We start from the raw sequence: 53,488 nt of genomic DNA, 5'->3' as shown, positions 1-53,488 counted from the left end.
TTTTGAACAGAGTGACAAAGGAAACGGACGCACTTGGAAATGAAGTATCTTACAAATACACCAAAATGGATCTTATAGATTCGATCACTGATGCAGCTGGAAGGGTGCGCAGATTTACTTATACAGACGGAAAAAGACTTACATCAGTAAGCCTCTGTGGTGTGACAGAGCAGGAACTTACATATGATGAAGCAGGAAGAGTAAAGACAAGAAAATTTGCTGACGGTTATGAGATTAACTATGGTTACGATGCCTTAAGCAGAGTAAATAAAGTAACAGGCTCAGACGGAAGGTGTGTTGAATATGAGTATGACGCACTTGGAAGAGCTACAAAGGTAATTGATGGAAATAGCACAACTCTTTATACATATACAGCTACAGGCCGTCTTAAGAGCGTAGTAGATGCTCTTGGAAATGAGACAGCCTATACATATGACAGCCTTGATAACCTTAAGGTCATACATAGAGTTGAAGGAAGAATAAACCTTGAAGAGAAGACAGACGAATACATGCCTACAGTTGGGAAAGACGGTCATGTAACCGTATGCAATTATAACTTTGCAGGTCAGCTTACAAGCGTAACAAATGCTCTTGGGCAGGTTGAAACATATGAATACGATCAGTACGGAAGACTTCTTGCAAAGACTGATAGGGATAACTATAAGACAACTTATAGCTATAACGCTCTGGGAAGTGTATCAAACGTCACATATTCAGACGGAAAATCTGTATCATTTGCATACAATGAGCTTAATCAGCTCAAAGAGATAAATGACTGGCTCGGAAAGATAACTCTTGAGAACGATGTTCTTGGACGTCTTACAAAGGTAACAGACTTTAAGAACAGGACTGTAGCATACGAGTATGGCGTTACAGGTGAAAGAACAAAGCTCGTATATCCTGACGGAAAAGAAGTTTTATATAATTACAACGACAAGCTTCAGCTTGAGAGTATTGTGAGCGGAGGCGAAACAACTTCATATACTTACGATGAGGTGGGAAGAATCATTGAGAAGCTTTTACCAAACAGTGTAAAGCAGATTTATGAGTACCTGCCTGGTGGAAAGCTTAAGAGCATGATAAGTAGCGACAAAGAAGGGATTCTTGATGAATACTTTTATTCTTACAACGCGGTAGGACTTATTGGTGAGATTGATAGGGACAGACGTGGATTTGACAAAGTTTCAGGCCGATATACATACAGTTATGATGTACTTGGAAGGCTCAAAGAGTCTTCATTTAACGGAATTCCTAAGTCAGCATACGAGTATGATGCCTTCGGAAATAGGACAAGCCTTGTTGAAGCTGAAACAAGGACAACGTATACATACGATGTCCTTGACAGACTTATAGAGACAAACGAGCTTAATAGCAGTTGGGCAATAAGGAAGAACTATGCTTATGATAAGCGTGGTAACCAGACAAAAGAATATATTGACGGTCGCATTCAGAAGACCTTTACTTACGATGCTACAAATATGCTTTCAAAGATAGTTGATGTAAACAACGGAGAACTTGAAAATATTTACAATGGTCTTGGGGTTAGAGTAGCATCCATAAGACCTGAGGAGAAAATAGAGTACCTTTGCGATCTTTCAAAGGATTACTACAATCTTCTTGAGCGTACAATAAACGGCGAGAAGGAAAGCTTTGTCTATGATAACAACGTAGTGTCAATGTCAAAGGCAGGAAACAGCTACTATTATCTTCAGGATGAGCTTGGCTCACCAATGTACATGACAGGTACAGACGGAGTTATAGCAAGCGCATATGCATTCGATGACTTTGGAAGGAACATCAATCCGTTTACTGGAAAGAGAAGTGATAAAAATCAAAAGCATGCCTACACGAGAGCTGGCAACATCATTCAGCCGTTTACATTTACAGGCTATCAGGATTAAAATTTGCACAGGCAAGATACTACAGTACTGATAATGGACGATTTGTTGGGGAAGACCAGATTGAAGGATTACTATTAGTACCTGAAACTCAGAATCATTATGAGTATTGTTGGAATAATCCAATAGACTATTCCGATTTAAACGGACGATTTCCTAATCCTGTAGAATGGCTTAATAATCATCCGAAAGTTGTGGGGGCTGCAGTTATTGGTGGTGCAATTCTGTTAGGCGCGGCAGTTACATTTGCTACTGCTGGTGTGGGAGGCCCCCTAGTTGCTACTACAATATCTGGTGCTGTTGGAGCTACTGTAGGAGCAGGGACTGATTATGGTATGCAATTATTAACCTCAAATGCTACAACATTTGCGGAAGCAAATAAAACAATTGATAAAACATCAATTGCTGTATCTGCAGTAACTGGCTTGATAACAGGGCTTGCAAGCGGTTATATTTCAGAATTGGGTAAGGCTGTCGTTAAAACTGTATCAGGTAGCGGTGTCAGATTTGTTAGTAAAATGGCGAAACCGTTAGGATGTTTGGTATCCGGAGCTATAGAGGGGGGAGTAGATACGGTAGGTAGTATTTTTAGTAAAATAGTGAATAAAGAAGAAATATCACTTTCGGAGACTATGGGCGATTTTGCGGTTAATACAGCAATTGCTGCTTTAACGCATAGGCATGATTGGGATGTTTTGGATACATCTAAAGTAAAAAAAGAAGTTAGCAAGAAAATGGGAACATACACTGATGAAAAAACAAGACTTTCATTATCGGAAATTGATGAAGGAATCAGTAAGTATACGAGGTTTTTGGAAGAGTGCGGCGGAAGTAATGAAAAAGTAGAAAGAAAATTGGCTAAACTAAAGAAAAGACGAATATTAGCGCTTGAAGCAGAACTCAAGATATCAAGACATCTTGATGCAAGAAATCTTTTGAAAGATGGGCCAATTGGCCAAGGAATGAAGTATTTGTCTATTCAGGTTGAAAAAAATCAGGAGAGTGATGCATAGTATGAGCACAAATATAATTTTGAAACCTAAATTTATAAAACTAGGTTACGTTCTTATTGGAGCAGTACTATTTTTAGCGGCAATAATATACCAAGAAGGCATTAAGAATATCAAAGAAAGCATTATTATACACGATACATCATATGTTATTGAGATGATTCTTATATTTGTTTTTGGATTTACACCTGTTATAGTTGCAATAATTATATTTCTATTAGCACTTGGATCGACACGTATTATTATTAACGATGACAATATATCAATTAGGGTTTTAAACAAGGAAAAATATACATTTAATGTGTATGAGCTTGACAAGGTCGAGCAGTTTTACCGCGTTGTTAAAGGATCAAGATTTCAGCAAACAGTAATATATTATCGTGGTAAAAAGATAAAATTGCTTGAGCATCCGAATGAGGGGTGGGAAAATTATAATACTTGGTGTAGATATCTGACTGAAAGAAAAAAACTTCAACGTGTTGATGATATTTGAGTGGAAATATAGTGAGTTATAGGGCAATGAATATAACATTTTTTGAAGAGGATTGAAGACATAATGGAAAAAATTAAAATTAAAGGCTGCAAAAATGGCAATCTTAATAGAATAATGGTTGCAATGTTTGCTTCCGCAGCGGCATGTTCACCAAGATTATTCAGAGCTCTTGCAGGAGAAAACATTTTTGAAGCTATAATAAATGTCGTTACATTTCTTTCAGTAGTAGCAGCTATGGGATTTTTTCTGAATTTGATTATTAAGAGTTCGATAGTGGTTAAAGAGAGCAAGTTTGTGATACATGCCGGATTATATTTCAAGACAATTAAGTATAGTGATATTAGTAAGTGCTTTTTTATGGATGGTAAATTTGTTGTTGTGACAAGAGACAGGGAAGTGCCTATACAAATTGCTATATTTGAGGATATGAGTGCTTTGTATGATGAACTAAAGAGAAATGGTATTGTGATCGAAGGATAATCAAATAAGATGAATTTTCCAGACAACTTCCAGCATATAGCGAAGCTGTCTGGGTATTTCTCTATTGCAGAGCCGCTGATATGAATTATGTCAGCGGCTCATAGACAAGTAGAAAGATTAATCGTATTCTACTCGATTATCAGAACTTTATAATATATTCGCCATCAACAGTAATACAACAATGCCGGCGTAGTAACAAATGTAGGATATGCTGACGGAAGAAGTGTTGCATTCTCATATAACGAGCTTAACCAGTTAAGTCAGATAAATGACTGGTACGGAAAGACAATCCTTGAGAATGATATCCTTGGCAGACTTACAAAGGTAGCAGACTTTAAGAACAGGACTGTAGCTTATGAGTATGGTGCTACAGGTGAGAGAACAAAACTTACATATCCTGATGGAAAAGTAGTTTCTTATAATTACGACGATAAGCTTCAGCTCAGTAGCGTAATCGGAAATGGCGAAGAGACAACCTATGTTTACGATGAGATAGGCCGACTTGTAAGCAAAAATTTTGCTAATGGTGTAAGCTAGGCTTATACATACATGCCCGGTGGAAATCTTGAAAGTATGACAAGTACCGATAAGCAGGGCGTACTTGATAAGTATTTCTATTCATATGATAATTCTGGCCTTATCACTGGTATCGATAGAAACAGACGCGGCCTTGATAAGGTATCCGGAAGATATGAATACAGCTATGATGCTATCGGACGTCTTACAAAGACAACGCACGACGGAATAACAAAAGCGTATTACGAATACGATGCGTTCGGTAACAGAACAAGCATGTCTGAAACTGATACAAAGACATCTTACACATACGATGTCCTTGATAGACTTGTAGAAGCTAAGGAACTTAATAACTCTCAGGCAATCCTCAAGACCTACGATTACGATAAGCGTGGCAACCAGACAAAAGAGTTCATAGACGGTCTCTTACAGAAGACCTTTACTTTTGATGCTACGAATATGCTCTCAAAGGTAGTTGATAAGGACAAGGGAGAACTTGAAAACCATTATAACGGACTTGGATTCAGGGTAGCATCCATAAGACCTGAAGAGAAAATCGAGTACCTCTGCGATCTTTCAAAGGATTACTATAACCTTCTTGAAAGAACAGTAAATGGAGAGACAGAGAGTTTTGTTTACGATAATAACGTAATCTCAATGTCAAAGAGCGGAAACAACTACTATTACCTTCAGGATGAACTGGGCTCGCCTATGTACATGACAGGTACAGACGGGGTGGCTGTAAGTTCATATGCCTTTGATGATTTTGGAAGAAACATAGATCCGTTTACAGGAAAACAGAAGAAACACGGATACACTAAGCAGGGCAACATAATCCAGCCATTCGCATTCACCGGCTATCAGGAAGATGAAGTATCAGGACTTAAGTTTGCGCAGGCAAGATACTATAGTGCTGATAATGGAAGATTTCAGTCTGAAGATAAAGTAAAGGGATTCAAGGATAGTCCGTTTACAATCAATCATTATGGCTATTGCTGGGGCAATCCGGTTGGTGTAGTTGATAGCAATGGTAATTTGCCTAATTGGGCGGCAAAAACTACGCAGAAGTTTAATAATTGGGTAGATGATAAGAAAAAGAATTATAATAGATGGGAGGAGATTGGATTTAATTCTTATGCTAGTAACAATACCAATATTTCATCGGGATGTTTGGCGGGAACTACAAATATGGCAGGAACTCCAAAAGCTGAATCTGATTATGTTGGGGCGGTATATTTGTTAAGCGGCGATGGAGCAGTTTGGCAGGGACATGCTGCGATTGCTTTAGTAAAAGAAGATGGACAATGTGATGTGTTTTCTATAGGAGGTGGAGTTGATCCGACTCCTAACGGATTGATTAGTGGATGGTTAGGAACTACAATAGATGACAATGGCAACCAAAAGTCGATGTCATATGAGACTCTTGTAAATGATAATTATATAATTCACGATACATATAATAACCGAAGCGGAAATGTAAACGATCCATATACTAATTTTGTATATATTCCAATAAATAATGAGCAAGGAGAACTAATGTATGCAGAAGCAATGAAGCAAAGAGCAAAATATCAGAATGATAAGGTTGCGTATCATGTTTTGGCCAATAATTGTAATCAATGTGTCCAAACAATATTGGCGGCTGCAAATTTAGATTTTGCACCAAATAAATTTGATTGGTTTGGAACAGCGCCAAATGTAACTTATAACAGGATAGTTGATTCGATAAAAAGAGGCGAACACCCAGGATGGTACTATGGCTTTATGACGGATTTAGAAGATGCGTACGCGAACGAATGTGGATAATTCTTTTACTATGTTATTGCATTTTTTAATAGGGAGATTAGACATAAGTAATGAAAAAAATAATTGTACTTGCGTTATCAGTATTTGTAATGTGCGGAGTGATTTCTTGTATGAGAATTGACGAGGGGAAAACAGATGGCATGTCGTGGTGCGGATATACGTTGAAAGATAAAAAAGAGCAGCATTTTTTCTGCGATAGGGAAAATGACATAGCGTATCATGGACGTTTTTCAAATCACTCATCTATTGGAAATAAACAGTATATTGGGATTTTGAAGGACGAAAACGGTGCATATTATCTGGCTATATATGATGCTTTAAAGAATAGTATTAATAAGTTGAATGAGCTGAAAATATATATTGGTGAACAGACGGTTCAAGTGAATGCGGATAAGACGGCTGTGTATTATGCAGATGTTTTTTTAGAAGGTGAAGAAGAAAAAACTGCTATTTATAAGTTTGATTTAATGACAAATAATGAAACGGTAATATTGGTAACAGAGGGATATCACGAGAATTTTAATTTTTCAATCACTAAGGATGAGAAGTGTATATATTATATTGAATCGTTGTGCTTGAAATCATACAATGTTGAAACTAAAGAGGATACAAAGATAAAAGATAATATTAATTATTTTGATATTTCTTCTGAAGGGGATTATGTTATCTGTGAACGACATGATCATATGGTTTCTATATATGATTTAAGGAATAATTCGGAGAAAGAATTGCTTTCAGTAAAGGACTTTTCACCAACAATAAAAATTTCACCAGATGATAAATCATTTGTGTATTTAAAATATAAAAAGGATTGGTTTGGGCAGATATCTCAGACGGTTATACATATATATTCAATAGACGATGAAAAAGATAAATCTATTTATAAAACAAGAAAGAATGAGATAATAACTGGTGTTGATTGGTAAAGCTATTTATCAATTATAGATTTTTTCAATAAAGCGTGAAAGAACCTAGGATAGCTCCTTCACGCTTTTATTCTGCAAATTATCCTTTTTTAAAATCATACTCCCAACTCTTCAAGCAATGTTGACAAGCCATACCTTGTTTGATAAGCTAAAAATCAAACAATAATTCAAAGGTTGTGAGGAAGAGGAGTACATACAACTTGCGGTCTAAAGAGAATGTATCTGCGATGAAATCGCGCTGAGAGGATACAGGCTTGCAGTGTGTGGAAGGTAGCTTCTGAACCGGACACCAAGAAAGGAAACAGAGTAAATTGTTTCCAAAAGTGTTCCCGCGTCATCTGCGTTAAAAGATGTGGCATTGAATGATGCGAAATGAGGCAGAAGAGTCTGTATGATCTTCTGTGAATTAAGGTGGTACCACGTTATTGACGTCCTTAACAGATTAATTCTGTTAGGGACTTTTATATTTTTAGAAGAAGGAGAAGACTATGAACAAAGAACTTGCCAAGACCTATGATCCCAAGGGTATCGAAGGCCGACTCTACTCCAAATGGGAGGAAAAGAAATATTTCCATGCTGAGGTGGATAAAAGCAATACACCTTTTACTATCGTAATTCCACCCCCGAATATCACAGGTAAGCTCCACATGGGACATGCCCTTGATAATACAATGCAGGATATCCTTATTCGTTATAAGAGAATGCAGGGATATAATGCACTTTGGCAGCCGGGAACCGACCATGCGAGTATTGCGACAGAGGTTAAGATCATTGATGCGCTCAAGGCTGAGGGAATCGACAAGAGAGATCTTGGCAGAGAGAAGTTCCTTGAGAGAGCTTGGCAGTGGAAAAAAGAGTACGGCGGAACCATCATTTCCCAGCTCAAAAAGCTTGGTTCTTCATGTGACTGGGACAGAGAGCGTTTCACAATGGATGATGGCTGTAATGACGCTGTCAACGAAGTCTTCGTTAAGATGTATAACAAGGGCTACATATATAAAGGAAGCCGTATCGTAAACTGGTGCCCTATCTGTAAGACATCTATTTCTGATGCAGAGGTAGAGTACGAGGAGCAGGCAGGACATCTTTGGCACATCAAGTATCCTGTTATCGATGAAGACGGAACTGTTTCAAAGACTGAGTTCATCGAGTTCGCAACAACACGTCCCGAGACAATGCTCGGAGATACAGCTGTTGCCGTTAACCCTGATGATGAAAGATACAAGAGCTTCAAGGGCAAGAAGGTACTTCTTCCTATAGTAAACAGAGAGCTTCCTATCGTAGAAGACTCTTATGTTGATATGGAATTTGGTACAGGTGTAGTTAAGATCACACCCGCTCATGACCCTAACGACTTTGAAGTCGGAAGACGTCATAACCTTGAAGTTATCAATATATTAAACGACGATGCCACTATCAATGCCAACGGCGGAAAGTTTGCCGGAATGGACAGATATGAGGCAAGAGAAGCTATTGTAAAAGAGCTTGATGAGATGGGACTTCTTGTTAAGATTGAGGAGTATTCTCACAATGTAGGAACACACGACCGTTGCCACACAACAGTTGAGCCTATGGTTAAGGCACAGTGGTTCGTTAAGATGGACGAGCTCATTAAGCCCGCTGTTAAGGCTGTAAAAGACGGCGATATCAAGCTTATTCCTCCGAGAATGGAGAAGACATATTTCAACTGGACAGATAACATCCGTGACTGGTGTATCTCAAGACAGCTCTGGTGGGGACACAGAATCCCTGCATACTACTGCGACGAGTGCGGAGAAGTTGTTGTATCAAAAGAGGCTCCTACAGTATGCCCTAAGTGCGGTAAGACTCACTTTACACAGGATCCCGATACTCTTGATACATGGTTCTCATCAGCTCTCTGGCCTTTTGAGACACTCGGATGGCCCAATGAAACTGAAGACCTTAAGTACTTCTTCCCTACAGACGTACTTGTAACAGGTTATGACATTATCTTTTTCTGGGTTATCAGAATGATCTTCTCAAGTTATGAGAATATGGGAACATTCCCGTTCAAGACAGTTCTTTTCCACGGTCTTGTAAGAGATTCTCAGGGAAGAAAGATGAGTAAGTCACTCGGAAACGGTATCGATCCTCTTGATATTATCGAGAACTACGGTGCCGATGCGCTCAGACTCACACTTATCACAGGTAACGCGCCCGGTAACGACATGCGTTTCTATAATGAGAGAGTTGAGAACAGCCGTAACTTTGCAAATAAGGTTTGGAATGCTTCAAGATTTATCATGATGAACATGGAGGATGGCGAAAAGAGTGCTATCCATCAGCCTGCACCTGTGGGACTTGAGCCTGTTGATAAATGGATCATTTCTAAGCTCAACAATACCATTAAAGAAGTAACGGATAACATGGATCACTTCGAACTTGGAATTGCGGTTCAGAAGGTTTATGACTTTATCTGGGATGAGTTCTGTGACTGGTATATCGAGATGGTTAAGCCACGTCTCTACAATTCGGATGACAAAGAGTCTCACAAGGCAGCTCTCTGGACACTTCAGACAGTGCTTATAAATGCGCTCAAGCTCCTTCATCCTTACATGCCTTTCATTACAGAAGAGATTTTCTGTACACTTCAGGATGAAGAAGAGTCGATCATGATATCAGACTGGCCGGTATACAAGGATGAGTGGAATTTTGCATCCGATGAGAAGGCTATCGAGACAATTAAGGAAGCCGTAAGAGGAATCCGTAACGTTCGTACACAGATGAACGTTGCTCCTTCAAGAAAGGCTAAAGTATTTGTTGTAAGTGACAACGATGAAGTGCTTGATATCTTCACAACAGGTAAGCTTTTCTTTGAATCACTTGCGTATGCTTCAGAGTCCGTATGCCAGAAGAATAAGGACGGCATTGCGGATGATGCGGTTTCCGTTGTACTTGCGGAAGCTACCGTATATATTCCTTTCTCTGACCTCGTTGATATCTCAGCAGAAATAGAGCGTCTTACCAAGGAACAGAAGAAACTTGAGGGAGAGCTTAAGCGTTCACAGAACATGCTCAGCAATGAGAAGTTCCTTGCAAAGGCTCCTGCGGATAAGATCGCAGAGGAAAAAGAGAAACAGCAGAAGTACCAGCAGACATACGACCAGATTACAGAAAGACTTAAACAGCTGGCAAAGTAATTAAATATACAGATGCTACCCGCATTGGGGGATGCGGGTAGTATTCTTAGATAATCGAGTTAAAGCTTAGTGGTGTGATTATGCATAACGAATTAATGAAAAAAGTGGAGGAGTTTATCAGGCGCTCGGACAACGATGAAAAGTTGGATATCAGAGAGTGTGAGGAGTTTCTGAATACTGTTCCCGGTTTTACCGATAAACATACAATCGAAGATACAAAGGATTTTCTGGCCTTTTTGGGAAATCCGGACAAGAACATGAAAATAATTCATGTGGCAGGCACAAACGGAAAAGGTTCCGTGTGCAGCTATCTGTCAAATATCCTGATGAAAGCGGGATATAAAGTCGGAATGTTTACATCTCCGCATCTTATGAAGATTAACGAAAGATTTTGCATCGACGGCAAAATGGTGACCGACGGTGTCTTTTCGGAAGTCTTTATCGAATTGTTAAAAAGGATCATGGAGTACAAAAACGGTGAGTATTTCCCGACGTACTTCGAGTTCTTATTCTTTGAATCGATGCTTTTATATGATGTATATTCTGTGGACTATCTTGTAATGGAGACGGGACTCGGCGGAAGGCTTGATGCAACTAATTCCGTGGAATCACCACTTCTTTGTGTTATTACCGAGATAGGCTACGATCATATGCAGTACCTTGGAGATACACTTCCCGAGATTGCGGGAGAGAAGGCAGGCATAATCAAAAAAGGCGTGCCTGTGGTATTTTTTGACAAGAGAAAAGAATGCAGCGAAGTTATCAAAAGCAAAGCCCTTGAGATGGATTCCAGAGTTGTGTCCGTAGACGAAAAAAGTATTACGGATGTGGAGACTGTGAAGGATGAAGCAGGGAACAAATACGTTGCTTTTTCATATAATTCCTTATATGATAATTATGTTGAGTTAAAGGTTACTACAGAAGCTCTATATCAAGCGGAAAACGCCGCTTTGGCAATTGCTTCGGCAGAAATTTTGCGCGATAAAGGCGCTGAAATATCGGAACTCGACATCAGAGAAGGCCTTATGAGTACCAAATGGGATGCCAGAATGGAAGAAGTAAGGCCGGGTGTCTATGTTGACGGTGCTCACAATATAGACGGAATAGAAGCGTTTATTAAATGTGCAACAGCAATTGATTCGGAAGGAAGAAAGATGCTGTTGTTTGGCATGGTCGCGGATAAGCAGTACAAAGACGTTATAGACAGAGTGCTTACAAGCGGAACGTTTGACGCGATATTCGTAACTGTCCTTGGAACGGAGAGGTCTGTTTCTGTATCGGATCTTAAGAGTGCCTTTGAAGACAGTAAGGAACAACACAATATTATCGGAGTTCCCATCAAGTATTACAGCAATGTAAGGGATGCGGTAACCGATGTCATAACTGTTCGCAAGTCAAAAGATGTTGTTTTTGCAGCAGGCTCTTTGTACCTTGCTGGACAACTTAAACTGATGCTATAAACGAGGAAGAATAATGATAAATTTTGAAGAGGAACTTAAGAAGTTCAAACCCAGTCTGGAAATTGAAGATGCAGAGGACATTATCTACAATCAGGATCTCGATGATATGTCGGATGTACTTATAAAGCTTCTTAAGGACGCTAAGCAAGAATCAGAGAGTACAAAAAGGAGTAAGTAATGGCTATCGCTACATATAAAAAACTTGAGAGCTTATCAAACTTTTTTTATAACGATGGTCTTGAAAAAGCGGGAGTCAGAGATTTAACGGGGGCTATAGAGTCTTTGCAGCAGAGCCTTAGGATGAACAAGAACAATATCGATGCGAGAAATCTGTTGGGACTTGTTTATTATGAGATGGGCGAAGTTGTTGCTGCGCTTTCGGAATGGGTTATCAGCAAGAACTTCAGACCCGAAGACAATATTGCTGATGACTATATGGATATGGTCAGAAACAGTCCGGCTAAACTTGAGGACATCAATCAGACTATAAAGAAGTTTAATATTGCATATAATTACTGCCGTCAGGACAGCTTGGATCTTGCGGTAATACAGCTTAAGAAGGTGCTTTCCTTAAATCCCGGATTTATTAAGGCACACCTTCTTTTGGCGCTCTTATATCTTAAGGCCGGCAACTTTGACAGAGCTAAGGTTGAGGCTCAGAAGGTTCTTAAGCTTGATACCGGAAATCTTATGGCAAGAAGGTATCTCAAGGAAGCCGATAACATGCTTCTTCCCGGAGAGGGTGGCAAACTTGTATCTGATGCCGCATCATCCGGAAGTAATGAGACAATCAGATATAACAGCGGAAACGAGATGATAATCCAGCCTCGTAAGCAGTCTGCGCTTACAAAGTCTGGATCGATCTGGGGAATAGTCCTTGGTATCGTACTTGGAATTGCGGTATCTTGCTTTTTGATACTTCCTCAGAGGATAAAAAATATTACATCAAATAATAACAGAACTATCACCGGCATAAGTGAAGTTTCTGATTCAAAGTCGGCTCAGATCGGAGAGTACGAGCAGCAGATCGCTAAGCTTAAGAAGCAGCTTGACGATCTTAATGAGAAAGTCGGCAAGAATCAGGATGCTGCGAGCACATGTCTTATGAAGGCGGTTAAGATCTATATGGAAGATCCGACCAACATTGACGGTATTGCTCTTGCACTTGAGAAAGTAAATATTGATGAGAACGAAAAGGAAGTTTCTACAGAGTTTAAGGAACTTTACAGTGCGCTCATGCAGAAAGTCGGATCCCATCTTGCCAATATTTACTATGAAGACGGAAAAGAAGCTTACAAGAAAAAAGATTACACGGTTGCTATAGAGAAATTTGCAAAGGCTTATCAATATAATAAAGATGATGTAAATATAATTTATTACCTTGCAAACTCTTATTATGATAATGGAGACATTGATAAGGCGAAGGAGAAGTACGATCTGATCATCAGTAATTTCCCTAAATCGCAGAGTGCTACGTCTTCAAAGACAAAACTTGCAGAGATCAACAATGCGGGTACCGGTAAGACAGGTACTACGGATAATGCTGATGACTCTGATAACACCGGCAATTAATATTTTTGGGAAATGTGTTAAATGATAAGTTTTTCGAATATAACTTTTATTTTTAGGTTTTTACCTGCGTTTTTAATAGTGTTTTATGTGACTCCCGTCAAATTCAGGACGTGGACCCTGCTTTTGGGCAGCTTGATATTTTATGTTGTCGGAAGCATCGATTCTGTCGGAAACCTGAATATGTTTCCGGCTCTTTTGGGAGCGGTTGTTGTCAACTATCTGTTTGCTAGAGCGGTCAGAAGTGTGGAGGGCAAGAAAAAGAAAGTCCTTCTTGCTTTGATTGTGATCTTTGATGCGGCTATGCTCGTTACATTTAAACTCTTAGGGCAGTTTGTTGACGGAAGCCTTATACCTATCGGAATCAGTTTCTATACCTTCAAGATGATTTCTTTTCAGGCGGATTCATATAACGGTAAGATTGATTCTAAGCCGCTCTTTAAGGATGTTGCGGCTTATTTTTGCATGTTTCCGCAGGTGGTTTCGGGACCTATCATGCGCTACTCAGATTACAGCGATAATCTCGAACTTATTCCCGGAGCATCAAAGAGCTCCAAAGAAGAGATATTTGCTAATATCGAGGACGGACTTAAATATTTTATAGTAGGTCTTGCGATGAAAGTTCTTCTTGCAGATCACTACGCTATGCTCTGGAAGGAAATCGGAACAATTGGATATGAGAGTATCTCAACTCCGTTTGCATGGATCGGTGCGGTGACTTATTCACTTCAGCTGTTCTATGATTTCTGGGGATATTCACTTATGTCATCTGGAATTGCGGTTATGCTCGGATTTCCTTTTGTCGTTAACTTTGATCATCCGTACAGTTCGGCAAGCGTTTCCGAGTTTTACAGAAGATGGCACGCAACGCTTGGATCATGGTTTAGGGATTATATCTATATCCCGATGGGCGGAAGCAGAGTAAGTGCAATAAGGATTGTATTGAATCTTCTTGTTGTATGGCTTGTTACGGGCTTCTGGCACGGAGTAACCCTCAATTTTATTTTGTGGGGACTTATTCTTTTTGTAATAATAATGTGTGAGCGTTTTGTGGTATTCAAGCTTCCCGGAGTATTAAAGACAATCGTGGGAAGATTTAACGTACTTGTTCTTATACCGCTTACATGGGTTATATTTGCGATATCCAATGCAGAGATGCTTTTGAACTACTTTAAGAGACTTTTCCCGTTCTTTGGAGCGGGCATCGCGGTAAATAACAATGATTATATAAAAAATCTTGGAATATACGGAGGTCTTTTGGCTGTGGGATTGGTTCTTCTGGTTCCACATGTATTTAAGTTTTTTGAAAATCACAGGAAGAATCCTCTGATCATGATATGTTTATTTGTGTTGTTTTGGTTTTCGGTTTACAGTCTGACTAATTCGGCAGGTAATCCGTTTATGTATTTTGCATTCTGAAGAAAGTGTATGTAATGAATTGTTTTAAGACTTGTCCGCTGGTGACGGGCGTGGTGGTATTTTCAATAATAATATCCGCTGTGACATTTGTTGCGAAGGGCTCAATCTATGCTGATTATTCTGCGGATTACGATCCTGCGGAACAGCCTCTTTTTGTTGTCATGATAAAAGGTATTTCGAACGGCGTTATGCCCTGGCAGATTTTTGATAAAGAAAGCGTTATGGCTGCCAAGGAAGATGATATAGGCGATGCGGCTGCACTGCTTGCCGATGTTTCGGGCAATGATATCTCAGGAAACGATGTTTCGGGAAATGATTCTTCACCTGAAGAAATTACGTTTAAGGAAGTTACGGACGATTATTTTGCAGATGCTCTTTTTATAGGAGATTCAAGAACCGTAGGGCTTTCGGAGTACTGTGAGGGACTTGATGAGCAGGCAATGTTCTATGCCAAGGTTTCTCTGAGCATTTACAGCGTCCTTGAAAATGATTTCCTTAAGGATGAAGAAGGCAAGAAGATGACTGTTGAAGAGGCTCTTGAGAAGGATGAGCCTTACGGCAAAATCTATATCATGCTTGGTCTTAACGAGCTTGGGACCGGTACAACGGAGACGTTTGTTGCTAAGTATGCGGAAGTTATTGCCAGGATAAGGGAACTTCAGCCTGATGCGACAATTTATATACAGAGCATCATGCATGTTACCGAGAATAAGAGCAGCAAGGACAAGATATTTAACAACGAGAGAATAAATGAGAGAAATGAGGCTCTGTCTCAGTTGGCAAATAACGTAGATATTTTTTACCTTGATATGAATGAAGCTGTGGATGACGAAAACGGAAACATGTTAGAAGAATTATCTACAGATGATATACATTTGAAGGCTTCATCTTACGAAAGATGGCATCAGTACTTGCTTCAGCACGCGATTGTAAAAGACTGATCAGGAGTGTTAAAATGTCTAGAGAAATGTCATTTAAAATGGAACGGCCGGGGCTGTTAAAAGAAGGTGATCATGTCACGGTCACGGAGGGTGTACTTCCGAGCAATTATTATTATACGATAGATCCGTCACTTGCCATGTCGGGTAATTTTCCTTTCAGAGAGCGCATGCTTGAGCGAGAGGGAGTTGTGACAAAGGTTGAGGAGAACGCGAGAGGTTTCTACGTTACCGCAGTATTTGGAGGCGAGAACGAGTAAATAGAAAAACTATATTTTTTGAGGAGGATTTATAAAGTGAAAGAACATACGATTGAATACATTGTTACAGATAAGGCTCCGGCAGCTATCGGACCTTACTCACAGGCAATAAAGGCAGGAGGATTCCTCTATGCATCGGGACAGATTCCGATCAATCCCGTAACAGGCCAGATCGATACAACAACTATTGAGGATCAGACAGAGAGAGTATGCCAGAATATCGGTGAGATTTTGAAGGCAGCCGGAACAGACTACGAGCATGTTATAAAGACAACATGTTTCCTTGCAGAGATGAGTGATTTTGCGGCATTTAACGGTGTATATGAGAAATACTTCACAGGTAAACCTGCAAGAAGTTGTGTAGCAGTTAAAAAGCTTCCCAAGGATGTTCTTTGTGAAGTAGAGGTTATTGCATATTTGGGATAATTAGGGGGTTAAATGTGAAGTACAGGATTATTGCGGGCGCAATATGTATTTCTGTTACTCTGAGCGGATGCGGATCTTTTGCAGGCAGACATGGTATTGATGCCGGTTTTGCTTACATAGACAGTCATGAGTATGCAAAAGCATTGGCAAGTTTTGATAAAGCTGAAGAGGACGGTGAAGACGCGTGCCTTGTCCACAGGGGCAGAGGAATAGCATACTTATACAGTGATAAAGATGAGGAGGCAGCACAGGAGTTTCTGGCTTCTCTTGCTGCGGACGACGGAATAGTTGATGACATGGACTTTGACACCAACTATTACCTTGCCGAGGCATATATGAAACTCGAGGATTTCAACAGGGCAAAAGGAATCTATGATGCCATTTTGAGTCTTCGAGACAAAGATCCGACCGCATATTACCTCAGGGGAGTATGCGAACTTAAGGCGGGCGAAAGTGAGGAGAAAAACGCAGATGCCGATTTCACCAGCGCAATCCGTCTTAATGACAAAGATTATTCCATGATAGTAATGATCTATAAGGCATATGCTGAAAACGGCAAGGAAGACAAGGCAAAGAACATACTTCAGCATGCGCTTGACAGTGGCGAGAAGACCATGTCCAATTTCGAAAAGGGTGAAATGTATTTTTACCTCGGAAACGATGCTGAGGCGCAGAATTATCTCAGCAAAGCCAACAAAGAGAACGGCGGACATGATACGAAAGAGTCTGTAGTGCTTCTTTTGGGCCAGTCTTATGAGAGATTGCAGCAGTATGACTATGCTATCAGTGTTTATAAGGAATATTTGAAGTCTAATTCAAAGAGTGCAAATATCAGTAATCAGCTTGGTATGTGCCAGATTAACAAGGGCAGATTTTATCTGGATTCCGGAAATGAAGAAGAGGCGGGAAATGCTTTTGGGGAAGCAATCGTTACTTTTGATGCCGCGATAGGACTTAATGACAGCGCGGTGCAGCAGGCACTGATGTTTAACAGAATATGTGCATATGAGTATAAGGGAGATTTTGCAGGTGCAAAGAGTCTCATGGATGAGTATATGCAGATATATCCTCTGGATAAAGTTGCAGCTGATGAGGAAATCTTTTTAAAGACCAGGTAATGTTTGGACAGTAGTGAAATTCGTTGACACTCTATCGTTAATTCTGTAAAATGATAACGCATGCTTTTATATGAATCTATGCAGAATTATGTTGGGAGGGGATTGTATGTCCAGGAAAGCGACAATTACGCAAAAAGAGATTGTAAATGCAGCATTTAAGATTACCAAGAGAGAAGGTTTCGAGCAGATAACGTCAAGAAAGCTCGCAGCGGCGGCAGGGTGTTCAACACAGCCTATTTTCCGCATTTATGATAGTATGGATGCGCTTAAGAAAGATGTCTATGACAAAGCGGCCGCATACTATGAAGATTACTACAACGATTGTTCCAAAAATCATGAGGTTCCGTTTGTGGACCTCGGTCTTGCTTATATTGGGTTCGCCCAGAAATTCCCCTATTTATTTAAACTTCTTTTTGTATCCGAACAGGGTGACGAGAAGAAGAGTATGTATGATCTTGTAAACGGTTCAAAAGAGAACGTTGTAAAAGAGATCAAAAGAGCGTCTGATGATGGCATTAGCAACGCACAGCAGCTTTTTATGAAGATGTGGATCTATATTCACGGAGCAGGCTGCATGGCGGTTACAGGTGACTACGATCTTGATGAGGCAACTTCAGTTTCTATGCTTGAATCGGCGTATAAGGCATTCAGTCTATGAAATTTGAAAATGATGAAGATGTAATAACAAGAATAAATGAATGTTACTCCAAGATGAGTAAAGGCAAGAAGTCGATTGCGACTTATATCTGCGATCACTACGAGCAGGCTGTGTTTATGACAGCTGCTGAGCTTGGCAAGATCGTGGGTATGAGTGAGTCTACTGTTGTCAGATTTGCCATGAGTCTTGGATATGACGGCTATCCTGCTTTCCAGAAGGCGCTTTCGGTGTGGGTGAGCGACAAGTTCGGCTCCGTTGAAAAGGTCGGAAGAAAGTTTGGAAAAAGCAGTGAAGGTGAGATTCTTTCGACAATCCTTCAGTCCGATATGGCAAATATCGAGAATACCATTAACAATATAGACGTAGCGGCTTTTAAGACGGCTGTTGATATCATCTTAAAGGCGAGGACGGTTTATATAGTTGGTATAAGAAGTTGTGAGCCTTTGGCAGATTTTTTACATTTTTATCTCAACATGATCAGAGGTAATAATGTTATAATCAAAACTACAAGTGTCTCGGAAATGTTTGAGCAGATGATAAGAATAGGCGACAGGGATGCGATAATAGGTATCAGTTTCCCGAGATATTCCATGAGAACTCTTAAGTGCATGGAATTTGCCAATGACAGGAATGCGAAGGTTATAACCATTACGGATTCCGTTCATTCACCCATGAATCTCTATTCTTCCTGCAATCTTCTTGCAAGAAGTGAGATGGCATCGATAGTTGATTCGCTTGTGGCACCGTTAAGTGTCATAAATGCCCTCGTGGTTGCGCTTTGTATGAGAAGGCCGAACGAGGTGAAGGCGGACCTTAAGATGCTGGAAGAGGCATGGAATAATTATCAGGTTTATCTTAACGACGAGATAGATTTTGCTTCCGACGATCCGATGATGCTCGGAAATATCATTACAAAAGATGATAATCCGGCATAAGTTTAGTTTTGATTTGTTTAAGGATTAGCAGTATATGAAAAAAATAGCGGTTATCGGCTGCGGGGCAGCCGGGATGATGGCGGCGCTTGCTGCTGCGGAGAGCAGCGCGAGCGTCACTGTTTTTGAGAAGAATGAAAAGCCCGGGAAAAAGATCTACATAACGGGCAAGGGGCGTTGCAACGTTACAAACGCTTGTGATGTCACGGATTTTTTTGGACACGTCAAAAGAAATCCGAGATTTTTGTACAGCGCAGTGTACGGATATGATAACAGCGCTGTTATGGACTTTTTTGAAAATAACGGATGTAAGCTGAAGGTTGAGCGCGGAGACAGAGTATTTCCCGTTTCAGACCATTCGTCCGATATAATAAGGACTCTTTACAATGCCGTAAAAAAAGCCGGTGTAAAGGTTATATTCGACACGGAAGTTTTATCTGTGGAAAGTAGCGGAGGCGTGGTTTCTGCGATAACATATTCAAAGAAAGGCGACCCGATCACAAGAGAAGAGTTTGACGGTGTGATAGTGTGCACGGGAGGCGTGTCATATCCTTCGACAGGCTCTACGGGAGACGGATACAAGTTTGCGAAGAATCTCGGACACTCGCTTGTAAAACCTGTGCCTTCACTTGTTCCGTTTGTGATAGAAGAGGACTGGTGCAAGGATCTGCAGGGGCTGTCACTTAAGAATGTCGGGTTAAAGCTCTTTTTATCCCAAAAAGAAGAGAAAGAAAAGCCTGCCGGTAAAAAGAAAAAAGCGGACAAGCCTGTATATGACGGCTTTGGAGAGATGCTATTTACACACTTTGGAGTGAGCGGACCGCTGGTTTTAACGGCGAGCTGTCACTATGAAGAAAATGTAAAGGCACGGCTTTTACTTGATCTTAAGCCCGCTCTTTCCGAGGAACAGCTTGATAAAAGGATTCTCAGGGATTTTGAAGGTGCTATAAATAAGCAATTTAAGAATGCTTTGGGCGGACTGTTTCCAACAAAGCTTATTCCTGTTATGATTAATCTCTCAGGTATCGATTCCGAAAAAGCGGTTCATGATATCACCAAAGAGGAAAGGCTAAGCCTTGTAAAGCTCATAAAGAGTGTGCCGATGACGGTTGTGGGCACGCGAAACTTTAATGAAGCGATAGTCACCAGAGGTGGTGTCAATGTAAAAGAGATAGATCCTTCAACGATGGAATCAAAGCTCGTTAAGGGACTATTCTTTGCGGGAGAGGTTTTGGATATCGATGCCGAGACCGGAGGATTTAATCTGCAGGTTGCATGGTCTACGGGACGACTTGCGGGAGAAAGCGCCGGAATGAACGGTTAATTTTAGGAGGAAATTGTTACAATGGCTAGAAGTATTGCTATAGACGGACCTGCGGGAGCGGGAAAGAGCACGATTGCAAGAAAGGTTGCGCAGGAGCTTGGATTTATTTATGTAGATACAGGCGCTATGTACAGAGCAATGGCTCTTTACATGTTAAAAAACGGAATTGGTGCAGATGAAAGCGAAAAGGTAGCCGGCTCTTGCAAAGAGGCCGATATTACAATAAAGCATGAAAACAACGAGCAGGTTGTATACTTAAACGGCGAAAACGTAAATGGACTTATAAGAACAGAAGAAGTAGGAAACATGACTTCCGCAATAAGTGTAAACGCAGCCGTGAGAGAGAAACTTGTGGAACTTCAGCAGAAGCTCGCCGAGAAGACTGATGTCGTAATGGACGGAAGGGATATCGGAACAGTGGTACTTCCCGGTGCAAATCTCAAGGTTTATCTTACAGCAAGCTCACGTGTGCGCGCAGAGAGAAGATACAAGGAACTTGTTGCAAAGAAGGTTGATTGCAATCTCGAAGAAATCGAAAAGGACATTATAGACAGAGATTACAGGGATATGCACAGAGAGATATCTCCGCTTAAGCAGGCAGATGATGCGGTATTTCTTGATTCTTCGGATATGACGATCGAGGAAGTTAAAGATAAGATTATTGAGCTCTATAAGGGCGTTTGAAAGGAAAAAGATGGAAGTAATCCTGGCTGAACATGCGGGTTTTTGCTTTGGTGTTACAAAGGCGGTAGATACCGTTTATGAGCAGATAAAGAATAATCCGGGAATGAATATATACACATACGGCCCCATAATACACAATGAGATAGTTGTGAAAGATATGGAGGAAAAGGGCGTCAAGGTCATTGAGTCCGTTGATGAACTTGAGGGAATAAAAAGTGGGATAATAGTTATAAGATCTCACGGAGTTACCAGAGAAGTTCATGAAAAAATAGCTGCGACGGGGCTTGAGATCATTGATGCGACATGTCCTTTTGTAAAGCGCATACATAAGATAGTTTCTGAGGAAAGTGGGAAAGGCAAATCCATAATAGTAGTCGGAAGTGCAAATCATCCCGAGGTCGAGGGAATTGTGAGTTATGCCGATGGTGAAGTTTTTGTTATCGATTCACCCGAAAGTGCCGAAAAGTTCCGTGGTGACCGAGAAAAAGAGTATACTATAGTTTCTCAGACTACATTTAACAAGAATAAATTTCAAGAAACCGTTGAAATCTTTGGGAATAACGGTTACAATATTAATATTGTGAATACTATATGTAACGCTACTGACGAGCGTCAGTCCGAAGCAGAAGACATTGCATCCAAGGCAGATGTGATGATAGTGATCGGAGGGGCACATAGTTCAAATTCGAGAAAACTATACGAAATTTGCAATCAGAAATGTGCCAAAACATATTTTATTCAGACACTGGATGACTTGCATCTAGAGAGAAAGGAAGCGGTTAAACTAGTGGGGATTACCGCCGGGGCATCAACCCCAAAGAACATTATTGAGGAGGTTCAGAATTATGTCAGAAGAAACTTTTGAACAGTTGCTTAACGCATCTTTCAAAACAATTCACACGGGGGAGGTTGTTGAGGGAACTGTTATTGACGTTAAGCCTGACGAGATAATTCTTAACATTGGTTACAAGTCCGATGGTATCTTGACTAAGAACGAATATAGCAACGATAACAGTATTGACCTTACAACTGTAGTCAAAGTCGGTGACACTATGGATGTCAAAGTGCTCAAGACAAACGACGCAGATGGACAGGTTATTCTTTCATACAAGCGACTCGCTATCGACAGAGGAAACAAGAGAATCGAAGAAGCTTTCAATAACAAGGAAGTTCTTACAGCTAAGGTTGTACAGGTTCTCGAGGGCGGACTTACAGTTGTTGTTGACGAAGTTAGAATCTTCATACCTGCAAGCCTTGTTTCCGATAGTTATGAGAAAGATCTCTCAAAGTATCAGGATCAGGAGATCCAATTTGTTGTTACTGAGTACAATCCTAAGAGAAGAAGATACATCGGTAACAGAAGAATGCTTGTTACAGCAGAGAAGGCTGAGCAGGCTAAGAAGCTCTTTGATTCAATCAAAGTTGGCGATGTTGTAGAAGGCGTTGTAAAGAACGTTACAGATTTCGGTGCTTTCATCGATCTTGGCGGAGCAGACGGACTTCTTCACATTTCAGAGATGAGCTGGGGACGTGTTGAGAGCCCTAAGAAAGCATTCAAGATCGGTGACACTGTTAAGGTACTCGTTAAGAGCATCGACGGCAGCAAGATCGCGCTTTCAAGAAAGTTCGACAACGAGAATCCTTGGAAGGACGCTACAGTTAAGTATGCTGTAGGTAATGTTGTAACCGGTAAAGTTGCAAGAATGACTGATTTCGGTGCATTCGTAGAGCTTGAGCCCGGTATCGACGCACTTCTTCATGTTTCTCAGATTGCTAAGGAGCATGTTGAGAAGCCTGCTGACGTACTTAAGGTTGGCCAGGAAGTTGAAGCTAAGATTGTAGACTTCAATGAAGAGGAGAAGAAGATCAGCCTTTCAATCAAGGCTATGTTCGCTCCTGAGAAGGAAGAAGAGGCCGAGAGCGGAGATGTTGTTTCTGTAGATATCGATAAGGTTATCGCAGAGCAGGAACAGGAAGAGAACTAATAGTTTCTAAACATCATATAAAAATAAAAATCGGCAGAAATGCCGGTTTTTATTTTTTTTTAATTTTACATACAATTCGCACTATAATACAATAAAAGAAAAAAGAATCAGGAGGATTATCCATGGCATATGATTATGAGTGGTTTAAAAAAGCAGTCTATGATCTGACTAAGATTGACCTCAATTCATATAAAGAAAAGCAGATGAAGAGGCGAATCGATACCCTCATAGGGAAGTATGATGTAAAGGGCTATGATGGTTTTGCTGATCTTATAAAGAAGGACAGAGAGGCGCTTGATTCTTTTGTATCCTATCTTACTATCAATGTTTCTGAATTCTTCAGAAATGCAGACCAGTGGAATTTGATGGATAAAGAGATGGTTCCTGAACTTATGAAAAAGTTTGGCAAAAATCTTAAGATCTGGAGCGCTGCTTGTTCTACAGGTGACGAGCCATATACTATTGTTATGATGCTTTCAAAGCACATGCCGTTAAATCAGATAAACGTTCTCGCAACCGATCTTGATGCGGTTGTTCTTGCAAAGGCTAAGGCGGGAATCTACGATAAAAAGGAAGTTGCCGGCGTTCCGGCAGAATTTAAGACCAAGTATTTTGAAGAAACTGCTGACGGAAAGATGAAGGTATCCGATGAGATCAAATCAAGAGTTACTTTCAAGCAGGCAGATCTTTTGAGAGATCCGTACCCGAAGGATTGTCATCTCCTTGTATGCAGAAACGTGCTTATTTATTTCACTGAAGAAGCTAAGGACGAGATATTCAGAAAATATTATGATTCACTTGCTCCCGGTGGAATACTCTTTATCGGAAGTACAGAGCAGATCATAAATTATAAGGATATGGGTTACGTAAGAAAGAACTCATTCTATTACGAAAGACCCCTGAACTAAATTAAATACGCTATTTAACAAGAAATAAGGCTTTCACACTTATCCGGTGCGAAAGCCTTTTAAATTTCAAGAATATGTGCAATTATGTGCGATGCGTATACACTTAAAGCAAAGCGACTTTGCTTAAGATTAGCGTTGAGGTCAAAGAATATTCTTTCATCCTTGTAGTCTGACTTAAAGAAGGGTGTGAATACAAGGTCCCATTCTCTCAGATATTGTCCGCTTTTCTTGGTGTAGCAATTATCGGGTTTAGCCTTTTCCCTGTACTTCTTGTCAACAAATGATGCAATTGACTTGTGGATTGCCGTATCTTCTTTTGGAAGATAGTAGTAATCGTTGTAATTGGAATAGTAATATTTAAGCTCCGCCTCATATATAGGAACTCTTAAGATTGCTTCATCCTTGTCGGTCTTGAAATAACAGTCATCAAGATGCCCTGTCAAAGAGGATGGCAATGCAAAGGGTAGCTCGAGTTTCATGAATATTTCTTTCTTGAGATTGCCTTCATAATCATTGTAATAATTGGCCTGAACCTTCTTTGCCTTTACGGGAAGAACAGTTTCTTCATCCGGTAAATCGGAGGCAAGATAATTCTCGGGAGAAATTGGTTCGTCCGTTTTGATCGATGTTCCGGGCATGTTCCTGAAAAGTGAAAAGAATTTGAGAAAGAGGAACATCGGTAACAGAGCAAACATTCCTTTTACGTCTTCATAGTTGTGAAGGAAAAGAATCTCAAGAGGCTGCCTTGCCATTGTCTTTTTGTATGAAGCATAAATGGGCAAAAGACTTTTGCCGTCATGTTTATTTTTTCTTGTGGTACCAAGGTACATCTCGATTGTTCTCTGTTTGCAATCTATGAGACCGAGCTGATCCTGATAAGGACGTATGATCTTTTGAAGATCTATTGAATCCGCATCTTCGATGGGATTGGGAATCTTATATTTATCAAACTTGTTTTTTAAAAAAGGAAGATCGAATCTGTCTCCGTTAAAGTTGATTATCTTTGAGTGATTGCCGTAATTTCTGGCAAAAACCTTGAGAATATGGGCTTCTTCGGCCGTATTTTCCGCAAAAAGCTGGACAATTCGCCAGGAATCGTTTTCACAATAAGAGAGGCCTATCATATAAATGTCTGAGTTTCTGGGAGAAAGGCCGGTTGTTTCTATATCTATAAATAATATGTCGTCATTGCTGCATCCGAGCATCTGCGGCAGTTTGTGGATGATATGATCGTCTGAAAATGTGATGTTTTTGATACTTTTCTTCATGCTAAGTTATACCTACTTTCAAAAATCACCTTATAAATAATTGTACCACAAAAACTAAAGCAGTATTTTGTTAAAATAATATCCGCAATTTTTGAGATTAATCATTAATTTTGATTAAAAATTTGATACAATTAAAGCAGTGGTATAAAAACCAATCTGAAATTATCTATTCAGGTAAATATTTTTCTAAAACAATCGAAAGAAGGGTAGGAAATGGCAAAAGGTACTTTTAAGGGCGGCATACATCCTTATGAAGGCAAAGAGTTAACTAAGGATAAGCCCATAAAATCAGTGCTACCAAAAGGAGACTTGGTATATCCTTTGTCACAGCACATTGGTGCACCGGCAAAGGCCATAGTTGCCGTAGGAGACCATGTTTTGACCGGACAGAAGATTGCGGAGGCAAACGGCTTTGTGTCTGCGCCTATTTATGCAACTGTTTCCGGTACTGTTGTCGCGATCGAACCGAGACGACTTGCTACGGGAGCTATGTGTGAGAGTATCATCGTTGAGAACGATGAACGATATGAAGAGGTGAGATTCAGACCGCGTAAGCGCTATGACGAGATGACCGCTGAGGACAAGATTGAGGCTGTCAGAGAGGCCGGCGTGGTAGGTATGGGAGGTGCAGGTTTCCCTACCGCAGTAAAATTTTCACCGAAGGAACCCGATAAGATCGATTATGTAATTGCTAACTGCTCAGAATGTGAACCATATCTGACTTCCGATTACAGGCGTATGATCGAGGAACCTGAACTGCTTTTGGAAGGACTGAAGATTGCCGTTAGCATTTTTCCTAATGCCAGAGGAATACTTGCGATTGAAGATAATAAGCCGGACGCGATCAAGATATTCAGAGATCTTACAAAGGACTTAGAAAATATCAGCGTAAAGGCTGTAAAAACTAAATATCCCGAGGGCGCTGAGCGTATGCTCATTTATGCCGTTACGGGTAGAGAGATCAACTCATCAATGCTCCCTGCGGACGCGGGATGTATCGTTGACAATGTTGATACACTTTGTGCTGTCTGCAGAGCTGTAAAAGAGGGCAGACCTTTGATGGAGAGAATCGTTACCATCACAGGTGATGCCGTTGCAAATCCCAGAAACTACAAAGTAAGAATAGGAACAAGCTACACTCAGCTTTTAGATGATGCCGGAGGCTTTTACAAAGAGCCTGCCAAGATTATTTCCGGTGGTCCCATGATGGGATTTGCCATATTTGATCTTGATGTTCCCACTACAAAGACTGCATCTGCGCTTACATGCCTTACAAAAGATGCCGTTTCACAGTTCGAACCGTCGGCCTGCATTAACTGCGCAAGGTGTGTTGAAGTGTGTCCTGAAAGACTCATTCCCAAGAATCTTGCCGATGCGGTAGAACATAACGATGAGAAAAAATTCCTTCAGTTATACGGAATGGAATGTTGCGAGTGCGGATGCTGCAGTTATATTTGTCCTGCGAGGAGACAGCTTACTCAGCTGATCAAAGGTATGAGAAAAATTCAGCTTGCAAATAGGAAAAAGTAAGGGGGACATTTTGATGGAAAAATTGAGAAAGGTGTCATCCAATCCGCATGTAAGATCAAGCGTGACTACCTCGAATATTATGATCTGGGTACTTATTGCGCTTCTTCCTGCTACCGGATATGGAATATATAATTTTGGTGTTTACACAATCTTTTTGATCGGAGTTTCAATCGCATCATGCGTTGCTTCCGAGATCATAAGCTCTATGGTGCTTCGTAAGCCTATCACTATAAATGATTTTACCGCAGTGGTCACAGGACTGCTTCTTGCACTTAACCTGCCGCCTGCAGCGCCGCTCTGGGTTCCTGTACTCGGCGGAGCTTTTGCGATTGTTATGGTTAAGCAGCTCTTTGGAGGCGTGGGACAGAATTTCATGAATCCCGCTCTCGGCGCAAGATGCTTTCTGATGATCTCTTTTCCTGCAATAATGACAAACTTTAACTGTGATGCATATTCGGGAGCGACACCTCTTTTTAACCTTAAGAACAGCGTTCAGGTTAATATCAAGGATATGATAATTGGAAATACTTCGGGAACAATAGGAGAGACATCAATGGTCTGCATTGTTATCGGAGCGATTATCCTTTTTGCCGTGGGAGTAATTGATTATGTTATCCCTTTCAGCTATATTGTTTCATTTGTGGCTTTTGTAGGTCTGTTTGGAGATTATGGATTTAACTGGGGATATATTGCCGCACATCTTTCGGGCGGCGGACTTATGCTCGGTGCATTTTTCATGGCAACAGACTATGTAACCTGCCCCATTACTCCGAAGGGAAGATATATTTACGGAATCGTATTAGGTCTTTTGACCGGAATGTTCCGTGTTTTCGGAGCCAATGCCGAGGGCGTTTCGTACGCTATCATAATCGGAAATCTTTTGGTTCCGCTTATTGAGAGAGTAACTATTCCGAGAGCATTCGGAATCAGGGGAAAAGCTAAAAAGGAGGCGATGAAAGCATGAGAGAATTTTTTGGCATGATCAAAAACGCCTTTATACTTTTTATCATTACTTTGGTTGCGGGAGCTCTTTTGGGACTTGTATATCAAGTTACAAAAGATCCGATAGCATATCAGGATATGTTGGCGCAGAACAAAGCCAATCAGTCCGTATTCAGTGATGCGATCACATTCAATGACATCAGATGGGATGAAGATATATTGGAAGATGTGTATGATGAACTTGCAGTAAAGGGAGTTCGCTTACAGGGCGTAAAACAGGCGCTTGATCTTAACGGAGATCTGCTCGGATATGTAATTCAGATGAAAACCAAAGGTTATGGCGATTCGATTATATTCACTGTCGGAATAACAAACGGTGGCAAGATGAACGGAATCTCCATTATTTCAATTGCGGAGACACCCGGACTTGGAATGAATGCGGAAAAGATCATTGCACCTCAGTTTGCCGGTAAGAACGCCGTGCAGTTTTCTGTTGTAAAGTCAGGACAGCTTTCTGATTCCGGTTCTCAGATTGAGGCGATTTCCGGAGCGACGATTACATCTAAGGCAATTACCGATGGTGTAGATGTTGCCAACGCATATTTTGAAAAAGCACTTAAGAAAGGAGCAAGGCAATGAGTAAAGATATAAAGAAAGGCGCGCTTGGATTGGAACAAGATTCTCCCGCCGAGAGATTTTTTAACGGTCTCATTGCTGAGAACCCTACATTAGTACTTATGATCGGTATGTGTCCCACACTTGCGGTTACATCTTCGGCCACAAACGGACTCGGAATGGGACTTGCGACTACATTTGTTTTGGCACTCAGTAATGCGGTAATTTCGGCATTAAGAAAGATTATACCTGCTACAGTCAGGATTCCTTCATTTATTGTCGTAATCGCATCTTTTGTTACATTGGTTCAGCTTCTTATGCAGGCATACGTGCCGACACTAAATAAAGCGCTCGGTGTATATATACCGCTTATAGTTGTTAACTGTATCATTTTCGGAAGAGCGGAAGCGTATGCAAGTAAACACGGTATTGTGCCTTCGTTCTTTGACGGAGTGGGAATGGGAATAGGATTTACATGTGCTATTACCGTTATTGGTCTTTTCAGAGAGCTTATCGGTGCGGGAACAGCATTTAATGTTCCGGTTCTTGGCCCTGATACGGTTATTACAGGAATTGTGGGAAGATATCTTTCTAAATATCAATCTGTCAGCATTTTCGTTCAGCAGGCGGGAGCGTTCTTTGTACTTGCTTTCCTTATTGCGGCAATGAACAAAATGAAATCAAATGTAGCAAAGAAGGAGGCTGAAAAACAATGAGAGATACAATAATGGAATTTCTGGTACTCATACTTTCCGCTTCTCTTATAAACAATGTTGTTTTGAGTCAGTTCCTCGGCCTTTGTCCGTTCCTTGGTGTTTCCAAAAAGATCGACACTGCGCTTGGAATGGGCGGCGCATGTATTTTCGTAATGACTCTTTCATCACTTGTATGTAGTACTATTTACTGGTTTGTTCTTAAACCTTTTGATCTCGGATACTTACAGACAATCGTGTTTATCCTTGTTGTTGCGATGCTTGTTCAGTTTGTTGAGATGATATTGAAAAAATATATGGTCTCACTGTACAAGGCGCTTGGAGTGTATCTTCCTCTTATAACAACAAACTGCGCGGTTCTCGGTGTTGCACTTAATAACGTTACAAACAATTACACCATCGAAGGTAGTACGGTCTGCGGTTTTTCAACAGCCGTTGGTTTTACAATTGCGATAGTTATCTTGGCAGGACTTCGCGAGAAGATGGAGTACAACGATATACCGGAGAGCTTCAAGGGAATGCCTCTTGTGCTTCTTACTTCGGGACTTATGGCAATCGCATTTACGGGATTTTCAGCTTTGAAGTAATAATTACAAATCTTGGCTGAAAGAAGGAGAATGACTTATGATCAGTGGAATAATCATTGCAACGATAGTTGTTGCAGGCGTTGGAGTTGCCATAGGATTTATCCTTGGCGTTGCAGATCTGAAGCTCCATGTCGATATTGATGAAAAAGAAGCTGCGATCCTGGAAGCGCTTCCCGGCAATAACTGCGGAGGTTGCGGATATCCCGGATGTTCGGGCTGTGCGACGGCAATAGCTCAGGGTGAAGCGGCTGTAAATCAGTGCCCTGTCGGTGGTGCACCGGTAGCGCAAGCAATTTCTGCGATAATGGGCGTTAAGGCTGAAAAAACAAAGAGAATGGTTGCATTTGTGCATTGCAGCGGTGACTGCGAGCAGGCAACCCAGAAGTATGAATATAAGGGTGCCGATGACTGCAGATTCCAGGCACAGGCTCCGGGCGGCGGTTCAAAGACTTGCGGATACGGATGCCTTGGCGGCGGAAGCTGTGTATCTGTGTGCAAGTTTGATGCAATACATGTAGAGAACGGCGTTGCCGTGGTGGATATGGAAAAGTGTAAGGCATGCGGAAAGTGTGTTGATATCTGTCCGAGACACCTTATCGACTTTATACCGTACGACGCAAGAGAAGCTGTTGCCTGCAAGTCGCAGGATATGGGTAAATATGTAAACAAGTATTGCAAAGTGGGATGTATCGGATGCCATATGTGCGAAAGAGATTGTCCTACGGGAGCAATCGTTGTAGAAAACAATGTGGCAAGCATCGATCAGGATAAATGCGTACATTGTGATACATGCGTTTCAAAGTGCCCGAAGAAAGCTATTGCGGCAATCTGAACTATAGGATAGAAGTTGGTATAAAAACAATTCATATTTTTGGTTGAATTTCCGATTGCACAAATCTCCAAAATAATATACTATTGTACACGCTATCGTTGTTTGTCAAATGGAGGTACATTAGTATGGGCGAATGGAGACAAGCTTTTGATAGAATTATGGATCAATTATATAATCATCCTGAGGAGATGAGGGAACGTCTTCTTAAGAAGTACGAGTATCCCGGTTCCGATGGAAGACATAAGACCGCTATCGAAATGCTTAAAAGTATGAATTATTAATTGATTACCAAATCCTGTAGTTTATTGATACGGAATCGTCCGTCGAAACAATCGGGATTATCTATTTTTTGAAAAAATTGAAATTTACTTATAGGACGTAAGGTCCAAAAAACGAGCTTGCCTTTTCTAATAAAAAGAAAAGTAAGCTCGTTTTTGTATACAATTCGTAGTTTTATCTGTCCATAAATGTTCTTACGTTGATTCCGTTTACTTCGATGTGGTCATCAACTGCGATTACAAGGCATTGTCTGCCGTCGACGATCTTGGATTCAACAAGGTCGGTTCTGTCAGGTTTTACCTTGATGACAACATTTGGAGTTTCGATATCAAACTTTTTGGTATGTGCAATGTTACTTGCAAGGAGAGGGTAGTCCTCATCACCTGCGCACTTTGTGTAGGTTTCTTCAAAGTAGCCGAGACGCTCATCCGAAACGCCGCTGTCGTGAAGGAGTTGCTTAACGTCGTTCTTATTGAGCTCAAGAGGCTCCGGATCGTCCGCATGATCTTCAATCATGTCATTTAAGTTGTCGTGAATGTTCTTCATTATGTCGTAATCGGCATTTTCTCCGATTGTATTCTGAACAACCGTATCAAAGATGCCTTTCTGCTCAGGAGCTGCCAAAGGAGCTCTTCCGCCGAACATTGCTTCGATAAATTCAGGCTGAAGGTCATCGGGCTTCTTGGTGAAGTATAGCATGTTGTGAATATCCGTGTCTCTTTCGATGAAAGCAGGGAATAGGAAGCCCTTTGTAGGACCGTCTACGATCCAGTCCCTGAATCTTTCTTCGATCACATTTGTTTTCTCGTTGTAGCCAAGTCCTGCCTTTGAAAGCTTAACGGGACAGATGCTGCAAAGGATGTAGTCATATACGTTCTCTGACGCATCCTCCATCTCGATACCATCGCTTGTGATTCCCGGAATGTCATATGCTGCGTGAACGAGGATGATGTAGTAATTCTCGCCGTTTACATAGTTGGCGATTATCTTTTCGTAGAATTCATCTACAAGCTCGTCATCCTGAAGCTGGGAATTCCTCAAGGTCAAAAGAAAGTCCTGAGTACCTCCCGGCTGTTCCTGGTCAAGAGGAAACTCAAGACTGATCAGATTCTTGCCAAAAGTTCCTGCAAGAGTATGCTGGAAAATATCGAGATATTTGAACATCTCTTCCTCCGGAAGCTGTCCGAAGGCTTTTCTGAAAGTGAATAGTTTGTTCTTGTCGTGATCCACATAGCATCCGCAAATGTGGTCGATAGTACACCTGTCCGGTGTGAACTGCTTTTTGATCTCAAGTGTTTCTGCCTTATTCATTGTTTTCTGCGTTTTCCTTTGTATAAAATTTGTTGCACATATCTTTTGCGAATCGTATCGGATATAATTGTACCATAACGGAATCGATTAAATCACCGATTGTCATCCTAAAAGCTATTTTAACAAATTTGTCGTATGTAGTATCAAACATTTTCTCGAAAACCTTGATACTTTCAACATCAATCCTGTTTACCACAGGAGTACTGATGTCAGTGGGAACGCCGAGCATAGATGATAGAGAGGTTGCACTTGTACCCATCATCTGATTCATTGCTTCCGAAGCGGCTGAAAGATGAAGATCGGAGATCTCGCCGGCTGTATTTGTACCGTCTCCGCCCATCATAAGATCTGTCATGACTTTTACGTCGTGTTCTTTAAGAATCAGGACATTATTTCCCTCAAGACCTTTTACATAGTGAATCTGTACAAAAATACAGGTCTTTTCATAATCATCCAAAGCTTCGCTTCTCTTTATAAGTTTTACACTTGGAGTAGTGATATCGACTTTTCTATTTACCATTAAGCTAAGAGTAGTTGCGGAATTACCCATGCTGATATTGGCAATCTCACCGATAGTATCCATTTGCTCACCGGTTAAAAAGTTGTCTTCCAACATTCTTGCCTCCTTCGCGTTTTTGGTGTATTGATATTTCAGAACTATAATAATATTGTAGTTTATATTCCGCGAACTTGTAAAGAATCATTTACGCTATCTTCTAAAAGGTTTATCCTTTTTTTAGAATAATGTCAAAAAAATATGTTAAAAAAAGAGCAAAAAGGATAAAAATATGGTAACATATAAAGTATGATCTGACGGAGGAATTTTTTGACATATGACGATTGATAAGTATATAAACCCGGATTTTACCAGAGCACAGCAGCTTGTTTTTCTGGGATTTGCATTTGCCGGTTTACTGATCATCAGCTTGATCATAATGTTTGGAACCAGAATGTCTGTATGCCTTGTTCACAGCAGCGAAAGACATGATGAGTTTAAAAGACGCACTGTAGATAATATGCAGCTTTTTTTCGAGATGATGATATCGAGTACATCGGTAATATTATTTGCGTGCGCATATATAATCTGTAACCATATTTTTGAGCTTCTTACACCTCTCTATCAGGCTAAGAAAATGGGCAGCATGCCGATGGGGATTAAGTGGTTCTATTATCAATGGGATAAAAACAAGGATTTCCTGCTTTTATTCCTTATTTCCATGACCTGTTTTATAAACACGGTTCTTGATAAGATAATCATCCCGCTTAGACGAATTTCCAAGGAAGATAAGGCTTCTGTAAGAATGCTAGGAATGTTCTACGCGATCATTGTTTTAACGTGCTTTACTACATTTGGCGATGCTACTGTCAGCAAAGAGCAGTATAGTCCTATCATGATGTATTATTTCGGACTGATGATAGGTAGATTCGTGTATTTCGATGCATCTTTTGTTGATTTCATATACGCGATACTGGGCGCGATAAAACACGGGCTCTTACTTGTGTTTGCACTTCTTTTATCGGGCATCTTAAGTGTTATAGGCTTTAAACTGGGATATTTGATAAAAGAAAATTACTATATCGTAGGTCTTTTATATACCGATATATTCATACTCGTTGCGATATTTATAATGCATCATCTTCGCGGACTCTTACTCTTTATCAGGAATGAGGAGGACGAGGAATACGAAGAGTACGATGATTACGATGATGAGGATGAAGAATACGAAGACGAAGAAGATGAAGAGGACGATGATGAGGGAAAAGAGCTTATGCTGAAGCGCAAAAAGAAGGCGAAGAAAGCGAAGAAGCTAAAAGTAAAACAGCAATTCAACAGAAGATCCACCGATAAGCTCAAGGAATATGACAGCTACGGCGGCTATGATAATGGGGATTATGATGATTTTGATGTGTAGAGGATAAAAAATGCCATAATGGCGGCACACATTATCTGATTGGTGGTTATTAAGTGATCGACATGTCCGATCCTTAGAAAGTCCAGTGCAATTTTGGCTATACAATAGATGATTACTGCGTGTGATGGATTAAAACGATCTTTGAAATATAATAGCAGAGAGCCTGCAAAAAGAAGCAGAAAAACTACCGCTTCCAACTTTTGAATCGGAAACAGGTCACCGTTGGCGGTGTGTACACGCATGAAGCCGTTATACGGAATCCCGGCACAGCATCCCGCAAAAGCACATCCGATTTTTCCAAGTCCGTACATTAAAGGCAGGACTATCACATAGGATTCGAAAAACACTTTTTTGTACTGAGGAGTTATCTTGGAAAAAATAAGTACTCCCAAGATTATGCCCAGGGCAGCGCCTGTACTGTTAAGGCCGATAGTCCTTCCTTTTGTGATCACAAGATATCCTATGAATGACATATACATACACAGGATCATTTCTAATACAACGGACAACCCGATAATTCTCAATGGAACATTCTTTTTCTTTTGAAGACCTGATGCGGTAGAAAAGCCAAAAAATATTGCAGATAACATCATTATCCTATACATGGGCAAAAATCTTCCTTTAGTAGATTAATTATGGCATACCCTCGCATGAACCGCAGAAATAGTTAATTGTTTCGCCGATTGCTGCTATACATGTAAAATATAGAATTACCAGAGATATAACAAGTCCATAGTTCACTATATATACTGTCATAACATTAACTGCTAACTTACTATCGGGATTATCTAAATACGCAATGATATCAAGTACGAATCCTATAATACTTATTCCCAATGCTACAAGTATAATCTTAAAAGACAAATGAGTTGAAAGGTTTACAATAACAATGGCAATTGAAAGTACCCAAATTGAAAAAGAGACTATAGAGAGAACACCTTGTTTATAATTGTATATCATAGATGTATTGTTACTTGTGCATGCCAAGGCATCAAGAATCTTTTTAGAATTCACTGGTAACTTTGTTCTGATCTGATTAAATAAAAAAGGTTGAAAGCATTTATGATCGTTTTTTATATATATTTCAGTGTCGTCACCAATATAGAGGACTAAAGACTTTTCGATACTGCCGGATTCTTTTAGTGATGTGATAATGGCCATTTTTTTTATCAAAGATGGTTTATATACATATTCGATCGCATTTGCAAACACATGAATTTCGTTATCTTTAAGGAATAGCAAATCATTTTCTGTTTCGATGCGAATTACGTTAGCACTCATAAATGTTTGAAACCTCCTTTTTGAAATTTATTTTATTGCATATAGATAACTGTTTCAAATGGAATGTGTAAAAAGGAATATGGATACCTGCACCGTATAGATAGCTTGCGTAAGAAGCGTACGGTGTAAAAACAGGAAATGATACCGTATAGAAAGGTTGAAAGGAAAGCGTACGGTGTGAAAGCAGGAGATGACACTGTACAGAAAGGCTGAAAGGAAAGCGTACGGTGTGAAAATGGGAAATGACACCGTACAGAAAGGTTGAAAGGAAAGTGTACGGTATAAAGGCAGGAAATGACACCGTACAGAAGATACGGAAGGAAAGTATACGGTGGCAGATGCAATTAAATGGTTCTATTAAAAATTAGAAGTATAGTTTTCAATTAGATGAACGCTTAGCTGGAAATACTTGACATGTATACTCCATTGGTATATCATTCTTTTTAAATAAATATTCAATAAACCGTTGAAGCGGAGATAACGGCAATGATGCCAATACAGAGAGCCTGAGGTGCTGAGAATCAGGCATGAAACAAGTTGTCAAATGGACCGCTGAGGGCGTAGTGAAAAGTGAGATAGGAAATCTTTGATTTCCGTGAGCGAACTTTGTTCTGGCGAGTGCGAAGCACGAGATCAGAACTTTCGCATAATTATTCACCCAGTATTCTACGACGTAAGGCATGCGTGATTTGCCGGGGATATGTTGGTATCTCGCTAAGTTGCATGGTAACACATGAATTCAAGGTGGCACCGCGGATAATTAGATTGTTCGTCCTTGATAGAGTTAGACTCTATCAAGGACTTTTTTGCGTGATATAGGTGTTACAATACAATCATTTGTCATGATTGCATGAGCAAATGATTGCATTGGTAACCCGAACAGACATGAGGAAGTAGCACGATAGTGCGGATTCCGAATGGATGTAGGATTGCGGGAGCGAAGCGGAGCAATCCGTATATCACGCAAAAATTGTACATATTGCCGGTGTAGCCACAGCGCAGACCGTGCGTACATACATAGGAGGAAGCAAGATGCAAATTTTACCTGAGTTTGAGGAAGTGAAGAAGATAGCGTCAGCGGGCGATTACGATGTGATCCCTGTAAGCTGCGAACTTTTGTCGGATTTCATCACTCCGATCGAAGCAATGAGAAAACTTAAGAACGTATCGACTCACTGCTATATGCTTGAGTCGGCTCAGGCGGATGAAACCTGGGGAAGATATACATTTATGGGATATGATCCCAAGATGGAAATAACCTGCAAGGACAACGAGCTTGTTGCGGGAGACCTCAAGGTAACAACGGATAAGCCTGATGCATACCTTCGAGACATTCTTTCAAAGTACAAGAGCCCGAGATTTGATTACCTTCCTTCTTTTACAGGCGGACTTGTAGGATATTTCTCTTATGACTACTTCGGATATTGCGAGCCGACTGCAAGATGTAATGTAGAAGACACCGATGCATTCAAGGATCTGGACCTCATGCTCTTTGACAAGGTCATCGCCTTTGACAACGTAAGACAGAAGATAATCCTTATCATAAACATCAAGACAGAAGGCAACATCGAAGAGAACTATAGCAATGCAAAAGAAGAACTCGGCAAGATAAAAGATCTTTTGTACAAGGGAGAAAAGAGTACCGAAAAGCCCGGAAAGCTTCTTGGCGAAGTGACACCTCTTTTTACCAAAGAAAAGTACTGTGACATGGTTGAGAAAGCCAAGGGGCACATTAAAGAGGGAGATATCTTCCAGATAGTCCTTTCAAACAGGCTCTCGGCAGACTACGAAGGAAGCCTTCTAAATACATACAGAATGCTCAGAACGATCAACCCTTCGCCCTACATGTTCTATTTTTCCGGAACAGACGTGGAAGTTGCGGGGGCATCGCCTGAGACACTGGTAAAGCTTGAAAACGGTGTGCTTCATACTTTCCCTCTTGCGGGAACAAGGAAGAGAGGCGAGACCGAGGAAGAGGACAAAGCCCTTGAAAAAGAGCTTCTTGCGGATAAAAAAGAACTTGCTGAGCATAACATGCTCGTTGACCTTGGAAGAAACGATCTTGGTAAGATAAGCGAGTTTGGCAGCGTTGAAGTTGAAAAGCTCCACGAGATCACAAGATACTCACATGTAATGCACATCGGTTCAACGGTACGCGGAATCATCAGAAAAGAGTTTGATGCCATAGATGCGGTAAATGCGGTACTTCCCGCAGGAACACTTTCGGGAGCCCCCAAGATCAAAGCATGTAAGCTTATCGGAGAACTTGAGAACAACAAGCGCGGAATTTACGGCGGCGCTGTTGGATATATTGATTTTACAGGCAACATGGACACATGTATCGCCATAAGGATTGTTTATAAGAAGAACGGCAAAGTGTTCGTTCGAAGTGGAGCCGGCATCGTGGCCGATTCCAATCCGGAGAAAGAGTATGAGGAGTGCCTCAACAAGGCAAAGGCTTCACTCAGAGCACTTGAGCTTTCACAGGAGGTGGAGTGATGGTCTTACTGATAGATAACTATGACAGTTTTTCCTATAATCTGTATCAGATGATAGGTGAGATAGAGCCTGACATCAAAGTAATCAGAAACGACGAACTTACGATTGATGAGATAAGGGCGCTTAAGCCGGACAGACTTATCATTTCGCCGGGTCCCGGAAGACCTGAGGATGCGGGAATAATAGTTGAAGCGGCAAAAGAGCTTGGAAAAGAAATCCCGACACTTGGCGTGTGTCTCGGACATCAGGCAATCTGCATGGCGTTCGGTGCTACGATCACATATGCAAAAGAACTGATGCACGGCAAGGAATCGACAATATCTTTTTATGCGGAATGTCCTTTGTTCAAGGGGCTTCCCGAAAAGGTAAGCGTAGCAAGATATCACTCACTTGCTGCAGACGAAAAGACAATGCCTGAGTGCCTTGAAGTTGTTGCAAAGACTGACGACGGAGAGATAATGGCAGTTCAGCACAAAGAGTATCCTATTTATGGAGTGCAGTTCCATCCCGAGTCAATAATGACTCCCGAGGGAAAAGAGATGTTAAAGAACTTTATTAGAAATATTTAAGATATAACAGGAGGCAATAGCAATGATCAAAGAAGCAATAGTAAAAATCGTAAACAAAGAAGACCTTACATATGATGAGGCTTATGCAGTAATGAACGAGATCATGGGAGGAGAGACAACACCTACACAGAATGCAGCTTTTTTGTCAGCTCTTTCCACAAAGTCAGCTAAGGCTGAGACAACAGATGAGATCGCAGGTTGCGCCGCAGCTATGAGAGACCATGCGACCAAAGTTGATACGGGAATGGATATCTTCGAGATCGTAGGAACAGGCGGAGACAACGCTCAGAGCTTTAACATTTCAACTACTTCTGCACTTGTTGCGGCAGCAGGCGGAATGAAAGTTGCAAAGCACGGAAACAGAGCAGCTTCTTCAAAGTGCGGAACAGCTGACTGCCTTGAGGCACTTGGAGTAAACATTCAGCAGGATCCCGAGAAATGTATCGAACTTTTAAAGGAAGCGGGAATGTGCTTCTTCTTTGCTCAGAAATATCACGCATCAATGAAGTATGTGGGAGCCATCAGAAAAGAGCTTGGATTCAGAACAGTGTTCAACATTCTCGGACCTCTTACAAATCCCGGATCACCCAAGATGCAGCTCCTTGGTGTTTATGATGAGTACCTTGTTGAGCCCCTTGCAAGAGTTCTTGTAAGTCTCGGAGTTGAGAGAGGTATGGTAGTTTACGGACAGGACAAGCTCGATGAGATCTCACTCAGCGCTCCGACAACAATCTGCGAGATCAGAGACGGATGGTACAAATCATATGTTATAAAGCCTGAGGATTTCGGACTTGCAACATGCAAGAAAGAGGACCTTGTAGGCGGAACACCCGATGAGAATGCCGAAATCACAAGAAAAATCTTAAAGGGCGAGAAGGGACCTAAGCGCGATGCGGTTCTTTTAAATGCCGGTGCATCTCTTTACATCGGTGGAAAGGCAGACACCTTCGAAGCAGGAGTTAAGCTTGCGGCAGAGCTTATTGATTCAGGCAAAGCATACGAGACACTTGAGAAACTTATTGAAGTAAGTAACAGGTAAATAACTATGACTATTTTGGATGAACTCGCAGCATATGCGAGAAAACGAGTTGATATAGCCAAAGAGAAAGTTTCTTTGGAAGAGGTAAAGCAGAAGGCACTTGCGATGCCCAAGGGAGATTTCCGGTTTGAGAAGAACCTTAGGCGTGATGATATTTCTTTTATCTGCGAGTGTAAAAAAGCTTCTCCTTCAAAGGGTATAATCGCTGAGGAATTTCCTTATCTGGAGATTGCAAAAGAGTATGAGAAAGCAGGCGCTGACTGCATTTCCGTACTCACTGAGCCTAAGTGGTTCCTGGGAAAAGATGAGTATCTTAAGGAAATCACCGAGACGGTAGGAATTCCATGCATCAGAAAAGATTTCACGGTAGATGAGTACATGATCTACGAAGCAAAAGTGCTCGGCGCTTCGGCGGTTCTTCTCATCTGCTCAATCCTTGATGACGCGGCAATAGAGAAGTATCTTGGAATATGTAACGACCTTGGGCTTTCCGCTCTTGTTGAGACTCACGATGAGGAAGAGGCCAAAAGAGCTGTTTCACTCGGTGCTTCCATAATCGGTGTAAATAATCGCAACCTCAAGGACTTTAGCGTTGATACATCAAACAGTGAAAGACTTAGAAAGATAATTCCTTCAAGTTCTGTCTTTGTTTCCGAGAGCGGCGTAAAGACGGCGGAAGATGTGGCAAAGCTTAGAGAAATCGGCGCGGATGCGGTGCTTATAGGCGAAACGCTGATGAGGGCTGCTGATAAGAAAGCTAAGCTTGATGAGCTGAAAGGCATAAGATAAGCTTGGAAGACAGCGAATTCGCAAGAATTAACGAGGGTTTCAATAGAGGTGTCTTTAATTAAGGAAAATGCTATGGCAGAAGATAACAGATATAAGTGCCCTAAGATAAAACTGTGCGGGCTTTCGACGGTTTCGGACATAGAAGCTGCGAATGCGTTAAAGCCCGAGTTCATCGGTTTTGTCATATGGGAAAAGAGTAAAAGGAATGTTGGCAAGGACAAGGCAGCAGAGCTTAAGAAGCTGCTTGATCCACAGATAAAGGCGGTTGGAGTCTTTGTTGACGAAGATGCGGAAGTTGTCGCAGATCTTTTGAATAATGATGTGATCGATATCGCGCAGCTCCATGGAAGCGAAGATAACAGCTACATCGCAAAGCTTAGGAAGCTGACAGATAAGCCTGTTATTAAGGCTTTTCAGGTGAAGAGTAGCGAAGATATAGCAGATATCGAGGCTTCCGATGCCGACTACGTGCTTATCGATTCAGGCCAGGGAACGGGAAAAGCGTTTGACTGGAAGATACTTGAAGGGGTGAAAAGAGATTTTTTCCTCGCGGGAGGTCTTTATCCCGAAAACGTAGCGGAAGCTGTAAGGGCGGTGGCACCTTATGCGGTTGATGTAAGCTCGGGAATAGAAACTGACGGCAAAAAAGACAGAAGCAAGATGGAAAGATTTGTCGAAAACGTAAGAAATTGCTGAGAGAAGCGCAGAAACCTGCGGTTACATGAATATAAAAAACATGTTTTGTGAAAGGATGTACCATGACCAATAAAAATGGACGTTTCGGTATACACGGCGGACAGTATATACCCGAGACACTTATGAATGCAGTAATAGAGCTTGAAGAAGCTTACAATCATTACAAGAACGATCCTGAGTTCAACGCAGAGCTCACAGAACTTTTGAATGAATATGCGGGAAGACCTTCACGTTTTTACTACGCAGAGAAGATGACAAAAGACCTTGGCGGAGCAAAGATCTATCTTAAGAGAGAGGATCTCAACCACACAGGCTCTCATAAGATAAATAACGTTCTCGGACAGGCTCTTTTGGCCAAAAAAATGGGAAAAACAAGGCTCATAGCTGAGACGGGCGCAGGACAGCATGGTGTTGCAACAGCTACGGCTGCGGCTCTTATGGGCATGGAATGCGTTGTTTTTATGGGAGAAGAGGACACGAAGAGACAGGCTCTTAACGTGTACAGAATGAGACTTCTCGGCGCAGAAGTTATTCCTGTTAAGTCAGGAACTGCAACACTTAAGGACGCCGTATCAGAGGCTATGAGAGAGTGGACTTCCAGGATTGACGATACGCATTATTGCCTGGGATCGGTCATGGGACCTCATCCGTTCCCCACAATTGTAAGAGATTTCCAGTCTGTTATCTCAAAGGAGACCAAACAGCAGATCCTTGAAAAAGAGGGAAGGCTTCCCGATGCGGTTATTGCCTGCGTCGGCGGCGGATCGAACGCTATCGGAAGTTTCTATAACTTTATAGAAGATAAGGAAGTCAGGCTTATCGGCTGCGAGGCAGCAGGACGTGGAATCGATACTTTCGAGACTGCAGCGACCGTTAATACAGGTAGCGTAGGAATTTTCCACGGAATGAAGTCATACTTCTGCCAGGATGAGTACGGACAGATTGCGCCTGTTTACTCGATTTCCGCAGGACTTGATTATCCCGGTGTCGGACCTGAGCACGCATATCTTCACGATATCAAGAGAGCCGAGTACGTGCCTGTGACTGACGATGAGGCCGTAAATGCTTTTGAATATCTTTCACGCACAGAGGGAATAATCCCTGCAATTGAGTCAGCTCATGCGGTTGCTTATGCAATGAAGATCGCAAAAGAGTATGACAAGGACAAGATCATTGTTATAACAATCTCCGGAAGAGGAGATAAGGACTGCGCAGCAATCGCTCGCTACAGAGGGGAGGATATCCATGAGTAACATTAAAAAAGCATTTGAAAACGGCAAGGCATTCATCGCCTTCATTACATGTGGAGATCCCGACCTTGAGACCACCAAGAAAGTTGTTCTTGAAGCCTGCAAAAACGGCGCAGATCTTATTGAGCTAGGAATCCCTTTTTCCGATCCCACAGCTGAGGGACCTGTAATTCAGGGTGCAAATATACGCGCACTCGCGGGCGGCGTTACAACAGACAAGGTTTTTGACCTTGTAAGGGAACTTAGAAAAGAAACAGATACACCTTTTGTGTTTATGACTTATGCAAACGTAGTATTTTCATATGGTTCTGAGAAATTCATCTCGCTCTGCAAAGAGACGGGAGTAGACGGAATCATCCTTCCCGATCTTCCGTTTGAGGAAAAAGAGGAGTTTTCTCCTGTCTGCGATAAATACGGAGTGGACCTCATTTCCCTTATCGCACCAACATCCGAGAACAGAATCTCAATGATTGCAAAAGAAGCACAGGGCTTTATCTACATCGTATCGAGCCTTGGTGTAACAGGAACAAGATCTGAGATTAAGACAGACCTTGCATCAATCGTAAAAGTTATTCGTGAGAACACCGATGTTCCTTGCGCAATCGGCTTTGGAATCTCAACACCCGAGCAGGCAGCCAAGATGGCAGCAGTATCTGACGGTGCAATCGTAGGTTCCGCTATAATCAAGATTCTTGAGAAGTACGGAAAAGAAGCTCCGAAGTATGTCGGAGAGTATGTGAAGTCAATGAAGGAAGCGCTGTAATCTTCTGATGAATTATGAGAGCACTCTGCATGATGCAGGGTGCTTTTTCTATGGCCTGGTAGATTAAAGTAGAAAATAAAGTAGCAAAAAGAATGTGGGCGACGCTAAAATAGAAACAAGACATACTATTGTCTTGTTTTACTTGGTAGGATAAATAGGAAAGGTGAGCATATGAAGATTGACAGGCTGATCGGAATACTATCGATACTGTTGCAAAAAGATATGATAACAGCCCCTGAGCTTGCAGAGCATTTTGAGGTATCCAGAAGGACAATAGGCAGGGATATTGAAACACTTTGCAAAGCAGGAATACCGATTCGTACGATGCAGGGGATTGGTGGCGGTATCTCAATTATGGATGGGTACCGTATGGACAGGACGCTTTTGACATCCAAAGATATGCAGGTGATACTTGCTGGACTTCGTAGTCTGGACAGTGTGAGTGGGAGTCGATATTACGGTCAACTGATGGAAAAGATTCAGGTGGGATCGTCTGAGTTTATCACCGGCAGAGATTCTATACTGATTGATCTTTCTTCGTGGTATAGAGAATCGCTGGCTCCAAAGATTGAGATTATACAGGCTGCAATTGGAGATAGGCATTTGGTTAGGTTTAGGTATTATGCTCCATCTGGTGAGAGTGAGCGGACGGTTGAACCATATTATCTGGTTTTTAGATGGTCGAGTTGGTATTTGTGGGGCTGGTGTTTGAAAAGAAAGGACTATAGGTTGTTCAAGCTTAATCGTATGGATAAAGTTTGTGTAACAGACAAGGCTTTTGTATGCAGAGAGGCATCAATGCCTGATCTTTCTAATGAGAAAATCTTTCCCGGCGGGATAAAAGTGAAGGTCTTGTTTGAACCTGATCAGAAGTGGCGATTGGTGGAAGAATTCGGGACTTCATGTTTTAAGGAGAATGATGATGGTAGGCTTCTCTTTACAGCAGACTATACGGATATAGAGAATCTGATTACCTGGATATTGACTTTCGGAGATAAGGCAGAAGTGATTGAACCTAAGGAAGTTCGTGAGAAAATCAGAATCATGATTGAAGCTATGATACGGAATTATAGGAGGAAATAACGGCATGAAATATCCTTGGATTGAAGAGTATCTTATGGGAAAAGCAGGTGTGACCAAAGATTTGCAGAAGGATTGGAACTGGATTCGATTTCAAATCGGAGGAAAGATGTTTGCTGCAATATGTTTGGATGCTGATGACAAGCCATATTATATAACTCTAAAATTGGAGCCGATGGAGGGGGATTTCTGGCGGAAGCAGTATGAAGACATAATTCCCGGCTATTATATGAACAAGCAACATTGGAATTCAGTAAATGCAGATGGAGAGGTGCCGGATGACATCTTAAAAGACATGCTTGATAAGGCTTATCAGATAGTTCTTGGGAGTCTTAGTAAGAAAAAGCAAAAGGAGATTATGGGAGATGAGTAACCATAACGAAATGATCAGTTGTTGTGGAGCAGATTGTAGTACATGCTACTGCTATGGAGAAATATGTAAGGGGTGCAATGCCGTGTGCGGCAAGGTGTTTCATGCGCCGGAAGGAAAAGAGTGTTCCATATATTATTGTTGTAGGATTCAGAATGGTTTTCATTCCTGCGGAGAGTGTGATAAGTTACCGTGTGCTCTGATATTGAGAACAAAGGATCCGAGCATGTCGATGGAAGAATTTATGAAAAACGTGGATGAGAGAGTAAAGCGACTTAGGGGGTGAGAACTGTGGCTTTTGACTATAAGAAAGAATATAAAGAGTTTTATATTCCAAAGGCGAAGCCTACAATTGTTTCGATTCCAAAGATGAATTATATTGCAGTTCGTGGCCTGGGTGACCCTAATGATGAAGACGGTGATTACAAGGCGGCTATCAGACTATTGTATGCTATAGCCTTTACAATCAAGATGAGCAAAAAAGGCAATCATCGGATTGATGGATATTTTGATTATGTTGTTCCGCCACTGGAAGGATTCTGGTGGCAGAACGGTGTAGATGGGATTGACTATGCACATAAAGAAAAATTTCATTGGATTTCTGTGATCCGTGTTCCTGATTTTGTGACTGAAGATGATTTTAGATGGGCTGTGAACGAAGCAACAGAAAAGAAAAAGCTGGACTTTTCTAACGTTGAGTTTCTGACAGTTGAAGAAGGGCTATGCGTGCAGTGTATGCATATAGGTTCTTATGATGATGAACCTGATACGGTTACTATGATGCATGAGTTCATTGAACAGCAAGGTTATGAACCGGATATTACGGATAAGCGTCTGCATCATGAAATTTATCTGAGTGATGCCAGGAAAGTTGCTCCGGAGAAGCTGAAAACTGTAATTAGACATCCTATTCGAGAAAAACACATTTGACAAAAACAAACTTGATGTAATGAAAACAGCCTACCTTTTTATTGCCCAATCATGCTTACAACAAGACCTACAAGTATGATTGCGGCGCAAAAGATCTTGTAGCCTATGTTCTTTTCCTTGAATATAAACTTTCCGCAGATAATTGAGATGATGCAGGCGGATTGTTTAAGAAGCGTCATTATTATGACCTTTGAATCAGCGAAGGAATTGGCGATAAACAGCGCTTTGTCAGCAATAAAGAACAGGAAACTGAGTATCCAGATCCAGCCGTTTTTCCAGACGGAAGCGCTTATCTTGATGCGTCTAACAACAAAATAAAGGCCGTAGAAGATTACAAGATAAAACATATACCAAAACTGAAGCTGAGACGAATTGATATCTCTCATGTATATTTTATCAAGGCATCCGGATATCGCGTTGCAGATACAGGAAGCAAGGACCATCCATACATATATGGGTGGTATTTTTTCTGCCTTGAAGGAATCGCCTTTTTCCGAACGCATTTTAAGTTCCGGATATACTTTTAAGAATATGAGGCCGAAGAGTATGAGGATAAGCCCCAGTGTTGAATAGATTGTTCCTTTTTCTTTTAATACAAATATTCCGAATGCCGTGGAAAAGAGAATTCTTGATAGGTCAAGAACACCGTAAATACTGATTGGAATATTGTCCAGTGATTTAAATGAGCATATCCAGGCGATGAAGATCACGAAACTTTTTATTGCAATCAGGAAAAAATATCTGGTCGGCATTCCATTAAATGCTGCAGGAGCCTCCGGAATACAAAACAGAAACGTAAGGAAGGTATATACAAAAAGAACTTCCATTACGGTATTTTTCGTCAGCGCTTTCTTTTTTACAACATCACGGAATCCTTTTACTATTCCGTAGAATAAGACAAGTCCTATCCAGAGCATTTTCTTTAAAATCTCCTTTATTAACTATGTAAATCTATAGTGTTTGCGCACCGATTTTTGATTATAGCACTTTTCGGATTTTTTGCATGGGGGAGTTTTGTACAGGAAACTTGATTTTTATAATATAACAGTATAATGTTATATTATAACAGAATAATGTTATATGGAGGCCGGCAATGAATGATAATTTTATAGAGGCTGTAAAAAAGTCAAATAAATCGCAGTACAAAATAGCGAAAGAGAGCGGTGTTCCTTTTTCGACGATAAATGCGCTGTTTAATAGAAAACAAAGTGTAAATAATTGTGCGACAGTTACGATTCTTAGGTTATCCGCGGTAATTGGGGAGGATTTCTTTTGTTTGCTTGATCCATATCCGCTTCTTGACAATACTTGCGGTGAATATAAGGGAATTAAGTACACGTGGAAGAATTGCGATGAATCCATGCAGCTTAATTTTGATTACAATGGAGAGCATGTTGTTATAGATACGGGACTAAAGCTTAATTTACCAAGTAAACAATCGGAATATCCGACTATTGCGGAGTGGAATATAGACAGATTTCTTCAGGAAAAAAGATTTGAAGCATACGCAAAGGAGCTTTCCAATGTTCGAGAATAATATGATTTATGAGCTTATGCATAAAAATAAAAAAGTTGGACTTGTAGAAATTGATGTTGCGGGAAATCTGACTAATTTTGCAACATATATTTCTGAAGCAGTGCCTTTTTTGGGAACCGCTGATCTAAATAAGATGAAGATATGGTGGAAGCAGAGAGCTGTTCCGGGTTCCAGAAAACTTATGGATGAAGTAATCAAGAATTCAGGATGTGCCAGCTCCTCTGAATATTTGGCTAAAAATCTCGGATTATCAATGACAGATTCGTATTGGGTATGCCCTGTGGATATGAGCTTATCTTGGGATAAGGTAAAACTACGAAATCAACTTGGTATAAATGAAGAATTGCTCCCATATCATGATGAGGTTTCATATGATCCAAATGCTTCACTTGGCGGACAGATGGAAAAATACTGGAATCTTAATGCCGAGGTACCAAAACTTGTTAAAACATCACTGACTTATAAAGGGCAGCAGGGGGTAAATGAGGCGTTTGCGACACTTGTACATGAAAGACAGAATTATAAGATGCCTTTTGTGAGATATGATGTTTTGCGTTTGAATGATGAACAAACACAGAGTGTCTGTGACTCTTTTACTTCAGATAGCTTAGAGTTTATTCCCGCATATGAAGTTGTGGAATCACAGAGTATTTCTAATGAAACGGCTTTGTATGATGGATATATAAATATTTGTGCAAGCAATGGAATTGATAGAGACGTTATGCAAGCATTTATGGATTATCAGACACTGACGGATTTTATAATAAGCAATACAGATGAGCATCTTTATAATTTCGGTGTGTTAAGAGATTCGGAGTCATTAAAGCTTATAGGTCCTGCGCCCATATTTGATTCCGGAAACAGTATGTTTTTCTCGGAAGAGAGAAAAAAGCCGTTTTCAAGAATAGAGATTCTTCAAAGAACTATAACGGGATTCTATAAGTCTGAAGAGAAGGTGCTTCTTAAGGTAAAAGATAAAAATATTGTAAAAGAGGATCTTCTTCCCGATAAGAGAGAGGTGCTTGAATTTTATATAGATAACGGGATCTCGGAGGAAAAAGCTGAATTTATATCTGAATGCTATGGTGTGAAGGTTGAACTTTTACATGAATTCCAAAGCGGGAAAAAGATATCACTTTATAATGAAAAGAATAAGTCAAATAGACAAAAATGACAGATGGTATACATTATTGGCGGATTGAAAAACTCATGCTCAAACATTACAATTCTATTAACGAATAAGATTGGGGATGTTTTTGCATGAGAGATTTTTTTATTAAGTTTAAATACGCGCTGATCACGGCGTTTTGTTTATGTTTATTTATTAAGTTTGACTGTTGCGCTTATGCGGCAGACTGGTATATTTCACCGGCGGGTAACGATTCAAATGCCGGCACGTCTACGTCTGCGCCTTTTAAGAGTCTGATGAGAGCGCAGGAAGCAGCTTCTTCGGGAGATACCGTTTATATCATGGGCGGTACGTACAATGATTTTGGTATTGCGGCCAAGGATAACAATTATAACTATGTAAATGAGTTTACCAAGAGCAATATTACTTACAGAGCATATACTTCCAAGGATGTGCCTGTTTTTGATTTTTCAAGAGTGCCTACGGATAAGAGAGTAGCGGCGTTCCATGTTAAGAGCGGAGTTAAGGGAGTGTATTTTCTTTGCTTCAAGGTTACGGGTGTTCCCGTGGGAAATCAGAAGCAGTCTGAGTGTTTCAGGATAGAAGGAAATGCGACATTTAATCAGATCACGTGCTGCGATGCGCAGGCGAACGGCTTTTATTTCTGCAATAACGGAAGCGGTAAGTGCATAAAATGCGATGCATATAACCTGAATACTCCGAACCGTACTTCAAATTCAAACACCGATGGATTCGGAGCTCACGGGCAAGGCGTTTCTTTTAGCCAGTGCAGAGCATGGGCTTGTGGGGACGATGGATTTGACTGTATCACATCCAAGGGTGCAAACACTTTCGAATATTGCTGGGCCTTTGATATGAACAAGGGCGGAGATTCCAATGGATTCAAGATCGGCGGCTATGGCACGGGTAAAGTTCCGAATACTGTTCCTGTCCATACAGTGACACACTGTATAGCCGTAAATAATGCTTCAAACGGCTTCTATGCGAACCATCAGCCGGGGCAGGCGGCAAACTGGACAAATAACGTTGCTTATGGCAATGCAAGAGGTAATTACAATATGCTTGAAAGAGTAAGCCAGAGCGATTCCACTGATATACCGGGAACAAGAGAGTTCCTTAGATGCAATATCTCTTTGAACGGTGCGGTTACAAATATAGGCAAAGGAACAAAAGTTGGAAGTTGCTCATGGAACAGTGGATATAACTGCACTAACGACGATTTCGAGAGCCTTGATGCTTCCCAACTCTCAGCGCCTCGAGGCGCAAACGGAGTGCTTCCCAATATCAACTTTATGAAGCCTGTGAGAGGAAGTGACCTTGAGGGTATTGGGTATTATGTAAATTGATATAGAAAAATGCGGAACATATTTGTTTCTTTTACATTATTTAGCGAGCTTCTTTTTTGTTCTTGTGTATGGTTGTCAGCCTTACATAGTTGCAGCAAATCAGGAGCTCTATTAATGTGGTTTTGATTCAATATTCAGGCATGATTTTTTGTGTTGCATAAAACGGTTTTAATAATCTGTTTTGGTAAAAGTATCGCATCACATGCCACATCCATGTATGTTTGCTGAATCAGAAAAGTGGAAATGATAGTATAATTATGTGCTAATTATGGTTTTTATAATTAATAATACGATAGAAAAAATTGAAAATTTTAAGAAGAAGTTGTCGCTTAAACCAACAGGTATGCAAGTGCGCTTGCTCTTTATAGCGATAAAGAATACAGAAAATGCGAGGTTTATGCATGGAAGAAGAAAAGCGTGATTATCGGCAGGAGCTTAGGGAAATTAAGATTGAGAGAGAAAATGTGCAAAGCAGATATGCCGGAATTCGAAAAGAACTTGAAGCCCAAAACGAGGAGCTGGTTCATAGGATGAATAAAGAGTACAGAGATTTGGAGTATTCAAACATAAATAATGATCCTGTACTTGTGGACATTTATGAAAGGCGTGCAGCTTTTTTTAGAAGGAGTAATAACAATATTTCAGAGTTTTATGATTCTTTAGAACAAAAAGAACGAAAATTAATGGATGAGCTTGATAAAAAGGAATATAAAATCAAAAAAGAAATGAGCAGCGACGAAAAATAATATTGAGTGATGAGGAGTATGAAAAATGGCTGAAGGAATGGAAATAAAGGTTAACAGCGATGAAATAGATGGGTTTAGGAAACGTCTTTTGATAGCAGGAATTTATCTTGGAGGAGAAATTGACGAGGATAGTAAAGACCATAAAAGTAATATAGCAGCAAATATAAATGCACATGCTTCATTTGTTGCTGAGAAGGATTTGCGGAAAAGTACGCAGAAATCGGTAGATGAGGAGAGTAACAATATTGCAATTATGAAAAAGAACTATGAAGATAACGACCAGCAGGCAAGCAATTATATAACAGTGGACTTAACCGCTAATATCCCAAATTATGATAAGAATAATTCTAAAAACTCAAAAGTGATTGATGAGGCTGAATTGCAGGAGCTATATGATGAAATTATGGCAGACGAAGTAAAGAAAGAAGCAACGGAAAAAGCAAAAGAAGAATTTTTTAATAAACTTAATGAACTTAAGGAACTGTTTAACGGGAACTGATTAAAGAAAAGCATAAGATTATAAGTGAAAAAAGCAAGTGAGGAAAAACAATGGTAGAAAGTGATTATTTAGATCAAGGAAAGCTGAAGCAGCAGTGTCATACAGCGATTTCTGTTTTTGCGGCAAATAATGAGAAGCTCTCGGGGTTGAGAAGAACATATAATTCGTCACGAGATGTTACTTTTACAGGTAAGGGAGCAGAAAGTTTTGTCGGACATTGTGATAATTATGTTGTTCTTATAGATGCCATCATGACTGCAAATGACTGTGATATTGCAGACAACAAAACACTGTGGGCTATGCTTGGCACTGAAATTCTTGATGGCAGTGTTATTTTGCCCAGAAAAAGTGAAGCAAAGCAAAAAGAACAGGATGAACGTCAGAAAGCCGATGATGCAAAAAGCAATCGAGATTCTGCACCTGAAGATGAAAAAGGATACTGGGATTCAAAATATCAAGATCACTTGGGTATGGCCGATATTTATGAGGAAGAATATAATTACTGGAAAGGTCTCGAAGAGAAGTTTGATCAAATAGATACTGACTCAAAAGGTTTATTTAAGGATAGTAAGCCTATTAGGGCGCAAGCAACACAAGGACTTAAGGAACTTTCAAGAGATTTTTCACAGAAAACATTTGAATTCTTTTATAACCCGCTATGGAAAGACGGCATTGAAAAACTGTGTAATCAGGTTTCCGTGGTTGATAAATGCAAGGAAAAGTGGAAAGATGAAAACGGCGTATATAATCTTGCTGTTTTAAACGATATATATAAAAATAAGGTTAATAATCTTTCTGCACCTGAGGTTAAGGCTTTTACAGAGGTTCTTAAAGAACTACATCCTAAGGCACAGAAGCAGGTTATCGGACATGCAGTTAAAGATGCTGACATACAAGGTCTTATTAAGGGAATTATTAAGTCTGTCGGAACCGGTGGTAAAGTTGGTGTTGATGCATATAATATTGCAGCTTCAGATAATGATAAAGGTTCTAGAAGAGTGGCAGGTTTTAAGCTGGTACAGGATGTTGAGTCTGCGTTTGCGACTTGGTCGGGTACACTAGTTTACAGTGGAGATATAAAAAAAGCAAATGGTATGCTTTATTCGAGTGTTAAAAAGGGAAGTTTTCTTGAACTTATTTCTGAAAAAGGTGCTAATTTAAAAAACGTAAGCAGAGTAGAAATTGCAGAAAGATCTTTAAAGTATGATGCAGAGTCGTATTTATTCAAGAATGTTAAAGAAGCTGGGGCAGAAGCTGTTAAAAATGCTGATGATTTAACCGGAGAAGCATTAAGAAAAGTAGGAACAGAAGCAGAACGTGCTGCAAAACTAAAGAATTTCAAAGCAGGAGTAAAGTGGGCTGGAGCCATTGCGGATTTTGCATTTAATGTGGTTGATAATTTTGAAGAACAGGAACAGGCACGTATATCAGGTGTTGAGATGACAAATGGAAGAGTAGTGGCTGAGTCAGTAATTGAAACAGGAGTAGATGTAGTTTTATCAATTGGTGGAACTGCATTGGCAGGATTTATACTCGGGTCAGGTGCACCGGTCTTGGCAGTAGGAGCTGTTAGTGTAGGTGTGGTTTGGACGGCAAATTTTCTCATGGAGATAGCAATCGGAAAAGATATAGCAGAACTTGCTTCTGATGCGGTGTGTGATGCTTCAAAAGCAGTGGCAAGTTTTACATCAAAAGTATTTGGAGGTTAAATTATGTATATTGTAACGATAGCAACAATAATAGCATTGGAACTTCTGATAGCTACATTTGCTTTTATACTTAGAGTTATTCCGTTAAAGAATTACCATAAAAATATTGCCAAAGTACAGATTGCCTTACTGGGAATAGCTTCTTTACTGGGAGCGTTTGTTTGTATATATATAATGACTACTTCTAATCCATCAATGTTTGTTGAGAGCAGGTGGAATGTAGAGCTTGCAGGAACATTCTTTTTTTTGTATTTTATATTTTTTGCGGGATCTGTATATCGATACTTCTCAGAAAAAAATATAAGGAATAATAAAGAAAAGATTTTTGAACTAAAAGCCACAGAATACAAGATAATAAAATATACGGATTTAATGCTGGGAAATTATGCTTTTATGCCGAATGTAAAATCTTATTGTGAATTTGAAGGAGGCAGAATTTTATTTACACAAAATATGCCTACAAAGGAAAAAGATTGTGCATTTACATGTATAAGAATAAAAAAAGGGATATATGAATGTATTTCATATGAGCTTTTATCCGGTGAAAAAGAAGGTAACTCTTTCGAAGTTATTAAAAGGATACTTTTTTTTGTTGCTGCAATCGAAGCATGCTTGTTTGTAATATATATCTCTCAATTATCAATTGTCGATATAAATATTGTTGGTCGATTGGCTGGTGGGATAGGTTTGATTCTATTTGGAGCTGCTACACTTGGATTGCTAAGAGGGGCGAGGGGCATATTATCAATGTTATTGCGGTTGCTTTCATATGTTTTAATTTTGACAGGTATAATTAATCTTTTTATGTAAAGTGCGTTGAGTGAAATATAGCTGAAGTGAAATTGCAGAATGATAAATTTTATTATGGACTTTAACCAAACCTTACGGTATAATTACTCTGCTTTAATAAAAAAAGAACTATATATAGATAATTATTGGCAAAATTAGAGAAATCTAATGACGCAAAGCTATAGGGTCCGAAAGGACAGCCAGTTGCAATTGAGTTTATAGCGATGCGTAAGTATCGCTATTTTTTATTTAATAGGAAATTGCGCCTTAGAGGCGCAACCTTGAATTAAAGGCTCGGGCAAGACCGAGCCATGCAAAGCGGAGGTATACTGAATAACTAGTTATCAGTCTACCTCATCATAGAAATCATCATCTTCGTGCATGAAGTAATCCATATCAAGGATATCTCCATCGTTCATGTTACGGATTTCTTCCGCCGACATGCCTTCTGGCGGATCCTGGATGTATTTCTCTCTAAGCTTTGC

53 protein-coding genes, 2 pseudogenes and 1 riboswitch are annotated in these 53,488 nt (G+C 40.5%); of the genes and pseudogenes, 49 read left to right on the top strand and 6 right to left on the bottom strand.

Going from position 1 to position 53,488, the window contains the following annotated elements:
* The 23 genes and pseudogenes from BM398_RS15535 to BM398_RS15430 all read left to right on the top strand — a co-directional run.
* Nucleotides 1-1,901 (top strand): annotated as a pseudogene (locus BM398_RS15535) (RHS repeat protein); the annotation flags it as partial.
* Nucleotides 1,880-1,987: pseudogene (locus BM398_RS17660) on the top strand (hypothetical protein); the annotation flags it as partial. The pseudogenes BM398_RS15535 and BM398_RS17660, both read left to right, overlap by 22 nt.
* A gap of 105 nt (nt 1,988-2,092) precedes the next feature.
* Nucleotides 2,093-2,911 carry a hypothetical protein gene (locus BM398_RS15530; protein ID WP_242949831.1) on the top strand — a complete coding sequence of 273 codons (819 nt, stop codon included), beginning with the start codon at nt 2,093-2,095 and terminating at the stop codon, nt 2,909-2,911.
* Between the two features lies 1 nt (nt 2,912).
* A complete protein-coding gene (locus BM398_RS15525; RefSeq protein WP_092339010.1) occupies nt 2,913-3,401 on the top strand; it encodes a hypothetical protein in 489 nt (162 codons plus the stop codon).
* A 63-nt stretch (nt 3,402-3,464) separates the two neighbouring features.
* Nucleotides 3,465-3,881, top strand: a complete 417-nt coding sequence (locus BM398_RS15520) for a hypothetical protein (RefSeq protein WP_092339008.1) — start codon at nt 3,465-3,467, stop codon at nt 3,879-3,881.
* Between the two features lie 573 nt (nt 3,882-4,454).
* Nucleotides 4,455-6,203: an RHS repeat domain-containing protein gene (locus BM398_RS15510; RefSeq protein WP_175531983.1), complete on the top strand. Its 1,749-nt coding sequence runs from the start codon at nt 4,455-4,457 to the stop codon at nt 6,201-6,203.
* 50 nt (nt 6,204-6,253) lie between these two features.
* Nucleotides 6,254-7,129 carry a hypothetical protein gene (locus BM398_RS15505; protein ID WP_092339004.1) on the top strand — a complete coding sequence of 292 codons (876 nt, stop codon included), beginning with the start codon at nt 6,254-6,256 and terminating at the stop codon, nt 7,127-7,129.
* 488 nt (nt 7,130-7,617) lie between these two features.
* The gene (locus tag BM398_RS15500; protein ID WP_092339002.1) at nt 7,618-10,290 is read left to right on the top strand and encodes a valine--tRNA ligase; all 2,673 of its coding nucleotides are present in this window, start codon (nt 7,618-7,620) and stop codon (nt 10,288-10,290) included.
* An 80-nt stretch (nt 10,291-10,370) separates the two neighbouring features.
* Nucleotides 10,371-11,750 carry a bifunctional folylpolyglutamate synthase/dihydrofolate synthase gene (locus BM398_RS15495; RefSeq protein WP_092339000.1) on the top strand — a complete coding sequence of 460 codons (1,380 nt, stop codon included), beginning with the start codon at nt 10,371-10,373 and terminating at the stop codon, nt 11,748-11,750.
* 13 nt (nt 11,751-11,763) lie between these two features.
* Nucleotides 11,764-11,928 (top strand): hypothetical protein, encoded by a 165-nt coding sequence (locus BM398_RS17280; RefSeq protein WP_034461884.1) that lies wholly within the window; start codon nt 11,764-11,766, stop codon nt 11,926-11,928.
* Nucleotides 11,928-13,322: a tetratricopeptide repeat protein gene (locus tag BM398_RS15490; protein WP_092338998.1), complete on the top strand. Its 1,395-nt coding sequence runs from the start codon at nt 11,928-11,930 to the stop codon at nt 13,320-13,322. The genes BM398_RS17280 and BM398_RS15490 overlap by 1 nt, the downstream gene beginning before the upstream one ends.
* Nucleotides 13,323-13,445: 123 nt before the next feature.
* Nucleotides 13,446-14,738, top strand: coding sequence for an MBOAT family O-acyltransferase (locus BM398_RS15485; protein WP_242949830.1), 1,293 nt, complete (start codon nt 13,446-13,448; stop codon nt 14,736-14,738).
* 14 nt (nt 14,739-14,752) lie between these two features.
* On the top strand, nt 14,753-15,679 hold the full coding sequence (locus BM398_RS15480; RefSeq protein WP_092338994.1) for a GDSL-type esterase/lipase family protein: 927 nt from the start codon (nt 14,753-14,755) through the stop codon (nt 15,677-15,679).
* A 14-nt stretch (nt 15,680-15,693) separates the two neighbouring features.
* Nucleotides 15,694-15,936, top strand: a complete 243-nt coding sequence (locus tag BM398_RS15475) for a hypothetical protein (protein ID WP_026654108.1) — start codon at nt 15,694-15,696, stop codon at nt 15,934-15,936.
* A gap of 51 nt (nt 15,937-15,987) precedes the next feature.
* Entirely contained in the window at nt 15,988-16,362 is a 375-nt protein-coding gene (locus tag BM398_RS15470; protein WP_092339014.1) for a RidA family protein, read from the top strand.
* Nucleotides 16,363-16,376: 14 nt separating this feature from the next.
* Nucleotides 16,377-17,480, top strand: a complete 1,104-nt coding sequence (locus tag BM398_RS15465; RefSeq protein ID WP_092338992.1) for a tetratricopeptide repeat protein — start codon at nt 16,377-16,379, stop codon at nt 17,478-17,480.
* A 106-nt stretch (nt 17,481-17,586) separates the two neighbouring features.
* Nucleotides 17,587-18,138, top strand: a complete 552-nt coding sequence (locus BM398_RS15460; RefSeq protein WP_026515001.1) for a TetR/AcrR family transcriptional regulator — start codon at nt 17,587-17,589, stop codon at nt 18,136-18,138.
* Complete coding sequence (locus tag BM398_RS15455; protein ID WP_092338990.1) at nt 18,135-19,073, top strand: MurR/RpiR family transcriptional regulator; 939 nt, start codon at nt 18,135-18,137, stop codon at nt 19,071-19,073. The genes BM398_RS15460 and BM398_RS15455 overlap by 4 nt, the downstream gene beginning before the upstream one ends.
* A gap of 34 nt (nt 19,074-19,107) precedes the next feature.
* Nucleotides 19,108-20,394, top strand: coding sequence for a BaiN/RdsA family NAD(P)/FAD-dependent oxidoreductase (locus BM398_RS15450; protein ID WP_092338987.1), 1,287 nt, complete (start codon nt 19,108-19,110; stop codon nt 20,392-20,394).
* A gap of 21 nt (nt 20,395-20,415) precedes the next feature.
* Complete coding sequence (gene cmk / locus BM398_RS15445; RefSeq protein ID WP_092338985.1) at nt 20,416-21,078, top strand: (d)CMP kinase; 663 nt, start codon at nt 20,416-20,418, stop codon at nt 21,076-21,078.
* Nucleotides 21,079-21,088: 10 nt separating this feature from the next.
* A complete protein-coding gene (ispH, locus tag BM398_RS15440) occupies nt 21,089-21,943 on the top strand; it encodes a 4-hydroxy-3-methylbut-2-enyl diphosphate reductase (RefSeq protein ID WP_026654115.1) in 855 nt (284 codons plus the stop codon).
* A complete protein-coding gene (gene rpsA / locus BM398_RS15435; RefSeq protein ID WP_026654116.1) occupies nt 21,924-23,063 on the top strand; it encodes a 30S ribosomal protein S1 in 1,140 nt (379 codons plus the stop codon). Before ispH ends, rpsA begins: the two co-directional genes overlap by 20 nt.
* A gap of 122 nt (nt 23,064-23,185) precedes the next feature.
* Entirely contained in the window at nt 23,186-23,971 is a 786-nt protein-coding gene (locus BM398_RS15430) for a CheR family methyltransferase (RefSeq protein ID WP_092338983.1), read from the top strand.
* Between the two features lie 59 nt (nt 23,972-24,030).
* Here BM398_RS15430 and BM398_RS15425 read toward each other — a convergent pair whose 3' ends face one another.
* Entirely contained in the window at nt 24,031-25,239 is a 1,209-nt protein-coding gene (locus BM398_RS15425; protein ID WP_092338981.1) for a ribonuclease H-like domain-containing protein, read from the bottom strand.
* A gap of 213 nt (nt 25,240-25,452) precedes the next feature.
* On the opposite strand from BM398_RS15425, the gene rsxC reads away from it, so the two are divergent.
* The 7 genes from rsxC (at nt 25,453) to BM398_RS17275 (ending at nt 30,739) form a co-directional block, all read left to right on the top strand.
* Complete coding sequence (rsxC, locus tag BM398_RS15420) at nt 25,453-26,769, top strand: electron transport complex subunit RsxC (protein ID WP_092338979.1); 1,317 nt, start codon at nt 25,453-25,455, stop codon at nt 26,767-26,769.
* A 13-nt stretch (nt 26,770-26,782) separates the two neighbouring features.
* Nucleotides 26,783-27,733 carry an RnfABCDGE type electron transport complex subunit D gene (locus tag BM398_RS15415; protein WP_092338977.1) on the top strand — a complete coding sequence of 317 codons (951 nt, stop codon included), beginning with the start codon at nt 26,783-26,785 and terminating at the stop codon, nt 27,731-27,733.
* Entirely contained in the window at nt 27,730-28,350 is a 621-nt protein-coding gene (locus BM398_RS15410; protein ID WP_092338975.1) for an RnfABCDGE type electron transport complex subunit G, read from the top strand. Before BM398_RS15415 ends, BM398_RS15410 begins: the two co-directional genes overlap by 4 nt.
* Nucleotides 28,347-29,042 carry an electron transport complex subunit RsxE gene (gene rsxE / locus BM398_RS15405; RefSeq protein WP_092338973.1) on the top strand — a complete coding sequence of 232 codons (696 nt, stop codon included), beginning with the start codon at nt 28,347-28,349 and terminating at the stop codon, nt 29,040-29,042. Before BM398_RS15410 ends, rsxE begins: the two co-directional genes overlap by 4 nt.
* On the top strand, nt 29,039-29,626 hold the full coding sequence (locus BM398_RS15400; protein WP_330365530.1) for an electron transport complex protein RnfA: 588 nt from the start codon (nt 29,039-29,041) through the stop codon (nt 29,624-29,626). Before rsxE ends, BM398_RS15400 begins: the two co-directional genes overlap by 4 nt.
* 37 nt (nt 29,627-29,663) lie before the next feature.
* On the top strand, nt 29,664-30,458 hold the full coding sequence (locus BM398_RS15395) for an RnfABCDGE type electron transport complex subunit B (RefSeq protein ID WP_092338971.1): 795 nt from the start codon (nt 29,664-29,666) through the stop codon (nt 30,456-30,458).
* Between the two features lie 125 nt (nt 30,459-30,583).
* Nucleotides 30,584-30,739, top strand: coding sequence for a hypothetical protein (locus tag BM398_RS17275; RefSeq protein ID WP_155833834.1), 156 nt, complete (start codon nt 30,584-30,586; stop codon nt 30,737-30,739).
* A gap of 172 nt (nt 30,740-30,911) precedes the next feature.
* On the opposite strand, the gene BM398_RS15390 is transcribed toward BM398_RS17275, so the two are convergent.
* Nucleotides 30,912-32,048, bottom strand: coding sequence for a DUF4317 domain-containing protein (locus BM398_RS15390; protein ID WP_026654125.1), 1,137 nt, complete (start codon nt 32,046-32,048; stop codon nt 30,912-30,914).
* Nucleotides 32,041-32,664 carry a flagellar motor switch phosphatase FliY gene (gene fliY / locus BM398_RS15385; RefSeq protein ID WP_092338969.1) on the bottom strand — a complete coding sequence of 208 codons (624 nt, stop codon included), beginning with the start codon at nt 32,662-32,664 and terminating at the stop codon, nt 32,041-32,043. The genes BM398_RS15390 and fliY overlap by 8 nt, the downstream gene beginning before the upstream one ends.
* A 217-nt stretch (nt 32,665-32,881) precedes the next feature.
* Here fliY and BM398_RS15380 point away from each other — a divergent pair, with 217 nt between their 5' ends.
* Nucleotides 32,882-33,961, top strand: a complete 1,080-nt coding sequence (locus BM398_RS15380) for a hypothetical protein (protein WP_092338967.1) — start codon at nt 32,882-32,884, stop codon at nt 33,959-33,961.
* Here the strand turns inward: BM398_RS15380 and BM398_RS15375 are convergent.
* Both BM398_RS15375 and BM398_RS15370 read right to left on the bottom strand, forming a co-directional pair.
* Nucleotides 33,940-34,566 carry a prolipoprotein diacylglyceryl transferase family protein gene (locus BM398_RS15375; RefSeq protein WP_092338965.1) on the bottom strand — a complete coding sequence of 209 codons (627 nt, stop codon included), beginning with the start codon at nt 34,564-34,566 and terminating at the stop codon, nt 33,940-33,942. The genes BM398_RS15380 and BM398_RS15375 overlap by 22 nt on opposite strands.
* Before the next feature lie 28 nt (nt 34,567-34,594).
* Nucleotides 34,595-35,242: a hypothetical protein gene (locus BM398_RS15370; protein WP_092338963.1), complete on the bottom strand. Its 648-nt coding sequence runs from the start codon at nt 35,240-35,242 to the stop codon at nt 34,595-34,597.
* A gap of 1,032 nt (nt 35,243-36,274) precedes the next feature.
* On the opposite strand from BM398_RS15370, the gene trpE reads away from it, so the two are divergent.
* The 11 genes from trpE to BM398_RS15320 all read left to right on the top strand — a co-directional run bounded on the left by trpE (nt 36,275) and on the right by BM398_RS15320 (nt 45,227).
* Complete coding sequence (gene trpE / locus BM398_RS15365; protein ID WP_092338961.1) at nt 36,275-37,741, top strand: anthranilate synthase component I; 1,467 nt, start codon at nt 36,275-36,277, stop codon at nt 37,739-37,741.
* Nucleotides 37,741-38,310, top strand: a complete 570-nt coding sequence (locus BM398_RS15360) for an anthranilate synthase component II (protein ID WP_092338959.1) — start codon at nt 37,741-37,743, stop codon at nt 38,308-38,310. The genes trpE and BM398_RS15360 overlap by 1 nt, the downstream gene beginning before the upstream one ends.
* A gap of 22 nt (nt 38,311-38,332) precedes the next feature.
* Nucleotides 38,333-39,349, top strand: coding sequence for an anthranilate phosphoribosyltransferase (gene trpD, locus BM398_RS15355; protein ID WP_092338956.1), 1,017 nt, complete (start codon nt 38,333-38,335; stop codon nt 39,347-39,349).
* 6 nt (nt 39,350-39,355) lie between these two features.
* A complete protein-coding gene (gene trpC, locus BM398_RS15350) occupies nt 39,356-40,138 on the top strand; it encodes an indole-3-glycerol phosphate synthase TrpC (protein WP_092338954.1) in 783 nt (260 codons plus the stop codon).
* Between the two features lie 72 nt (nt 40,139-40,210).
* The gene (locus tag BM398_RS15345) at nt 40,211-40,834 is read left to right on the top strand and encodes a phosphoribosylanthranilate isomerase (protein ID WP_092338952.1); all 624 of its coding nucleotides are present in this window, start codon (nt 40,211-40,213) and stop codon (nt 40,832-40,834) included.
* Between the two features lie 62 nt (nt 40,835-40,896).
* Entirely contained in the window at nt 40,897-42,087 is a 1,191-nt protein-coding gene (trpB, locus tag BM398_RS15340) for a tryptophan synthase subunit beta (RefSeq protein WP_092338950.1), read from the top strand.
* On the top strand, nt 42,080-42,847 hold the full coding sequence (gene trpA / locus BM398_RS15335; RefSeq protein ID WP_092338947.1) for a tryptophan synthase subunit alpha: 768 nt from the start codon (nt 42,080-42,082) through the stop codon (nt 42,845-42,847). Before trpB ends, trpA begins: the two co-directional genes overlap by 8 nt.
* A gap of 171 nt (nt 42,848-43,018) precedes the next feature.
* The gene (locus BM398_RS15330) at nt 43,019-43,930 is read left to right on the top strand and encodes a helix-turn-helix transcriptional regulator (protein ID WP_092338945.1); all 912 of its coding nucleotides are present in this window, start codon (nt 43,019-43,021) and stop codon (nt 43,928-43,930) included.
* A gap of 4 nt (nt 43,931-43,934) precedes the next feature.
* On the top strand, nt 43,935-44,300 hold the full coding sequence (locus BM398_RS15325) for an MmcQ/YjbR family DNA-binding protein (protein WP_092338943.1): 366 nt from the start codon (nt 43,935-43,937) through the stop codon (nt 44,298-44,300).
* The gene (locus BM398_RS17025; protein WP_139233838.1) at nt 44,293-44,583 is read left to right on the top strand and encodes a DUF3795 domain-containing protein; all 291 of its coding nucleotides are present in this window, start codon (nt 44,293-44,295) and stop codon (nt 44,581-44,583) included. Before BM398_RS15325 ends, BM398_RS17025 begins: the two co-directional genes overlap by 8 nt.
* A 5-nt stretch (nt 44,584-44,588) precedes the next feature.
* On the top strand, nt 44,589-45,227 hold the full coding sequence (locus BM398_RS15320; protein WP_092338941.1) for a GyrI-like domain-containing protein: 639 nt from the start codon (nt 44,589-44,591) through the stop codon (nt 45,225-45,227).
* A 38-nt stretch (nt 45,228-45,265) separates the two neighbouring features.
* Here the strand turns inward: BM398_RS15320 and BM398_RS15315 are convergent, their stop codons facing one another.
* The gene (locus tag BM398_RS15315; protein WP_092338938.1) at nt 45,266-46,144 is read right to left on the bottom strand and encodes an EamA family transporter; all 879 of its coding nucleotides are present in this window, start codon (nt 46,142-46,144) and stop codon (nt 45,266-45,268) included.
* Nucleotides 46,145-46,320: 176 nt separating this feature from the next.
* Here BM398_RS15315 and BM398_RS15310 point away from each other — a divergent pair, with 176 nt between their 5' ends.
* The 7 genes from BM398_RS15310 (at nt 46,321) to BM398_RS15280 (ending at nt 53,024) form a co-directional block, all read left to right on the top strand.
* On the top strand, nt 46,321-46,764 hold the full coding sequence (locus tag BM398_RS15310) for a hypothetical protein (RefSeq protein ID WP_092338936.1): 444 nt from the start codon (nt 46,321-46,323) through the stop codon (nt 46,762-46,764).
* The gene (locus tag BM398_RS15305) at nt 46,751-47,938 is read left to right on the top strand and encodes a HipA domain-containing protein (RefSeq protein ID WP_092338934.1); all 1,188 of its coding nucleotides are present in this window, start codon (nt 46,751-46,753) and stop codon (nt 47,936-47,938) included. The genes BM398_RS15310 and BM398_RS15305 overlap by 14 nt, the downstream gene beginning before the upstream one ends.
* 86 nt (nt 47,939-48,024) lie before the next feature.
* Nucleotides 48,025-49,260, top strand: coding sequence for a right-handed parallel beta-helix repeat-containing protein (locus BM398_RS15300; protein WP_092338932.1), 1,236 nt, complete (start codon nt 48,025-48,027; stop codon nt 49,258-49,260).
* Between the two features lie 401 nt (nt 49,261-49,661).
* Nucleotides 49,662-50,006 carry a hypothetical protein gene (locus BM398_RS15295; RefSeq protein WP_092338930.1) on the top strand — a complete coding sequence of 115 codons (345 nt, stop codon included), beginning with the start codon at nt 49,662-49,664 and terminating at the stop codon, nt 50,004-50,006.
* 25 nt (nt 50,007-50,031) lie between these two features.
* Nucleotides 50,032-50,505 carry a TIGR04197 family type VII secretion effector gene (locus BM398_RS15290; RefSeq protein ID WP_092338928.1) on the top strand — a complete coding sequence of 158 codons (474 nt, stop codon included), beginning with the start codon at nt 50,032-50,034 and terminating at the stop codon, nt 50,503-50,505.
* A gap of 50 nt (nt 50,506-50,555) precedes the next feature.
* Nucleotides 50,556-52,214, top strand: a complete 1,659-nt coding sequence (locus BM398_RS15285; RefSeq protein ID WP_092338926.1) for a hypothetical protein — start codon at nt 50,556-50,558, stop codon at nt 52,212-52,214.
* Nucleotides 52,215-52,217: 3 nt separating this feature from the next.
* Nucleotides 52,218-53,024, top strand: coding sequence for a hypothetical protein (locus tag BM398_RS15280; RefSeq protein WP_092338924.1), 807 nt, complete (start codon nt 52,218-52,220; stop codon nt 53,022-53,024).
* Nucleotides 53,025-53,141: 117 nt separating this feature from the next.
* A riboswitch (cyclic di-GMP riboswitch) is annotated at nt 53,142-53,215 on the top strand.
* Nucleotides 53,216-53,488 lie beyond the last annotated feature (273 nt).

Origin of the sequence: Butyrivibrio sp. M55, assembly GCF_900116865.1 — a bacterium.
GTDB lineage: Bacteria > Bacillota > Clostridia > Lachnospirales > Lachnospiraceae > Butyrivibrio.
This window is presented reverse-complemented; position numbering and strand designations above follow the sequence as displayed.

Excerpts from the sequence above, each read along its gene's own strand:
- rsxC (WP_092338979.1), top strand. The coding sequence starts at position 25,453 with ATGGCAAAAGGTACTTTTAAGGGCGGCATACATCCTTATGAAGGCAAA.
- BM398_RS15460 (WP_026515001.1), top strand. The coding sequence starts at position 17,587 with ATGTCCAGGAAAGCGACAATTACGCAAAAAGAGATTGTAAATGCAGCA.
- BM398_RS17025 (WP_139233838.1), top strand. The coding sequence starts at position 44,293 with ATGAGTAACCATAACGAAATGATCAGTTGTTGTGGAGCAGATTGTAGT.
- BM398_RS15400 (WP_330365530.1), top strand. The coding sequence starts at position 29,039 with ATGAGAGATACAATAATGGAATTTCTGGTACTCATACTTTCCGCTTCT.
- BM398_RS15330 (WP_092338945.1), top strand. The coding sequence starts at position 43,019 with ATGAAGATTGACAGGCTGATCGGAATACTATCGATACTGTTGCAAAAA.
- cmk (WP_092338985.1), top strand. The coding sequence starts at position 20,416 with ATGGCTAGAAGTATTGCTATAGACGGACCTGCGGGAGCGGGAAAGAGC.
- BM398_RS15395 (WP_092338971.1), top strand. The coding sequence starts at position 29,664 with ATGATCAGTGGAATAATCATTGCAACGATAGTTGTTGCAGGCGTTGGA.
- BM398_RS15475 (WP_026654108.1), top strand. The coding sequence starts at position 15,694 with ATGTCTAGAGAAATGTCATTTAAAATGGAACGGCCGGGGCTGTTAAAA.
- BM398_RS15315 (WP_092338938.1), bottom strand. The coding sequence starts at position 46,144 with ATGCTCTGGATAGGACTTGTCTTATTCTACGGAATAGTAAAAGGATTC.
- trpA (WP_092338947.1), top strand. The coding sequence starts at position 42,080 with ATGAGTAACATTAAAAAAGCATTTGAAAACGGCAAGGCATTCATCGCC.
- BM398_RS15505 (WP_092339004.1), top strand. The coding sequence starts at position 6,254 with ATGAAAAAAATAATTGTACTTGCGTTATCAGTATTTGTAATGTGCGGA.
- BM398_RS17280 (WP_034461884.1), top strand. The coding sequence starts at position 11,764 with ATGATAAATTTTGAAGAGGAACTTAAGAAGTTCAAACCCAGTCTGGAA.
- BM398_RS15495 (WP_092339000.1), top strand. The coding sequence starts at position 10,371 with ATGCATAACGAATTAATGAAAAAAGTGGAGGAGTTTATCAGGCGCTCG.
- BM398_RS15285 (WP_092338926.1), top strand. The coding sequence starts at position 50,556 with ATGGTAGAAAGTGATTATTTAGATCAAGGAAAGCTGAAGCAGCAGTGT.
- rpsA (WP_026654116.1), top strand. The coding sequence starts at position 21,924 with ATGTCAGAAGAAACTTTTGAACAGTTGCTTAACGCATCTTTCAAAACA.
- ispH (WP_026654115.1), top strand. The coding sequence starts at position 21,089 with ATGGAAGTAATCCTGGCTGAACATGCGGGTTTTTGCTTTGGTGTTACA.
- rsxE (WP_092338973.1), top strand. The coding sequence starts at position 28,347 with ATGAGTAAAGATATAAAGAAAGGCGCGCTTGGATTGGAACAAGATTCT.
- trpD (WP_092338956.1), top strand. The coding sequence starts at position 38,333 with ATGATCAAAGAAGCAATAGTAAAAATCGTAAACAAAGAAGACCTTACA.
- BM398_RS15520 (WP_092339008.1), top strand. The coding sequence starts at position 3,465 with ATGGAAAAAATTAAAATTAAAGGCTGCAAAAATGGCAATCTTAATAGA.
- BM398_RS15410 (WP_092338975.1), top strand. The coding sequence starts at position 27,730 with ATGAGAGAATTTTTTGGCATGATCAAAAACGCCTTTATACTTTTTATC.
- BM398_RS15490 (WP_092338998.1), top strand. The coding sequence starts at position 11,928 with ATGGCTATCGCTACATATAAAAAACTTGAGAGCTTATCAAACTTTTTT.
- BM398_RS15345 (WP_092338952.1), top strand. The coding sequence starts at position 40,211 with ATGGCAGAAGATAACAGATATAAGTGCCCTAAGATAAAACTGTGCGGG.
- BM398_RS15380 (WP_092338967.1), top strand. The coding sequence starts at position 32,882 with ATGACGATTGATAAGTATATAAACCCGGATTTTACCAGAGCACAGCAG.
- BM398_RS15325 (WP_092338943.1), top strand. The coding sequence starts at position 43,935 with ATGAAATATCCTTGGATTGAAGAGTATCTTATGGGAAAAGCAGGTGTG.
- BM398_RS15415 (WP_092338977.1), top strand. The coding sequence starts at position 26,783 with ATGGAAAAATTGAGAAAGGTGTCATCCAATCCGCATGTAAGATCAAGC.
- BM398_RS15390 (WP_026654125.1), bottom strand. The coding sequence starts at position 32,048 with ATGAATAAGGCAGAAACACTTGAGATCAAAAAGCAGTTCACACCGGAC.
- BM398_RS15525 (WP_092339010.1), top strand. The coding sequence starts at position 2,913 with ATGAGCACAAATATAATTTTGAAACCTAAATTTATAAAACTAGGTTAC.
- BM398_RS15480 (WP_092338994.1), top strand. The coding sequence starts at position 14,753 with ATGAATTGTTTTAAGACTTGTCCGCTGGTGACGGGCGTGGTGGTATTT.
- BM398_RS15310 (WP_092338936.1), top strand. The coding sequence starts at position 46,321 with ATGAATGATAATTTTATAGAGGCTGTAAAAAAGTCAAATAAATCGCAG.
- BM398_RS15280 (WP_092338924.1), top strand. The coding sequence starts at position 52,218 with ATGTATATTGTAACGATAGCAACAATAATAGCATTGGAACTTCTGATA.
- BM398_RS17275 (WP_155833834.1), top strand. The coding sequence starts at position 30,584 with ATGGGCGAATGGAGACAAGCTTTTGATAGAATTATGGATCAATTATAT.
- BM398_RS15305 (WP_092338934.1), top strand. The coding sequence starts at position 46,751 with ATGTTCGAGAATAATATGATTTATGAGCTTATGCATAAAAATAAAAAA.
- BM398_RS15370 (WP_092338963.1), bottom strand. The coding sequence starts at position 35,242 with ATGAGTGCTAACGTAATTCGCATCGAAACAGAAAATGATTTGCTATTC.
- BM398_RS15300 (WP_092338932.1), top strand. The coding sequence starts at position 48,025 with ATGAGAGATTTTTTTATTAAGTTTAAATACGCGCTGATCACGGCGTTT.
- BM398_RS15360 (WP_092338959.1), top strand. The coding sequence starts at position 37,741 with ATGGTCTTACTGATAGATAACTATGACAGTTTTTCCTATAATCTGTAT.
- BM398_RS15290 (WP_092338928.1), top strand. The coding sequence starts at position 50,032 with ATGGCTGAAGGAATGGAAATAAAGGTTAACAGCGATGAAATAGATGGG.
- trpB (WP_092338950.1), top strand. The coding sequence starts at position 40,897 with ATGACCAATAAAAATGGACGTTTCGGTATACACGGCGGACAGTATATA.
- BM398_RS15375 (WP_092338965.1), bottom strand. The coding sequence starts at position 34,566 with ATGTATAGGATAATGATGTTATCTGCAATATTTTTTGGCTTTTCTACC.
- BM398_RS15450 (WP_092338987.1), top strand. The coding sequence starts at position 19,108 with ATGAAAAAAATAGCGGTTATCGGCTGCGGGGCAGCCGGGATGATGGCG.
- fliY (WP_092338969.1), bottom strand. The coding sequence starts at position 32,664 with ATGTTGGAAGACAACTTTTTAACCGGTGAGCAAATGGATACTATCGGT.
- BM398_RS15425 (WP_092338981.1), bottom strand. The coding sequence starts at position 25,239 with ATGAAGAAAAGTATCAAAAACATCACATTTTCAGACGATCATATCATC.
- BM398_RS15510 (WP_175531983.1), top strand. The coding sequence starts at position 4,455 with ATGACAAGTACCGATAAGCAGGGCGTACTTGATAAGTATTTCTATTCA.
- trpC (WP_092338954.1), top strand. The coding sequence starts at position 39,356 with ATGACTATTTTGGATGAACTCGCAGCATATGCGAGAAAACGAGTTGAT.
- BM398_RS15455 (WP_092338990.1), top strand. The coding sequence starts at position 18,135 with ATGAAATTTGAAAATGATGAAGATGTAATAACAAGAATAAATGAATGT.
- trpE (WP_092338961.1), top strand. The coding sequence starts at position 36,275 with ATGCAAATTTTACCTGAGTTTGAGGAAGTGAAGAAGATAGCGTCAGCG.
- BM398_RS15295 (WP_092338930.1), top strand. The coding sequence starts at position 49,662 with ATGGAAGAAGAAAAGCGTGATTATCGGCAGGAGCTTAGGGAAATTAAG.
- BM398_RS15500 (WP_092339002.1), top strand. The coding sequence starts at position 7,618 with ATGAACAAAGAACTTGCCAAGACCTATGATCCCAAGGGTATCGAAGGC.
- BM398_RS15430 (WP_092338983.1), top strand. The coding sequence starts at position 23,186 with ATGGCATATGATTATGAGTGGTTTAAAAAAGCAGTCTATGATCTGACT.